General features: G+C 62.4%; 57 protein-coding genes (1 of these 57 cut by a window edge). 29 read left to right on the top strand and 28 right to left on the bottom strand.

Annotated elements, in window-relative coordinates:
• Positions 1–272, bottom strand: partial view of a Y-family DNA polymerase gene (locus tag AC3A4M_RS14765; protein WP_498736729.1) — the start only. It extends 1,021 nt beyond the left edge of the window; only the first 272 of its 1,293 coding nucleotides appear in the window; it begins with the start codon at positions 270–272; its stop codon lies beyond the left edge, outside the window.
• A 30-nt stretch (positions 273–302) separates the two neighbouring features.
• Complete coding sequence (locus AC3A4M_RS14760) at positions 303–716, bottom strand: LexA family protein (RefSeq protein WP_498736728.1); 414 nt, start codon at positions 714–716, stop codon at positions 303–305.
• Between the two features lie 481 nt (positions 717–1,197).
• On the opposite strand from AC3A4M_RS14760, the gene AC3A4M_RS14755 reads away from it, so the two are divergent.
• The 6 genes from AC3A4M_RS14755 to AC3A4M_RS14730 all read left to right on the top strand — a co-directional run bounded on the left by AC3A4M_RS14755 (position 1,198) and on the right by AC3A4M_RS14730 (position 3,661).
• Entirely contained in the window at positions 1,198–1,452 is a 255-nt protein-coding gene (locus tag AC3A4M_RS14755; protein WP_498736463.1) for a glutaredoxin family protein, read from the top strand.
• Between the two features lie 38 nt (positions 1,453–1,490).
• A complete protein-coding gene (locus tag AC3A4M_RS14750) occupies positions 1,491–2,126 on the top strand; it encodes a single-stranded DNA-binding protein (RefSeq protein WP_498736462.1) in 636 nt (211 codons plus the stop codon).
• 28 nt (positions 2,127–2,154) lie between these two features.
• Positions 2,155–2,586 (top strand): P-loop NTPase family protein, encoded by a 432-nt coding sequence (locus tag AC3A4M_RS14745; protein ID WP_498736461.1) that lies wholly within the window; start codon positions 2,155–2,157, stop codon positions 2,584–2,586.
• Positions 2,587–2,794: 208 nt separating this feature from the next.
• Positions 2,795–3,040, top strand: coding sequence for a ParB family protein (locus AC3A4M_RS14740; RefSeq protein ID WP_498736460.1), 246 nt, complete (start codon positions 2,795–2,797; stop codon positions 3,038–3,040).
• On the top strand, positions 3,037–3,282 hold the full coding sequence (locus AC3A4M_RS14735) for a helix-turn-helix domain-containing protein (protein WP_498736459.1): 246 nt from the start codon (positions 3,037–3,039) through the stop codon (positions 3,280–3,282). The genes AC3A4M_RS14740 and AC3A4M_RS14735 overlap by 4 nt, the downstream gene beginning before the upstream one ends.
• Before the next feature lie 235 nt (positions 3,283–3,517).
• Positions 3,518–3,661 (top strand): hypothetical protein, encoded by a 144-nt coding sequence (locus AC3A4M_RS14730; RefSeq protein WP_498736458.1) that lies wholly within the window; start codon positions 3,518–3,520, stop codon positions 3,659–3,661.
• Positions 3,662–3,777: 116 nt separating this feature from the next.
• Here AC3A4M_RS14730 and AC3A4M_RS14725 read toward each other — a convergent pair whose 3' ends face one another.
• Positions 3,778–4,077 (bottom strand): DUF4193 domain-containing protein, encoded by a 300-nt coding sequence (locus AC3A4M_RS14725; protein WP_498736457.1) that lies wholly within the window; start codon positions 4,075–4,077, stop codon positions 3,778–3,780.
• 283 nt (positions 4,078–4,360) lie between these two features.
• Here AC3A4M_RS14725 and AC3A4M_RS14720 point away from each other — a divergent pair, with 283 nt between their 5' ends.
• Both AC3A4M_RS14720 and AC3A4M_RS14715 read left to right on the top strand, forming a co-directional pair.
• Positions 4,361–4,495, top strand: a complete 135-nt coding sequence (locus AC3A4M_RS14720; RefSeq protein WP_498736456.1) for a hypothetical protein — start codon at positions 4,361–4,363, stop codon at positions 4,493–4,495.
• A 262-nt stretch (positions 4,496–4,757) separates the two neighbouring features.
• Positions 4,758–5,795: an LLM class flavin-dependent oxidoreductase gene (locus AC3A4M_RS14715; RefSeq protein WP_498736455.1), complete on the top strand. Its 1,038-nt coding sequence runs from the start codon at positions 4,758–4,760 to the stop codon at positions 5,793–5,795.
• Positions 5,796–6,324: 529 nt separating this feature from the next.
• Here the strand turns inward: AC3A4M_RS14715 and AC3A4M_RS14710 are convergent.
• The 14 genes from AC3A4M_RS14710 to argH (AC3A4M_RS14645) all read right to left on the bottom strand — a co-directional run bounded on the left by AC3A4M_RS14710 (position 6,325) and on the right by argH (AC3A4M_RS14645) (position 21,094).
• Positions 6,325–6,549, bottom strand: coding sequence for a hypothetical protein (locus AC3A4M_RS14710; protein WP_498735147.1), 225 nt, complete (start codon positions 6,547–6,549; stop codon positions 6,325–6,327).
• A gap of 675 nt (positions 6,550–7,224) precedes the next feature.
• Entirely contained in the window at positions 7,225–8,088 is an 864-nt protein-coding gene (locus AC3A4M_RS14705) for an ABC transporter substrate-binding protein (RefSeq protein WP_498736454.1), read from the bottom strand.
• 28 nt (positions 8,089–8,116) lie between these two features.
• Complete coding sequence (locus AC3A4M_RS14700; protein WP_498736453.1) at positions 8,117–8,881, bottom strand: amino acid ABC transporter ATP-binding protein; 765 nt, start codon at positions 8,879–8,881, stop codon at positions 8,117–8,119.
• Positions 8,881–9,798: an amino acid ABC transporter permease gene (locus AC3A4M_RS14695; RefSeq protein WP_498736452.1), complete on the bottom strand. Its 918-nt coding sequence runs from the start codon at positions 9,796–9,798 to the stop codon at positions 8,881–8,883. The genes AC3A4M_RS14700 and AC3A4M_RS14695 overlap by 1 nt, the downstream gene beginning before the upstream one ends.
• Positions 9,791–11,242: an argininosuccinate lyase gene (gene argH / locus AC3A4M_RS14690; protein WP_498736451.1), complete on the bottom strand. Its 1,452-nt coding sequence runs from the start codon at positions 11,240–11,242 to the stop codon at positions 9,791–9,793. The genes AC3A4M_RS14695 and argH (AC3A4M_RS14690) overlap by 8 nt, the downstream gene beginning before the upstream one ends.
• A gap of 287 nt (positions 11,243–11,529) precedes the next feature.
• Positions 11,530–12,609, bottom strand: a complete 1,080-nt coding sequence (locus tag AC3A4M_RS14685) for a LacI family DNA-binding transcriptional regulator (RefSeq protein WP_498736450.1) — start codon at positions 12,607–12,609, stop codon at positions 11,530–11,532.
• 311 nt (positions 12,610–12,920) lie between these two features.
• Positions 12,921–14,342 (bottom strand): MmgE/PrpD family protein, encoded by a 1,422-nt coding sequence (locus tag AC3A4M_RS14680; RefSeq protein WP_498736449.1) that lies wholly within the window; start codon positions 14,340–14,342, stop codon positions 12,921–12,923.
• On the bottom strand, positions 14,243–15,079 hold the full coding sequence (locus AC3A4M_RS14675; protein ID WP_498736448.1) for a polysaccharide deacetylase family protein: 837 nt from the start codon (positions 15,077–15,079) through the stop codon (positions 14,243–14,245). The genes AC3A4M_RS14680 and AC3A4M_RS14675 overlap by 100 nt, the downstream gene beginning before the upstream one ends.
• A 16-nt stretch (positions 15,080–15,095) precedes the next feature.
• On the bottom strand, positions 15,096–15,929 hold the full coding sequence (locus tag AC3A4M_RS14670) for a polysaccharide deacetylase family protein (protein ID WP_498736447.1): 834 nt from the start codon (positions 15,927–15,929) through the stop codon (positions 15,096–15,098).
• Positions 15,930–16,059: 130 nt separating this feature from the next.
• Positions 16,060–17,043 carry an NAD(P)H-quinone oxidoreductase gene (locus tag AC3A4M_RS14665; RefSeq protein WP_498736446.1) on the bottom strand — a complete coding sequence of 328 codons (984 nt, stop codon included), beginning with the start codon at positions 17,041–17,043 and terminating at the stop codon, positions 16,060–16,062.
• Positions 17,044–17,077: 34 nt separating this feature from the next.
• Entirely contained in the window at positions 17,078–17,932 is an 855-nt protein-coding gene (locus AC3A4M_RS14660) for an ABC transporter substrate-binding protein (RefSeq protein ID WP_498736445.1), read from the bottom strand.
• A gap of 27 nt (positions 17,933–17,959) precedes the next feature.
• Positions 17,960–18,721 carry an amino acid ABC transporter ATP-binding protein gene (locus tag AC3A4M_RS14655; protein WP_498736444.1) on the bottom strand — a complete coding sequence of 254 codons (762 nt, stop codon included), beginning with the start codon at positions 18,719–18,721 and terminating at the stop codon, positions 17,960–17,962.
• Positions 18,718–19,617 (bottom strand): amino acid ABC transporter permease, encoded by a 900-nt coding sequence (locus AC3A4M_RS14650; protein WP_498736443.1) that lies wholly within the window; start codon positions 19,615–19,617, stop codon positions 18,718–18,720. The genes AC3A4M_RS14655 and AC3A4M_RS14650 overlap by 4 nt, the downstream gene beginning before the upstream one ends.
• Positions 19,610–21,094: an argininosuccinate lyase gene (gene argH / locus AC3A4M_RS14645; protein WP_498736442.1), complete on the bottom strand. Its 1,485-nt coding sequence runs from the start codon at positions 21,092–21,094 to the stop codon at positions 19,610–19,612. Before argH (AC3A4M_RS14645) ends, AC3A4M_RS14650 begins: the two co-directional genes overlap by 8 nt.
• 109 nt (positions 21,095–21,203) lie before the next feature.
• Here argH (AC3A4M_RS14645) and AC3A4M_RS14640 point away from each other — a divergent pair, with 109 nt between their 5' ends.
• Together AC3A4M_RS14640 and AC3A4M_RS14635 are read left to right on the top strand one after the other, a co-directional pair.
• Positions 21,204–21,926 (top strand): GntR family transcriptional regulator, encoded by a 723-nt coding sequence (locus AC3A4M_RS14640; protein WP_498736441.1) that lies wholly within the window; start codon positions 21,204–21,206, stop codon positions 21,924–21,926.
• A 1,000-nt stretch (positions 21,927–22,926) separates the two neighbouring features.
• The gene (locus tag AC3A4M_RS14635) at positions 22,927–23,346 is read left to right on the top strand and encodes a CBU_0592 family membrane protein (RefSeq protein WP_498736440.1); all 420 of its coding nucleotides are present in this window, start codon (positions 22,927–22,929) and stop codon (positions 23,344–23,346) included.
• Positions 23,347–23,456: 110 nt separating this feature from the next.
• Here AC3A4M_RS14635 and AC3A4M_RS14630 read toward each other — a convergent pair whose 3' ends face one another.
• The 3 genes from AC3A4M_RS14630 to AC3A4M_RS14620 form a co-directional block, all read right to left on the bottom strand.
• Complete coding sequence (locus AC3A4M_RS14630) at positions 23,457–24,389, bottom strand: LysR family transcriptional regulator (protein ID WP_498736439.1); 933 nt, start codon at positions 24,387–24,389, stop codon at positions 23,457–23,459.
• A 250-nt stretch (positions 24,390–24,639) separates the two neighbouring features.
• Positions 24,640–24,864, bottom strand: a complete 225-nt coding sequence (locus AC3A4M_RS14625) for a hypothetical protein (protein ID WP_498736438.1) — start codon at positions 24,862–24,864, stop codon at positions 24,640–24,642.
• A 129-nt stretch (positions 24,865–24,993) separates the two neighbouring features.
• Positions 24,994–25,887: an MFS transporter gene (locus AC3A4M_RS14620; protein WP_498736726.1), complete on the bottom strand. Its 894-nt coding sequence runs from the start codon at positions 25,885–25,887 to the stop codon at positions 24,994–24,996.
• A gap of 59 nt (positions 25,888–25,946) precedes the next feature.
• On the opposite strand from AC3A4M_RS14620, the gene AC3A4M_RS14615 reads away from it, so the two are divergent.
• Entirely contained in the window at positions 25,947–26,306 is a 360-nt protein-coding gene (locus tag AC3A4M_RS14615; RefSeq protein WP_498736437.1) for a hypothetical protein, read from the top strand.
• Between the two features lie 45 nt (positions 26,307–26,351).
• Here the strand turns inward: AC3A4M_RS14615 and AC3A4M_RS14610 are convergent, their stop codons facing one another.
• The gene (locus AC3A4M_RS14610; RefSeq protein ID WP_498736436.1) at positions 26,352–26,951 is read right to left on the bottom strand and encodes a short chain dehydrogenase; all 600 of its coding nucleotides are present in this window, start codon (positions 26,949–26,951) and stop codon (positions 26,352–26,354) included.
• Positions 26,952–27,405: 454 nt separating this feature from the next.
• Here AC3A4M_RS14610 and AC3A4M_RS14605 point away from each other — a divergent pair, with 454 nt between their 5' ends.
• The 8 genes from AC3A4M_RS14605 to AC3A4M_RS14570 all read left to right on the top strand — a co-directional run bounded on the left by AC3A4M_RS14605 (position 27,406) and on the right by AC3A4M_RS14570 (position 35,275).
• Positions 27,406–28,014 carry a VOC family protein gene (locus tag AC3A4M_RS14605; protein ID WP_498736435.1) on the top strand — a complete coding sequence of 203 codons (609 nt, stop codon included), beginning with the start codon at positions 27,406–27,408 and terminating at the stop codon, positions 28,012–28,014.
• Between the two features lie 73 nt (positions 28,015–28,087).
• Positions 28,088–29,008, top strand: a complete 921-nt coding sequence (locus AC3A4M_RS14600) for a fumarylacetoacetate hydrolase family protein (RefSeq protein WP_498736434.1) — start codon at positions 28,088–28,090, stop codon at positions 29,006–29,008.
• Between the two features lie 140 nt (positions 29,009–29,148).
• Entirely contained in the window at positions 29,149–29,898 is a 750-nt protein-coding gene (locus AC3A4M_RS14595; protein ID WP_498736433.1) for an ABC transporter ATP-binding protein, read from the top strand.
• A complete protein-coding gene (locus tag AC3A4M_RS14590) occupies positions 29,895–30,743 on the top strand; it encodes an ABC transporter permease (protein WP_498736432.1) in 849 nt (282 codons plus the stop codon). The genes AC3A4M_RS14595 and AC3A4M_RS14590 overlap by 4 nt, the downstream gene beginning before the upstream one ends.
• Before the next feature lie 77 nt (positions 30,744–30,820).
• Positions 30,821–31,846: an ABC transporter substrate-binding protein gene (locus tag AC3A4M_RS14585; protein ID WP_498736431.1), complete on the top strand. Its 1,026-nt coding sequence runs from the start codon at positions 30,821–30,823 to the stop codon at positions 31,844–31,846.
• On the top strand, positions 31,843–32,415 hold the full coding sequence (locus AC3A4M_RS14580; RefSeq protein WP_498736430.1) for a carboxymuconolactone decarboxylase family protein: 573 nt from the start codon (positions 31,843–31,845) through the stop codon (positions 32,413–32,415). Before AC3A4M_RS14585 ends, AC3A4M_RS14580 begins: the two co-directional genes overlap by 4 nt.
• A 14-nt stretch (positions 32,416–32,429) precedes the next feature.
• Entirely contained in the window at positions 32,430–33,929 is a 1,500-nt protein-coding gene (locus AC3A4M_RS14575) for an FAD-dependent oxidoreductase (protein ID WP_498736429.1), read from the top strand.
• Entirely contained in the window at positions 33,911–35,275 is a 1,365-nt protein-coding gene (locus AC3A4M_RS14570; protein ID WP_498736428.1) for an amidohydrolase family protein, read from the top strand. Before AC3A4M_RS14575 ends, AC3A4M_RS14570 begins: the two co-directional genes overlap by 19 nt.
• Positions 35,276–35,736: 461 nt before the next feature.
• Here the strand turns inward: AC3A4M_RS14570 and AC3A4M_RS14565 are convergent, their stop codons facing one another.
• The 3 genes from AC3A4M_RS14565 to AC3A4M_RS14555 form a co-directional block, all read right to left on the bottom strand.
• Complete coding sequence (locus AC3A4M_RS14565; protein ID WP_498736427.1) at positions 35,737–36,225, bottom strand: nuclear transport factor 2 family protein; 489 nt, start codon at positions 36,223–36,225, stop codon at positions 35,737–35,739.
• 34 nt (positions 36,226–36,259) lie between these two features.
• A complete protein-coding gene (locus tag AC3A4M_RS14560) occupies positions 36,260–37,765 on the bottom strand; it encodes an FAD-dependent monooxygenase (protein WP_498736426.1) in 1,506 nt (501 codons plus the stop codon).
• Between the two features lie 62 nt (positions 37,766–37,827).
• Positions 37,828–38,538 carry a GntR family transcriptional regulator gene (locus AC3A4M_RS14555; protein WP_498736425.1) on the bottom strand — a complete coding sequence of 237 codons (711 nt, stop codon included), beginning with the start codon at positions 38,536–38,538 and terminating at the stop codon, positions 37,828–37,830.
• 209 nt (positions 38,539–38,747) lie between these two features.
• Between AC3A4M_RS14555 and AC3A4M_RS14550 the strand changes: the two genes are divergently transcribed.
• Positions 38,748–39,554 carry an alpha/beta hydrolase fold domain-containing protein gene (locus tag AC3A4M_RS14550; RefSeq protein ID WP_498736424.1) on the top strand — a complete coding sequence of 269 codons (807 nt, stop codon included), beginning with the start codon at positions 38,748–38,750 and terminating at the stop codon, positions 39,552–39,554.
• A 705-nt stretch (positions 39,555–40,259) separates the two neighbouring features.
• Here the strand turns inward: AC3A4M_RS14550 and AC3A4M_RS14545 are convergent.
• Positions 40,260–41,783, bottom strand: coding sequence for a sodium:solute symporter family protein (locus AC3A4M_RS14545; RefSeq protein WP_498736423.1), 1,524 nt, complete (start codon positions 41,781–41,783; stop codon positions 40,260–40,262).
• Positions 41,784–42,028: 245 nt separating this feature from the next.
• Between AC3A4M_RS14545 and AC3A4M_RS14540 the strand changes: the two genes are divergently transcribed.
• The 3 genes from AC3A4M_RS14540 (at position 42,029) to AC3A4M_RS14530 (ending at position 45,592) form a co-directional block, all read left to right on the top strand.
• Positions 42,029–42,805, top strand: coding sequence for a class II aldolase/adducin family protein (locus AC3A4M_RS14540; RefSeq protein ID WP_498736422.1), 777 nt, complete (start codon positions 42,029–42,031; stop codon positions 42,803–42,805).
• A gap of 125 nt (positions 42,806–42,930) precedes the next feature.
• Positions 42,931–43,542, top strand: coding sequence for a TetR/AcrR family transcriptional regulator (locus AC3A4M_RS14535; protein WP_498736421.1), 612 nt, complete (start codon positions 42,931–42,933; stop codon positions 43,540–43,542).
• Positions 43,543–44,365: 823 nt separating this feature from the next.
• Positions 44,366–45,592, top strand: coding sequence for an ATP-binding protein (locus AC3A4M_RS14530; protein ID WP_498736420.1), 1,227 nt, complete (start codon positions 44,366–44,368; stop codon positions 45,590–45,592).
• Positions 45,593–45,883: 291 nt separating this feature from the next.
• Here AC3A4M_RS14530 and AC3A4M_RS14525 read toward each other — a convergent pair whose 3' ends face one another.
• Positions 45,884–46,759, bottom strand: a complete 876-nt coding sequence (locus AC3A4M_RS14525) for a shikimate dehydrogenase (protein WP_498736419.1) — start codon at positions 46,757–46,759, stop codon at positions 45,884–45,886.
• An 88-nt stretch (positions 46,760–46,847) separates the two neighbouring features.
• Complete coding sequence (locus tag AC3A4M_RS14520) at positions 46,848–47,609, bottom strand: IclR family transcriptional regulator (protein WP_498736418.1); 762 nt, start codon at positions 47,607–47,609, stop codon at positions 46,848–46,850.
• 209 nt (positions 47,610–47,818) lie between these two features.
• Between AC3A4M_RS14520 and AC3A4M_RS14515 the strand changes: the two genes are divergently transcribed.
• The 4 genes from AC3A4M_RS14515 to AC3A4M_RS14500 all read left to right on the top strand — a co-directional run bounded on the left by AC3A4M_RS14515 (position 47,819) and on the right by AC3A4M_RS14500 (position 53,126).
• Complete coding sequence (locus AC3A4M_RS14515; protein ID WP_498736417.1) at positions 47,819–49,162, top strand: MFS transporter; 1,344 nt, start codon at positions 47,819–47,821, stop codon at positions 49,160–49,162.
• Positions 49,163–49,295: 133 nt separating this feature from the next.
• Complete coding sequence (locus tag AC3A4M_RS14510; protein WP_498736416.1) at positions 49,296–51,086, top strand: FAD-dependent oxidoreductase; 1,791 nt, start codon at positions 49,296–49,298, stop codon at positions 51,084–51,086.
• Positions 51,083–51,874 carry a sugar phosphate isomerase/epimerase family protein gene (locus AC3A4M_RS14505; protein ID WP_498736415.1) on the top strand — a complete coding sequence of 264 codons (792 nt, stop codon included), beginning with the start codon at positions 51,083–51,085 and terminating at the stop codon, positions 51,872–51,874. Before AC3A4M_RS14510 ends, AC3A4M_RS14505 begins: the two co-directional genes overlap by 4 nt.
• Before the next feature lie 121 nt (positions 51,875–51,995).
• On the top strand, positions 51,996–53,126 hold the full coding sequence (locus tag AC3A4M_RS14500) for a Gfo/Idh/MocA family protein (protein WP_498736414.1): 1,131 nt from the start codon (positions 51,996–51,998) through the stop codon (positions 53,124–53,126).
• On the opposite strand, the gene AC3A4M_RS14495 is transcribed toward AC3A4M_RS14500, so the two are convergent.
• Entirely contained in the window at positions 53,036–53,581 is a 546-nt protein-coding gene (locus AC3A4M_RS14495) for a GNAT family N-acetyltransferase (protein ID WP_498736413.1), read from the bottom strand. The genes AC3A4M_RS14500 and AC3A4M_RS14495 overlap by 91 nt on opposite strands.
• A 426-nt stretch (positions 53,582–54,007) precedes the next feature.
• Here AC3A4M_RS14495 and AC3A4M_RS14490 point away from each other — a divergent pair, with 426 nt between their 5' ends.
• Together AC3A4M_RS14490 and AC3A4M_RS14485 are read left to right on the top strand one after the other, a co-directional pair.
• Positions 54,008–54,835, top strand: coding sequence for an ACT domain-containing protein (locus tag AC3A4M_RS14490; protein WP_498736412.1), 828 nt, complete (start codon positions 54,008–54,010; stop codon positions 54,833–54,835).
• Between the two features lie 365 nt (positions 54,836–55,200).
• Positions 55,201–55,551 carry a VOC family protein gene (locus AC3A4M_RS14485; RefSeq protein ID WP_498736411.1) on the top strand — a complete coding sequence of 117 codons (351 nt, stop codon included), beginning with the start codon at positions 55,201–55,203 and terminating at the stop codon, positions 55,549–55,551.
• The last annotated feature ends 331 nt before the right edge of the window (positions 55,552–55,882 follow it).

Genomic DNA, 55,882 nt, shown 5'->3' with positions numbered 1-55,882 from the left:
CGCGCCGACAGATCCCCGTACAGCTCGTAATTGCTCGAACGCTGGACCAGCCCCCACTCCCGTGCCTGCGCGGCCAGCTTGAACCACGGCTCGCCCATCCCGATACCCAGCGCCTTGGCCTCATTGGATCTGGCCACCACGCACCCATCGTTATTGGACAGCACCACAACCGGGACGCCCAGAAGCTTCGGATCGAACGCCCGCTCACAGCTGACATAGAAACTGTTTACGTCGACCAGGGCAATCCGTGACGGCTGCTTCTCCGGGACCATGGCAGTGGTGTTCACGTTCGAGGGCGCGCGTTAGAGGTAGTGGAGGCAGCGCTTGGCCACACCCCAGATACTCAGTTCCGCCAGCTCCGCGACGCGGATGTCCGGATAAGCGGGGTTCTCCGCCGCCAGGATCACACCATGGGGTGTGATGCGCAGGCGCTTGACTGTCAGCTCGCCGTCCAGGACCGCCACCACGACGGCGCCGTCCATCGGCTTTGCGGCCCGGTCCACAATCAGCTCATCCCCGTCACTGATGCCCGCTCCGGTCATGGAATCCCCGGACACCCGCACGATGAACGTGCTCGTCGTGTCATGGATCAGATGCTTGTTCAGGTCGATCCCGCCGTCAAAATAATCCTGCGCCGGCGACGGAAAACCTGCGCTGACCGCCGTCAGCGCGGCCAGAACCAGCGTCTCCGGAAAAGAACCCGGCAACGGCCTCAACGCAACGACAGCCGCCACAACACACCCTAAATAGAACATATATTCGAACAACTTCAGGTTAGCACCACGCAACCCGCCCGGCGACCGGAAGCGCCATGTACCACGCGCTGTGACCTAGGGGATTGCTTGCAAACCAAGCAATAAAAGCAAAGCAAGCGAACCCAGCAATGAGTGCCGCGCTGCCGCCGAGGTGGCGTGCGGCCGGCAACGAAAAACGCCAAAGCAAGACCGGGCCGGGGACGACAGGGTGGGGGAGCGGGGCAACCTCAGCCACAAACACGTAACCGAAGGCGCGGGACGGGTTCACAAACCAGGCTTAAGCGCAACAAATTTTCTACCCACCACGGGCTCCCGGGCGCACCAAAAACCCCTAGAATAAGCGGCAAAAACCCTAGTCATTCAGATGAATGAGCGCTAGAATAGAGGTAGCAAGTCATCCAGACGAACCTAACCAGAGCTGATACGAAACGCAGGACTGAACATGACTACTCCCACGGTTTACACGAAACCCGGCTGCTTCCCCTGCCGCAAGACCATCGAGAAGTTCCAGGCCGCCGGCATCGAACCGCACGTCGTGGACCTCACCGAAACCCCCGCAGCGCTCGACTACGTCACAGAGGAGCTCGGGTATTCCCAGGCGCCCATCGTGGTCATCGACGACGACTTCCACTGGTCCGGCCTGAACCCCGACGGCATTCAACGGGCCATCACCGCCCTCACCCGTACCACCGACTGATCCGCCGCGAACGAAACCAGAGAACAGGACGCATAACCATGTCAGGCGAAAACAGCATCACCGTCACCGGCAACCTCACCGCCGACCCCGAACTGCGCTTCACAGCCTCCGGTACAGCGGTCGCGAACTTCACCATCGCCTCCACCCCCAGGACCTTCGACCGCCAGGCCGGCGAGTACAAGGACGGGGAGACCCTGTTCCTGCGTGCTTCCGTCTGGCGGGAAGCGGCCGAATACGCCGCCGAAACCCTCACCAAAGGCGCCCGCGTCATCGCCCAGGGCCGGCTCAAGCCCCGCAGCTACGAAACCAAGACCGGAGAGAAGCGCACCGTGATGGAGCTGGAGATCGACGAGATCGGCGTATCCCTGCGCTTTGGGCCCGCGACGGTCCACCGCGCACAACGGGCCACCAACCAAGGCGCCGATGAGCCTGCTGGTGTGCATCCGGTGGACCTGCTGCCGATCAGCCCGCGCGAATACGCCGACGACGACGCCTGGTTCGGCAAAATCGCCAACCCGGAAGGCCGGGGCAACCCAACACCAACCCAACCCGACGATCGGGATGCGCCGGCGGAGGAGCCGGTCTTCAAAGGACTGTCGCTGCCGCCCGGTACGCTGACCTGGAAGGGACGCACCGCCGGGCCCACCACCCCAGTCAATTCCTTAGATCGTTGACTGAACCTCTTCCACGAAGGGTAAGAACATGACACACGAAGATGACCTCCGTGCCTGGGCCAAAGGCATGTACACCTACGAAGCGGCCACCGAGCTGCTGCTGCGCGCCTTCAACGGACGCTACGCCGATCCCCGGCAGCCCTGGATCCATACCGACGAAGACAGCGGAAAACCGTGGATCGACTTCGAATCCATCCCGGAATTCGTTGACGGCAATTCCGGTGGGGAGCGCAGGTTCCTGCTGCTGGCCGCCTCCATCGCCGCGGACGTGCCCATCGCCCTGGGCGACACGGTCAGCGGACTGGACCGGGACAACCTGCAGCTGGTGCTCGCCGCGATCGCCCATACCGGCGGCAGCCACGAACACTCCGATGTCCGCACCAACGATGACGGCACCATGGTCCTCCATGGCAAGCTGGAGAGCCTCTACCCCTGGCCCCGGACACTGCGCTCCGTCTAAACCGGGGGAGTGCCGTTACCGGGGAGACCGCCCTCCCGGCGCCACAGTCATGGCAATGGAGTGACAAAAAAATGAAGGCCCCGGCCGTGCGGAACATCGTTGGGGGGAATGTGCCCGCGCGGCCGGAGCCAACAAAGGGTCCCAGGCCGGATACAACCAGTTTGGGGGAAACCATCAATCAACAGCCCGGAACCATCAAAGAGTTTACATGAGCAAAAGTAAGCCAGCTTCCTTCACCCCCTACTTCACCGAGGACGACGCCGGACAGGTCCGGGCGGCCTTCCTGGCCGCCGGCCGCCAGGAGGGTTATGCCTCCATTTCGGAACTGATCGAAGCGGCCACCCTGCACGAAGTACGCCGGCTGCAACGCAAATACAACCAGTCCCGGCCATGGAAACCGGCACCGCCCGGTGCCCTGCGGCCAGGACAACGAACCCGGGAAGAACAACAATGACCGACGCCCCTGCCCGGCGCAGATTCCTCAAACTCGACGACGTGATGGAAATCCTCAACATTTCCCGCGCCCAGACCTACGCCCTGGTCCGCTCCGGAGACCTCGAAGGGATCCAGATCGGCGGACGGAACATCTGGCGGGTCGAGGAAGCGAAACTCCAGGAATTCATTGACGCGGCCTACCGCAAGACCGCCGAAGCCATCGCCACGGGCGAGGTCGACGACGAACCGGCAGAAGACTGAAAGACGCACCAGACCAGGAGGCACTTAGCGAGGCCGGGACGGGCCCAAAGATTTACCGGCTGCGACGAAGCAGGCCGGAACCAGGTCCCTTTGGGCGAGGGGTAAACAGGACGGCCCGCACTTTTGCGGGCCTTCCGCCTGCAGCCTCCGGCTCTTGGTTATTCACCGGCAGCAGGCCGCCCTGCTACGCGTGTCCAAGGGCTTACGGCCCGCCAGACAGCTTTAAGGTCAAGTTATGGATAGGGACCAGACCTGCGAGATTGAAGGGCAGACCTCCATCAACGAGCTGCTCGGCGAGCCGGTCGGCGTTGCTCCCATTCAGCTGGTGCTGCCGATTTACGTGCAACTCGGTCCGGGGGAATTCCGGCGGCTGTCCTGACGCTGCGCAAGGCCCGGTTGGATTACCGGGTCATGCGCGTGGTTTGCCGGCGTCAGTTGGATGCTGAACACCCCTTCACGGGTCTGTTCCGGAACAAGCGCTTGCGGGTTGGCGGGTCAGCTTTCGCAGTCCCGGCAGTATTTCATGCCGTCTTTCTCCCTGGCGATCTGGGAGCGGTGGCGGATCAGGAAGCAGGACATGCAGGTGAATTCGTCCTGGCGCGGCGGGACGATGGTGACGACCAGCTCCTCGGCGGAGAGGTCGGCGCCGGGAAGGTCGATGCCTTCAGCGGTGTCGGCTTCGTCGAGGTCGATGACAGCGGTTTGCGCGCCGGCCCGGCTTGCCTGCAACGCCTCCAGTGACTGGACGGTCTGGTCGTCGTCTTTTGTCCGCGGCGCGTCGTAGTCGGTTGCCATGGCTGCTGGTTCCTGTCTGCTGTAGTGGCGTGCTGCTGGTTCAGAAGCGAACAACATATCGCGCCGCCGGCCTTGTTCCTGGCGGCGACACACCCGGTTTTGGGGACACGCCGGTTGGTTTCTGTGGACCGGTTATCCACCTCTCCCGGCCAAGGTGCCGGGGGCTCGGTGCAGGGCTTGTGGATGAGGTGTGGGCAGCGGGCGGACCGCCGGGGACGAGCCGTTCCGGAACCAGGCTTGGAGGCCTACGATGTTTCTCCACCATTAGGGAGGAAAGCCAACGATGCCCCGGCTTGACCAGGACGAGGAAAAGAAGTCATACCGGCTGCAGCTGGCCGGCGTGTGGATCGGCGCGGCGGGCCTGCTGGTGGCACTGGTCCGGGCGGTCCTGGACCTGTGGGGCATCGCGGCCCGATAAGCGCTGCCCTGGGCGGACGCTGCACAAACGCAAAGTTCCCTGCCCACAACCGGGGACAATCCTCCTGGGTTATCCACCGCTACGGCTGCCGGGGAGCTACCCCAACGGCTCCCAAATCTTCAGCCGTGGATAACCCGGATTCACCCCAATCATGGACATCCCGGAGTCACCACCGGATCGGGCATAACAACCAGCAACCAACGATTATCCCTTGACAAGCCCATAGAGGCCGAGGCCCGCGGGAATAAGAACCGCCGCAACCATGTTCGTTTCCGCTGTGAAGAGCATCGGATTTCTGTCCTTCGGCCATTGGACCGACCACCCGGAGTCCGGCACGCGCACCGCGTCGGACGCGCTGTTGCAGGGGATCGACCTCGCGGTCGCGGCCGAGGAGCTGGGGGCGGACGGCGCCTACTTCCGCGTCCACCACTTCGCGCAGCAATACGCCTCCCCGTTCCCGCTGCTCGCTGCCATCGGGGCGCGGACAAACCGCATTGAGATCGGTACCGGCGTGATCGACATGCGCTACGAGAACCCTCTCTACATGGCGGAGGACGCCGGCGCGGCCGACCTGATCTCGGGCGGCCGACTGCAGCTGGGCATTAGCAGGGGTTCACCCGAGCAGGTCATCGACGGGTGGCGTCACTTCGGCTTCGTCCCCGCCGAGGGCGAGTCGGACGCGGACATGGGCCGCAGGCACACCGAGCGTCTGCTCGAGGTGCTCACCGGCGAGGGCTTCGCGGCACCGAATCCCCGCCCGATGTTCCCGAACCCTCCGGGCCTGCTGCGCGTGGAGCCGTACTCGGAGGGCTTGCGCGATCGCATCTGGTGGGGTTCCGGCTCGAACGCCACGGCCATCTGGGCCGCGAAGCTCGGCATGAACCTGCAGAGCTCCACGCTCAAGGATGACGAGAGCGGTAAGCCGTTCCACGTCCAGCAGGCCGAACAGATCGAGCTGTACCGGCAGGCCTGGAAGGAGGCCGGGCACGAGCGGGAGCCGCGCGTCTCGGTCAGCCGCAGCATCTTCGCGCTGACGGACGAGCGAGACTGGCAATACTTCGCCCGCGACCGCCACAGCTCCGACCAGATAGGCAATATTGACGAGAAAACGCGGGCGGTCTTTGGCCGCTCCTACGCGGGTGCCCCGGACGAGCTGGCCGCGAAGCTGGCCGAGGATGAGGCAATCGCCATGGCAGACACACTGCTGCTCACGGTCCCGAACCAGCTCGGCGTTGACTACAACGCCCACGTCATCGAGTCGATCCTGAAGTATGTGGCGCCGCAGCTGGGCTGGCGCTGACCCCTCGTACTGCAGTCGCGGTCAATTGCGGCTGTGTCGACGTTCTGACCTAACTTTCCAACCAAGGCCGATATCTGCACTGAATCGAATACTGCCGAATCGGCAGATCGGCAGGGCGAGGCATGCGCGTCTTGAGACAAATTTGAGCTAACCCTGCGGAATCCTTGAGCTTTCTCGCGCACTCTTAGACCAGCAGATGGCGGGAGTTGAAGCCGGAGTCCGGCTACTGGGGAGTGCACGGACTGTCAGCGGCCGGCTCGTCTCGGCTTATAGGGCGCGGGGCACGGACAGGACTTTGGGGAGACCTGTCCGCCCCGACACCCGTCCCTCGCAGCTATTAGCCCCGGAAATCTGCCAAACTTTGCGGTTTGACGGCGAACCTTCGCTACTTTCGATTCGTCCCGAAGAGATTGCTTGTGCACGTCCAACCATCAGGATGCATGTCTCGTTATCGGTGTTCAAGATGCAGGGTGACTTTCAGTGTCCCGAGAAGCTTGCACCTGCGGATGTCCTCTAGCCAGGGAGCTGTTCAGACCTCAGTGTGGTCCGCTATAGCTTCTTCTGTGATGCCGTACGGCACGTTTTCGCTCAGCTCGACGGAGAATTGACCCGGGCCGGTCTTGGTGACCAGAATGCCGTGGGTTCCCTCTTTTACGGCAAGGCGCCGTAGTTCATCCACCACGATGTCGAGTAACCGCTGTGCTTCCTCGGCCGTGGTGGCCGTGATCTTCTTCTGCGCCGTCGTCGTGGTCATGGAATCTATTTTCCCCTCTTTATGGCTAGGCATCCTATGCCGGGTGCACCTTCGGACCGTGCTCCTGCACGCGCCCACCGAAAGGCTCATGATGTGTGGTCAGGGTGAGTAGCGGCGGAAGCCGGCCGCTTGAGGCAGCTACCTCCATGGTCGCTGCTGCTCCCGCTCAAACCCAATTGAGAGAGACTCCGTGCCAATTACCACTGCCGTCATATGCGCCGTTATCGGCGAAGGCCGGACCCCTTCACTTGCGCGATTTACAGCAGACTCACGCCTACTCGACACGAGATGGGGGCGTCCCCGGCGCGAGCGAAGCCGTCGTGCGTGAACGCCTGGAGGAACCAGGACCGGCCTCAGCTCCACGAGGGGGACACGCACCGACGCCGGCTCGGAGGCATGGGGGCGTGGCGGGGTAACGGTTAAATATCGCGAGCGGCGGTACCACTGACGGACATCAGGCACCAAAGGGAGGCACACCATGAGGGGATGCATGCAGAACGGTACTCCGCATCCTCTGCGCTGTCTTAGTTCGTAACTGGGAAACTCTTGTGCCGCGCTCACATAACCCCCTCGGGCACGGTATGGATTGCCCCGGGTAGCTGATGTTTCTCAGCTACCCGGGGCAATACGGACTATCGATTGAGTGATGTTTGGCTCAATGCCACGCGTTGGCGGTCAGGATGTGGCACCGTTGATGACGGGTTCCATGGATCCGTACTCGATGTTCCAGCGCTTGAGTACGTCCTGGTAGGAGCCGTTCTGTTGCATTTCCTGCAGTCCTTCGACAATGGCGTTGGTCAGCTGGTCGTTGCCTTTTTTCACTAGGATGCCGAGGGGCTTGGACGGCAGGGGATCCAGGACGGTTGCGTACTTGCCGGGGTCGCTCTGCTCAAAGTACGCGAGGTTCTCTCCGCTCTGTGCGGCCAGGTCGGCCCGCCCTTGGTCAATCTGCAGGCGTGCCGCCGTGCCGGAGTCGGTGGAGAGGACTTCCACGCCCTCTAGGCCTTTGTCTTCGCATTCGCGCTTGCTGAGTTCGGCGACCTGCGTGAAGTAGTCGGTCTTGCCGCTGACAGCGAGCTTCTTCCCACAGATATCGGTGATATCCGTGAACTCTGCAGCTCTGTCCCCGGTAGTGTAGATACGGCCCTGGGACTTGAAATAGTCGACGAAATCAGCGGTCTTCTGTCGCTCCTTGGTGTCGGACATCCCAGACATGACGATATCGACACGGCCGGTCTGGGCGGAATTGATCAACTGGTCGAACGGTGCCTCGACGATTTCGATCTCCACGCCCAGGACTTTGCCCAGTTCCTTCTGCAGATCGACGTCCGCGCCCACGTATTCTCCATCGTCGTTCTTGAACTCCATTGGCGGCAGGTTGGCCGAGAGGCCGACCCGCAGGGTGCCGGATGCGGCGATTTCCGCCGGCAGCCCTTCGGCATCGGCACTCGTGGCACCGGTGCCGCCACCAACACAGGCGGAAAGCCCCAGGGCTGCTGAGATGACAATGGGCAGTACAAATTTGCGGGGTGCAAACATGATGGGTCTCCTTGGAAAAGTCTGTTGTCTAGAGGACACGGGACAAGAACGCCCGGGTCCTGTCGTTCTGCGGCCTGTCGAGAACTTCTGCCGGAGACCCGATTTCCGCGATCCGCCCGTCATGGACGAACGCCACACGGTCGGCGACTTCACGGGCGAAACCGATCTCGTGCGTCACAACAACCATGGTCAGGCCGGAGCGGGCCAGGTCTTTCATGACGTCCAGGACTTCCCCTACGAGTTCGGGATCCAGTGCGGAGGTCGGCTCGTCGAAGAGCATCAGCTCGGGCCGCATGGCCAGTGCCCGCGCGATCGCCACGCGCTGCTGCTGCCCGCCGGAGAGCTGCTTGGGGTAGGCGTCCTCACGTCCGGACAGACCGACGCGTTCGAGCAGGCGCAACGCGTACTTTTTTGCGTCCTGCGGCTTCTCCCGATTGACCTGCACGGGGCCCTCGATGATGTTTTCCAGCACCGTCATATGGGGAAAGAGGTTGAAACGCTGGAACACCATGCCGATCCGGCTGCGTTGCCGCGCTGCCGCCTTGTCGTCGAGTTCATACAGCCTGTCCTTGGACTGGCGGTAGCCGACGACTTCGTCCCCGAACCAGATCCGGCCCTGGGAAACGGCTTCGAGGTGGTTGATGCATCGCAGGAAGGTGCTCTTGCCGGACCCGGAGGCACCCAGCAGGCAGACGACCTCTCCCTGCGTGACCTCGAGGTCGATGCCCTTGAGGACTTCATTGGTGCCGAAGCTTTTGTGGACCTGTTCGGCTTTGACCAGCACGTTGTTCATCAGACGTCCTTCCGGTTGGTTCCGAAGAATTTACGCAGCGCCTGGATCGGCGTGAGGGGAAGTTGCCGGCTGCTGGAGCCCTTGGCGAAGTGCCGTTCGAGGTAGAACTGCCCGATGTTCAGCAGCGACACCGCCCCCAGATACCAGACGGCGCACACGATCAGCAGTTCCATAATCCGGTTGTTGACGAAGTAGACGTGCTGCGCGGCGAGAAGGACCTCGCTGACGCCGATCGCCGAGGCGAGGGAGGTGGTTTTGAGCATGCCGATGACCTCGTTGCCCACCGGAGGAATGATCACGCGCATCGCCTGCGGCAGTACGATGCGGCGCATCGTCTGCAGCTTGGTCATGCCCACCGCCTGGGCGGCCTCGGTCTGCCCTTCATCCACGGAGAGGATACCGCTGCGTACGACCTCGGATGTATATGCGCCCTGGTTCAGGCCCAGGCCTATCGAGGCGGCCACGAAGGGGCTGAGGACGTCGATCATCCGGCCTTCGTAGATGCCCGGGATGCCGATGACTGGGAAGATGAGCGCCAGGTTGAACCACATCAGCAGCTGCAGGTAGACGGGCGTTCCCCGGAAGACCCAGACGTAGAGCCAGGCCACGCCGTAGACAACCGGGTTTTTGGACAGGCGCATGACGGCGGTCAGCACGCCCAGGGCGAGTCCGATGGCCATGGCGACCACGGTGAGGACCAGGGCCACGCCGATGCCCTTGATGATGGCCTCTGCTGTCAGGTATTCCTGGACGGTGGGCCAGTGGATCTGGGCTTGGGCGAAGGAGACGGCAAGCCACACGAGGAAGACGGCGACGCCGCCCGCCGCGATCCAGCGGCCGGGGTGGCGGCGCGGGACGATGCGCAGTTCGGCCGCCGGCAGACGGTTCCCGTTCTCGACGATGGTTGGGCTAGACATCCGCGGTCACTCCTTCCGGCGTTGCCATCTGCACTGCCGCCCATTCCCGGACCGTTTCGATGCCGGCACGCAGCCGGTCAAGCTGTTCCGCGACCCGCGCCGGTGCCGTACCGCCGAACCCGGAGCGTGCCGCCAGGGCCGCCTCCAGGGTCAGGACCGCGCGGACCTCGGGGATCAGACGGTCATCGACGGCGGCGAGCTGCTGGTCGCTGAGCTCGTCGAATCCGATCCCCGCGTCCTCGCAGAAGCGCACCAGCGCACCGGAGACCTCATGGGCCTCGCTGAACGGGACACCGCGCCGTGCCAGCCAGTCGGCGACCTCGGTGGCCAGTGTGAATCCGGCCTCCGCCTGCCGGGCAAGTTCCTCCTCGTTCACCCTAAAGGTCCTGATCAGTCCGGCGAGGGCCGGCAGCGTTACCTCCAGTGTTTCGACTGCGTCGAGGACGGCGTTCTTGTCTTCGGCGAGGTCCCGGTTGTAGGCCAGCGGAAGCGACTTCACGGCGGCCATGAGCCCCATGAGGTCGCCCAGGATCCGGCCCGCCTTGCCGCGGGCGAGTTCCGCGATGTCCGGGTTCTTCTTCTGCGGCATGATCGAGCTTCCCGTGCAGAAGGAGTCGTCCATGCGGATCCATCCGAACTGCTGCGAAGCCCAGCTGATAATTTCCTCGGACAGTCTCGAGAGGTCGATCAGGGTCAGGGAGCACACGAACACGAATTCGATGGCCGCGTCCCGGCTGCCGACCGCGTCGATGGAGTTCTCGGCGCTCTGCCGGTAGCCCAGTTCGAGCGCCGCCTGTTCCGGATGGAGCGCGAAGGTCGAGCCGGCCAATGCGGCCGCCCCCAGTGGCGAGACGGCTGCACGCTCATCCCAGTCCTGGAAACGGTGAAGGTCACGCAGCAGCGGCTGCGCGTGGGCCAGGAGTTGGTGGGCGAAGACCACGGGCTGTGCGGACTGGAGGTGCGTAAAGCCGGGGGCAGGGGTGCTTAGGTGCTGGTCTGCCTGCGATGCCAGGGCCTCGATCACAGAGATGATGTCGGACATGATCGGGCGGACCTTGTCCCGCATGTACAGCCGCAGGTCGTTGGCGGCCTGGTCATTGCGGGAGCGGCCGGCCCGGATCTTGCCGCCGGCCGGGCCCATCCGTTCGATAACGAGGCGTTCCAGGAACGTATGAACATCCTCATCGCCCGGTTGCGGGACCTGCGTCCCGGTGACGACGTCCGTTTCGACGGCGTCCAGGGTGCGCAGGAACTCGTCCAGTTCCGCGTCGTCGAGCAGCCCGCTGCGGTGAAGTTCGCGGACGTGTGCCCGGGAACCCCGCAGGTCATAGGGGGCCATGGCGAAATACCGCGGGTCGGAGCGGGAGAACCGGGTCAGCTCGGGGCTCGGTGCACCGTCAAAGCGGCCACCCCATAGGCTGTTGTTCTTGGTAATGGTTGTCATGGAAACCTCTGTTCAGGGGTATAACCCGGTCACGGGTATACGGACGTTGTTTATAGGTAAACAAGGAGGGCAGCCAGAAGCAGTGTCAACGCTGCCGCTTGTGCCGCCCGGATCGGACCGGTAATGGCCTCCCTATTGCCGCCAAGGCGTAGCTGACTCAACGGGAGACCGGTGTCTTATGTCACAAACAGGATGCCGGAGACCGGTGTCTGATGTCAATGAAACCGTTCGGGCGAGTGCATTCGGGAACGTTATATTAAGTTGACACTCCCGATGGGGCTAAGCATTTACTGGGGAGGGACCCGGGAATATGAAGCGACGGGTGGAACAACTGACCCGCGGACCATGAAAGTAGAAGCCAACTGGTGATCAGTAGCTGTCGGGCCGCCCTTATCGGCGCGCTGTATGAGTATCTCGGCTGCCAACGCACCCAGATCAAAAGCAGGTTGGGCCACGGCAGTAACTGGAGGTTCACTAACCTGCATCCACTCCGCGTCATCCAGGCTCACGAGGGAGAGGTCCTGGGGCATGCGCACGCCAAATTCCCGAATTGCCATGAACGCGGGCAATGCCACCCGGTTATACGAGGCGATCAAGGCAGAAGGCCGGTTTGGTTGCTGGAGCATCGCCCTGACGACGGACCGCACTTCATCCGGTGACATTGCTCCTGGCAGGAATTCGTATGTAATCCCGGCCTTGCGCGCAGTATCACGTATACCGCGGGCTTTCTCCGCAATGGTTGATATTGGCAGGGGGCGGCCGGCTTCCATCTCAGCCGGGGTCTTCAACGTTCCGGCCAAGTAGGCTACGTGGCTGTGCCCTTGGTCAATGAGGTACTGGGTGGCCACACAGGCATCGGCATAGTTGTCGGTGCCCACCCAGTCCGCAGGAACGTTGTCAGGACGGCGGTCCAGAAGAACCAAGGGCCGCCCCATGCGGACCACTTCCAACAGATGGCTGATATGTGGTCTCGACGAAGGGGCGATGATCAACCCATCTACGCGTTTCCTGAGAAAAACATCAATGGCATCACGTTCTGCTTCGACCTTCTCACCGGAACTGGACAGGATGACTTCGTAGCCGAAGCGCTTAGCCGTGGCGGCAACCCCTTGAACGGCTCTGGCAAAATACGGGTTCTCGATATCGCTGACCACCACCCCAATAGTGTTGGACCGTCCCGAGCTAACACTCCGAGCCAGCTCGTTAGGGCGGTAACCCAATGCTTCCGCCGCTTCCAAAACACTAAGCCGAAGTTTGGCGTTGACAGACCCGTACCCGCCAAGCGATCTGGCCGCGGTGGAACGGGATACGCCGGCCAGGCGGGCAACGTCACTAAGTGTGGCCTTCCCGAGCGGAAATGAACTCATCTTCTCTTTCCTGCGACCATTAATATCAATTTCTGCTAGCTTACCCAGAACAGAATCGACTACCTACTGGTATCATCCCCTCGACGCAGCCCCTTGTAGGCGGGCACATTAGGTTGTCCGCAGGTAGTGGGTTTTTGGCGGTTGTGCCGCGACTCCGCTGGATCGCAGTGCTAGCCCAGGCAGTATTTCTGGCCGGCGAACAAGCATCGTGGTTTACGACTGCGGTAGATGACAGCAAAAGTTGGTCGGCCACCGGGTTCCCAACGGCTCCAGCGGCCGGCAACTTCCCCTGACGCCGATCCAGGTGCAAGCTAGCTGAGCGGGGGAAGAGCTCCCAGTGGTGTGTTGCCGAGCCCGTCCACGAAATGCAGAAGCGATTCAATGCACTCGGGTGTCAGCTGCTCGTTGGTGAGGCGGATGAATTTTGCCTTTACTTCCCCGGCAGGGATCGGGTCACCTTCACTGCCGCGAGCGTTTACGCGTTCGATGATCGCGGAATCCCCTTCTGACTCGATCACCAATCGGGGCACCTGGGCTGATTCGTTTTCAATGATCACAACGCTGTTGGCTATGGAACGCACTACGGGCTCGTCGAATCGTTCGTATGAAACCGGGGCCAGAGATTCACCGAGGAGCAGAAGGGCGATTGCCACCGGCAGACTCATCCGTGCTGCATCTATTGTCTCGACTCGTTCCGGACAGATCATTTTCCGATGGAACGGATCCACGGTGATTTCGGCCCTCCGGAAACTGTGCGCCGAGCTCCCTGTCCGGGTGATGAAGTCTACTACTCCGTCCAGGGTGGCGTGGGCGCTGCGACAGCTCCCATAGAGCTTGATTGCCGAATGGTCTGCATGCCACGTCCGCCCCAATCGTTCTATCAGTGCATCAGGACTCGAATTTCCTCTGCCGTAATTGTCGAAATAGTTACCCCAACTGTCTTCGAAGATGTGCTCAGGGCCACGCATCCCAGCGGCAGCCAGCCGGACGGCGTCAATGCCGGCCGCGGCTGCGTTCGCCGGATGAAAACGCTTCGTCATCGTGCCGTCTACGGCAAAGGCCCACGTGCCGGCGCTCGAGCTCGCAGCAATCGCAAGAGCCGAGGCCGCCTGGGTAGCAGACAAGCCGAGGAAAGAGGCACCTGCAGCAGCGGAAGCGAAAACCCCGCAGGTACCGGTCGAATGCCAGCCGCTTTGATTGTGGGTCTGGTATCCACCAAGTGCATTCTGCATTCGGCGACCCACTTCGTACCCTACGGCCATCGCCGTCAGCAAAGCTTTCCCCGTCCGGTTTGTCCTGGGCTTTGCTGCCAAAGCAAGCAGCGTCGGCACCACCACCGATCCGGTGTGATCGCAACCTTCGGTATCGTCAATCTCCAGCGCGTGAGCGGCCACCGCGTTGACCCGGGCCGCGTGGGCGACGTCTCGCTTCCGTCCGCGGCACAGGACAGCTACATCTCCCGGTGCGCGAAAGACCTCCTCAGCTATCCTTGTCGCAGGATGCGTGCTGCCGGCTATTGCAGCGCCCATAGTGTCCAGAAGGTGGGACCGCATTCGTTCCAGGCGGTCATCACCTACCGTGGAGGGATTCACGGCGGAGATCCACTCACCGAGCGTCTTCACACGGCTCGTTTTCACCGTATGACCTCCGTGAAGAGCCGCTCGAACTGCTGATACGGGTGAATGGCTTCCAGCTGGACGGAGTCCGTAGCCAACTGGGCGGCTTGCTCGCATGTCATGAACGCGCTACGTCCATCGGCAAGTATCCGTTTGAGCAGGCGTTTGAGCATACGCGCCCGTCCAGGGGTTCCCATCAGTTCGGCATTGAGCCGAAGAATAAACATGCTTCCCCAGCGTGCGGCGCCTAGGTATTCGCGCCACCAATTCGCTTCAACTGTTTCAATGGGCGTGATCCGGGATTGCCCTGGCGGAAAGGGCGGGTCCAGATTGTAGGCAAGGTACTGGTAGTCCTCGAGTTCGTACCGGAAAGGGATCTCCATCAGCCCGCGGGCGATCTGGAAGGGCACGTCATCGGAGGGCAGCGAGGAGGACCAAGCAAATCCTTCTGCAGATGCCAGACGCGGGAAATCAAGCGCCCACTCCCCGGCGGGGACCCGGAAACCACGGGGGGCTTTCCCCAATACCGCCGCCAGGGCGTCCCTGCCCGCAGTCATCTCCGCCAGTTGGCCCTGCAGGTCAAGCTCATCGAAATCGAGGTGCAGATCGCCATGAACGCCAACGTCGTGGCTCCGGCCCGAGACTGCCTGGACCAATTCAGGATGTTCACGCGCAATACCGCCGGGAACGAACCAGGTTGCGGCCACGCCGACCTCGTCGAGCGCGCGCAGTATCCGCGCAGCCCCGGCGTCGACACCATACCGGCCGACCGAGCGCGATTTGGCCCGGTGGATATGGTCTCCGCCCCGCGCGAGGAATGGGAGATCCCCATCGATATCGACGGTGATGAGCACACCGCAGGATGCACCGTTAGGCCACTGCATGATTATCCTCTCCGAGATAGTAATCCACAATGTCCGCGCATCGGGCAAAGGTGATGGTTGGGTGAGACTGAAGATCAGCGATGAACTTTTCAAGCAGGAGCAGCCTGCCTGGGGTGCCAATTACCTTCGGATGCCAAATCGAAACGACGGCAAGCCCTTCCTCACCGCCTGCGCAGGCCTCTTCCTGCCAGGATCGGAAGACGGCGTCATAGGAGGCGATCCGATCGAGGCCGATTGGGAAATTCGGGGCACGGTGATAGGCGAATGCGGCATAGTCGTCGAATAAGGACTTCGCCGGCAACTCGGCAAGGCCGGTCGCGGGGTGCCGAAATGGCACGTCCCCGCTGCGCAGCGAACTCGAATACGTATACCCGTACTTTCCCAGCAGCCCGATTGTCGCGGGATCCAAATCGCCCGAGGGGGCACGAAAGCCAACCGCGGGCGATCCCAGCACGTCAACGAACGTCTGCTGTGAACGTTCCAGGATTGCCGCCTGCTCGGCCGCCGGCAATCCGTAGAAGGTCTCGTGGAGATCGCCGTGCCCGGCCATTTCGTGGCCCGCGTCCCGGATTGCCCGGCATTGATCCGGCCATTGGCGGACCACCCACGCAGGGGTGAAGAACGTCGCTGCTACCCCCGCCTGGGACAGGATCTCCAGGATTCTTGGTACCGCACGATGCGGCCCGTACGAACCGAACGTGAAATAACCGGGGCGTGTACGGATCGAGCCGTCGACGAGAGCCGAACCGCTGGGTCCGTCCAGGTCAAAGGCAACTCCGAAGAAGCCCCGTGGCGCCTCTGCTGGCTCATTAAGGTGCATCGCTATTATTTCTTCTCTCAAAATTGGACAAAACATCCCTGATCGTTGCCGGGAAGCAGGCCGTTGTGCCCGGTCGGGGGCCGGGCACCCGTCAGGGTCGCGCCGCGAGTGTCCTGCACGATGGGCCGGGCTAATTGCCCATCTGGAGGAGCACTTTGCCCTTATGTCTGCCGGATTCGGCATGCCGGTGGGCGGAGACGACATCCTCCAGCCGGAACACGCGGTCCACGACCGGACGCAGACGCCCGTCTGCGACCATGGGCCAGATCTCGCGCCGTACGCCTTCGAGGATCCGGGAGCGTTCAGCAAGAGGGCGGTCACGGAGCGAGGTGACGTGCAACGACATGCGCTTGCCCATCATCGCGCCCAGATCTACTTCGGCGACCTTGCCGCCCTGTACGCCGATCATCACGATCCGGCCGTCCATAGCTGTGGCCTCGATGTTTCGGGGCAAGTATGGGGCCCCCATGTTGTCGAGTACGATGTCAACGCCGGCGCCGCCGGTCTCCTGCCTAACGATGTCGACGAAATCTGCATCACGATAGTTGATCACCACGTCCGCTCCCAGCGTCCGGCAGAACTGAGCCTTCTCGTCACTGCCACAAGTGGTGAAGACCCGCGCGCCCAGTGCTTTGGCGATTTGAATTGCACCGGTCCCGATGCCCCCGCCGCCGCCGTGGATCAGAATGTTCTTACCGGATCGGAGCTCCCCGATATCGAACAGGTTGGACCAGACCGTAGCGGCCATCTCCGGGAGCGCCCCGACTTGCACGAGCGTCGGACCCTGGGGCGCCGGGAGGACCAGAGACGCATCGACTGCTACCTGCTCGGCGTATGCTCCTCCGGCTAGAAGCGCGCACACTTCGTCGCCGATCTCGAAGCCGGTGACATCCGTCCCGATGGCGGTGATCCGGCCCGCGCACTCCAGACCCAAGCGCTTGACCGCGCCTGGTTTCAGCCCGTACACACCACGTCGCTGCAACAGGTCCGCAAAGTTTAGTCCGGCGGAGACGACTTCGATGACGACCTCATTCGCAGCCGGCTCCGGCTCCCTGCTCTCGGTCAGCTGGAGTACCTCTGGGCCACCAGGACCGTTGTATTCGATTGCTCTCACAGTTCCCTCTTTCCTTGCCTTGATCTTGTTGGTTCTACTCGCTCGGCTGGTTGGCGAGGTTGATCGTGACCTCATCCACTCCGAATTCGCCGAGCCCGTATTTCTTCAGCAGTTCGTCGTAGGTCCCGTCTTCCTTAAGGCTGACCACTGCCTGTTGGATGTCGCCGACGAGTTCGTCGTTGCCTTTTTGAACGCCGATGCCGTAGCGGTCTTCGGAGATCGGATCGCCCAGCAACGTGTAGGTGTTGGGCTTGAGGGAGAGATGGTGGGCCAGACTGACTGTTCCGAGCATGGCACCGGCGATACGATCCTGTCGCAGCTGCAGGAGCACGTCGGAGGCCTCGGCGATTCGCAGCGTCTTAATCTGCTCGGACGGATCGCAGTTCTCTGCCGACCACTCCTCAAGGCGTTCTACGTACGTCGTGCCACTTACCGTGCCGACCGCATTTCCGCAGAGGTCCTCCGGAGTGCTGAGGTCGCCGGCGCGGTCGGCCGAGGTGAAGAACTGGGGTCCGTCTGTTACGTAGTCAACGAAGTCGATGGATTTTTGCCTCTCGGGCGTATCCGACATCCCCGACATGGTTGCGTCGATCCGGCCGGTACGAAGCGAATTGATCAGCTGGTCGAATTCCATTTCCTGCCATTCGACTTTCTTGCCGAGCTTCTGGCCGAGAGCTTCGCCGAGTTCGACGTCGAATCCGGTGAATTCCCCGGTGTCAGGATCCGTGTATTCCATGGGCGGGTAGCCGTTGGAGACGCCGAAGACGATTTTGTCGGTGTTGATGGTTCCGCTGTCGCCGGAAGCCGCGTGTTGTGAGCCGCTTCCGCAGCCGGCCAGCGAGAGAGCGGCGGCGGAGACGAGGGCGATAGAGGCCATTCGCTTGTTCATGGTGTGCCTTTCACTTTTTGCCAAGGGTTATTTCACTGCTGAGATAAACGTTCTGGTGCTGTCCTCCAACGGGGCGGACAGCACCTGTTCGGGTGGGCCTTTCTCGACGATGACGCCGTTGTGCATGTAGGCGACGGTGTCGGCGGCTTCCCGGGCAAACCCCAGCTCATGGGTGACCACGATCATCGTCATTCCGGTTTCGGCGAGTCCTCTCATGACTTCGAGTACTTCCCCTACGAGTTCGGGGTCGAGGGCCGAGGTCGGTTCGTCGAAAAGCATGACCTTGGGTTGCATGGCCAGCGCGCGCGCGATGGCTGCGCGTTGCTGCTGTCCGCCCGAGAGCTGTAAGGGGTAGCTGTTGTGCTTGTCATCGAGCCCGACCCGAGCCAGCAAATCAGTTCCACGTTCCCTGGCCTCGGCTGGCGGCAGCCCGAGGACGCGGATCGGTGCTTCGGTGACGTTTTCGAGAATCGAGAGGTGGGGGAAGAGATTGAACTGCTGGAAGACCATGCCGATTTCACGGCGTTGCGACGTGATCTGTTTGTCCTTCAGCGTCCGCAGCTTCCCGTTATGCCATTCGGAACCGAGGAGTTTCCCATCTACATAAATCGCGCCTTGGTCGATGGTCTCAAGCTGGTTGATACAGCGAAGCAGCGTGCTCTTCCCCGATCCGGAGCGTCCCAGGAGACAAAGCACCTCACCGGTTTTCACATCGAGTTCGGCACCTTTTAGCACTTCGAGGTGCCCAAAGTTCTTATGAACGTTCCGGAGTTCAATGAATGCATTCATTTTTGTCCAACCTTCGGTGCCTTTGCCTGCGGGGTGGTGTGGAATCCGCGGCCAAACCGCTGCTCCAGGAAGTGCTGGCCGAAGCTCAGTAGAGTGACCAGCACCATGTACCAGAGCGAGACCACGATGAGCAGCTCCATAACCATGTTGTTGACGAGATAGATGGTCTGGGCGCTATAGAGCATTTCAGTGAACTGAATCACGGACGCCAGCGAGGTCATTTTGACCATGGTGATGAACTCATTGCCCATCGGTGGGATGATCACCCGCATGGCCTGCGGCAGGATGATTCGCCGCAGCATCAACGGACGTGGCATTGCGAGAGCCTGTGAGGCTTCGATCTGTCCGCGGTTCACGCTGCCAATGCCCGCCCGGATGATTTCGGAAGCGTATGCCGCCTGGTGCAGGCCGAGGCCCAGCAGCGCCGACAGGAACGGTGACATCACGTCCACTGTGCGGGCATCAATGACTCCCGGGATATAGATAAAGGGGATGATCAGCGCGAGGTTGTACCAGAGCAGCAGTTGGACTATTTGGGGAACTCCGCGGAATGCCCAGACGAATGCCCCGCTTGTTGCCCGTAGCACTGGGTTGGCGGAGACGCGCATTAGTGCCACGACCACGCCGAGGGCTACGCCGAGGGTCATTGCAAGGATGGTCATGAAGATGACGTTGCGGACACCTTCCACAATGGTGGAGTCGAAGAAGTACTCGCCTACGACATCCCAGTCGATGTCGCCCGTTGCGAAGGCATATAGGATCAGCGCCGTGATCACGATCACGACCACGGCCGTCAGCCACCTCATGGGATGACGGCGCCCGATCCGGGCTGCGAAGGCCGCATCCTGGGTCCTGACGTTGGGGTCGGAAAGCCGCAGAGCCGTGTTATCAGTCATGGCGTCCACCTGTTCCGGTGCCAGAATCGGAAGGTACGTCAGACGGCGGGGCATCAAACCCGTCGAGCAAGGCCCGCACTTCCACCCGAATCGCCGTTTGCTGGTGTGCGAGCACCCCCGGTGCCGTGCCATTCGACCCGTTGCGTCGGTTTACTGCCGATTCGAGAGAAAGCCGTTCAAGAACGTCAGGACCCAGCCGGGTATCCAGGGAAGCGAGATCGGATACGGTCAGGTCCTCCAGCCCGATGCCTCGCTGCTCGCAAGCGAGAACAACCCGGCCGGTGACGTCGTGGGCTTCGCTAAAGGGGAGACCACGCTCGGCCAGCCAATCAGCAAGTTCCGTCGCAAGAGAGAATCCGTCGATTGCCTGCCGACGCATCTCCTCGCCGTTAAACTCGAGGGTTCGTATCATGCCGGTCAGGGCAGGGAGCACCAGTTTCAGTGTCTCCACGGAATCAAATGTGTAGTGCTTGTCGTCGGCCAGGTCCCGGTTGTAGGCAAATGCGAGTGACTTAAGTGCCGAGAGCATGCCTATGAGGTTCGCGTGCAGACGCCCGGTACGGCCGCGGGCTAGCTCAGCAATGTCGGGGTTTTTCTTCTGCGGCATGATTGACGATCCCGTCGAATAGGAATCATGCAGCCGTACCCAGCCGAATTGGCGCGATGCCCACAGGCAGAGCTCCTCGCATAGGCGGGAGATGTCGGTACCCAACATAGCGCCGGCATACAGGAAGTCGACGACATGGTCACGGCTCGAAACGGCGTCGATGGAGTTCGGCACCACGCCCTCATATCCGAGTTCCTTGGCCATCGCCACCTGATCGCTGTGCAGTGTGGACCCGGCGAGGGCCGCGGAACCCAGAGGCGAAAGGGAAGAAGCTTTCCATGCATGCTGGAGCCTGGCGAGGTCACGCTTGATGGCCCATGCATGGGCAAGTAATTGTTGCCCGAAGAGAATGGGCTGCGCCGTCTGCAAGTGGGTGAAGCCAGGTGCCACGAGTTCGGAAGTGTCTTCGGAGCGAGCAACAAGCGCTTCGATGAGCTCAGCGACGTCACCGGCCACGATGGGAATGATGCGGCGCAGATAGAGCCGCAGATTGTTGGCAGCCTGGTCGTTACGTGATCTGCCGGCGCGGATGACCCCCGCCGTGGGTCCGAGGCGGGCGACCAGTTCGCGCTCGAGGTAGCCGTGGATGTCCTCGTCGCAGGGCAGCGGCTGCAACGTTCCAGCCTTGTGCTCGGCAGCGATTTCGGACAGGACCTCCGAGATCTTTTTCTGTTGGGCCTCCGTTATGAGACCGACTCGACGCAGTTCGCCAAGATGGGCGATCGAACCGGCGACATCCTCACCCACCAGGTCGAAGTATGGGCGCGGTGAGCGCGAGAGTGCTTCAAGCTCGGGTGCCGGCCCGGTCGAAAATCGACCTCCCCAAAGTTTGCCGCTCTGGCGGGCAGTCGCATTAGCTGTATCGGTCATCCCGGTCCTTCCATTTCAGCGATTGTCATACAATTGTGAGCCCATAGTTGCAGTGTTTTGAATCACTTGTCAATGGATTGAATGACAATGTTGGAGTAAGCTTCGGACCATGAACGGGAACAGCCTCTCAGCAACAGTGCCTCTGCAGCTCGGGAAAGCGGACCGCAGCGCTGGGCGGTCGGCCCAACATGCCCAAAAGGAGTCCACTCCGGCCTCCGCCGAAGTGGCGGGAAAAATCAGGAACGCCATCCTTGAGGGAAACGTTCCCTTAGGGGCTTCGATCACCGAGAGATGGATCTCGGAACAGCATGGGGTATCCCGCACGACAGCGCGGGATGTGCTCCAGATCCTCGTTTCGGAGCGCTATCTGGAAAGACACCCCTATCGCAGCGCAAATGTCCGAACATTCAATGAACAAGACATGCGCGACAACATTAACGCGCGGCTCCTTCTCGAAATGGAAGCCGCGCGCGCTTGCCCCAATGCCGGCCCTCATGAAATTCGTCGGTTGCAGGAGGCCCTCTATGCCTACTGCGCCGCCATGGACGAAGGGAACACGTCCGCTGCAACCCGTGCACACCTTGAGCTTCACACCGCGATCGTTGGGATGACAGGTAACACCGCTCTCGTCCGCTTCGAAAGCGAACTCATGCTCGATGCGTCACTGTTCCTTGACGTCATCAATGTTCGCAAGGCGGACAGGGTGGAAATGCGGACCGAACATGTGCGCCTGGCCGGCGCCCTTCTCGCTGGAGACGCAGAACTTGCTGAAGGCCTGATCCGGGCTCACCTCCGCATGGTGATGTCGGCAACGGAGAGCCTGTCCGAATAGTCATCGGCTTGATGGACGGCAGCCTGGAGATTGAGGCGGCAATGCTTCTTGCCGTCGAAGCTGTGGGCGGTCTGTCATTCGAGCTGTGCTCCTCCTCTCGTCTTGAACGCCGTAGCCGTTCAAGGAGGTGGCGGCAGCGTGGGCGCGAAGAACAGCCTCAGCACCAGCACGCCCGCGCCTATGGCCACCACCAGTCAGATCCGGGAAACGCCGTACTCTAAATTGTCAATCACGATGAGCGGCGCTTGCCTTGGCTGATGCCGCCCTTGCTTGGTAGCCCGCAAAGGAGTCATGTAGGTAACGAACCGCGGTGTTGCGCAGCGGAGTAGGTAGTCCATTGGCACAATAAACCACTACTTCCACTCCCGACACGAACTGCTGCTCGCGGCGCTTCGACATTCAGGAAGAATCCAAGGTTCTGCCGACGACGTAGGCGGCTACGCCCATGAGGGTTCCGCGGCGTCGTGGAGGAGATCCCGTCGTTATGGAAGCGGTCAGCCAGCCGGGATTCGCCGAGAAGTGCATCGATAAAGCTCTATCACGAACCCGCGCGCCGGGAGCCAGGTGACCCGGCCGAAGCCCTGTTGGCTACCACGAAGCCTCATGCCATTCTGTGTCTCGTAAAGGCACCGTTATCGCCGGTTGAGTGCAGGCGACGGCGCCAGCACTACTCGGAGTCAGTTGCTCTATAGACCCACCGTCTGGAAGTTACATAGGCGCCGTTATCGGCCGCGGCTTCCCGCGGGCGCCGTCGCAATTGATCAGGACGGGAGTCCGGCGTTGATCGCGCGCGGGAAAAGCCTTCCCGCGTGGAGCGGGGATGCGATGGTACCGGGTGCTTGGGAGGGGTTTCCTGAGCCTGCCTTTTTCGAAGCCGGCGCGAGTCGGATTTTATGTTCAGCGTTGCTAAATCTTGTCTACAGAACAATGCAATTGATCTAAAGATGAAGGGTGGAGATTATTGGTGTCGTAACGACACTTTTGTTGAGAGGGAATAGCGATGTTGGTGGCAGCTCTGGGCTGGTTGGGGACAGTCGGAACCTTCATGGCGTACGCCATGCTGTGGAAGGGTTCGGTCACCCCAGAGTCACGACGGTATGCGGCCCTCAATGTGGCAGGCGGCCTGATGGGCGGGAGCGCTTGCGTACTCTACGGAGCGTGGCCGAGTGCGGCGTCCAACTTCGCCTGGGCCGTCCTGGCCCTCTATGCCAGCATTGCCGCATACCTCCGGCGCCGCCCCGACCTCACGGCGTCCGAGACTCCCGGTCCCACCCAGGCGCCATACCGGCACACACCGGTCACCGCCGTTCTGGACGTCGTGGCCGTCACCAATCCACTTGATGCCGCCGCGCCCGTCACGGGCTCTGGCCATGCCTCAATGACAGCCCGGGCGCACGGTTCCGCGACTGTGCTGACATAACTTCCCGGCCTGGAGGGCCAGGAGCCGCCCTGGCAGCACCGAGCCGGTAGCCCGGCGCTCTTCGGGACGGGCGATCAGGACGGCAATCGACGGTCGGCGTGCCCGGAAGATCAGGGCCTCTGTGCCACCGCGTGCGCGTCGAACGCAGCAACGGATTCCCGGAGAAGGCGGGCGACTGTGTCCATTGGCCCGTTGACAGACTTTCGCCGGTCGAACCGCCGCAGAACGATGCGTCGTGTACCGAGACCGGGGACGTCCAGGACATCGACACCGTCCTGGACGACGCCGCTCAACGCCAGGGCCGGGACGACGGCAACTCCTTCCCCCGCGGCTACCAGTGCGAGGGCGGTCAGCGTCTCCTGGTACTGATGGACTGTATTCACCTGGCCTCCTGTTGACCTGTGGAGCCGGCCGATGACTGAAGCGTTGGCGGCTGAATGTTCGACGCCGATCCACGGAAGCGGCAGCCGGGCAAGGTCGACATTTTCGGTGTCGATAAGGGCCTCGGAGGGAACGACTAGCTTCCACGGCTCATCCAGCATCGGTTCCTCGGACATTCCGGCGGGCAGCGAGCGTTGCGCCGCCGTCGCTGAGTCCAACTCGACCACCACGGCATCGAGCTCGCGCTGACGAAGCATTCGGATCAACGCCGGGAGGTCGTCCTCAAAAATCCTGATCTGCAGCTGGGGGTATTGGACGCGCCATTGGGGCAGGTGAGGGATCACTATTGTCCGGAGGAAGCTGGTGAATCCGCCCACACGCACGATTCCTGCGAGCTCTGCCCCGCCTTCCATCCGGGCACGTGCGACGTTGAGAGCGCGCTCGATCTCCTCGGCGGCCTCCGCTACCGCCAACCCGGCAGGCGTCAGCACCGAGCCTTTAGGCGTCCGCACGACCAAGGCGTGTTTCGTCTCGTCTTCCAACTTGTTGAGCTGCTGGGAGACGGCCGAAGGCGTAATCCGCAATTCGTCAGCGGCGGCCAGCACACCGCCCGTACGCGCAATCGCCAGAAGCACGCGCAGCCGGCGCGGATCGATATCCATTCAGCATTCATAAACCACGACTCCAAACGACTGCAACTCTTCTAAACGTGTGGTCTTGTCATTACGTCACGAGCCACAGGTTTTATCCGCAGCCATAGCCCTCAAACGTAAGCGCCGTTATCGGCTATGAACCGAAGCTATCGAGGGCTGCGTGGTTGCCTCTGCCACGAACAGGAGCTGATTCGGAACGCCGATGGGCAGGCCGCGGGAGTGCGGCCGGCCCATTGGTGGATACGCTTTCTGGCCGGGATCAGTGCTTCGAGACTGTTACATCGTCGCGGCGGGTCAGGTCGACGTTCTTGGTTTCGGGCATGAGGAACGCGGTCAGGAGGGTTATTCCCGAGACGACCATGAGGTAGACGAGGAACAGGTTGTGTTGTCCGCTCTGGGCCAGGAACGTGTTGATGTATGGTGCGGTGCCGCCCAAAACGGCGGTTGCAAGGGACAGTGGACCGGCGACACCTGCTGCGGACATTGGTGGGGAATACTTCGGCCCAGATGGCGCCGTTGACGCCGAAGAGGCAGGCGAGTACGGTCAGGGCGATGATCATGGCGGCGAGCAGCCGGCTGAAGCTTCCGTCGATGAGGCCGTCCAGCGGGAAGGTCAGGAGGATGAACCCGATGCCGAACAGGACAACGAACAGGCGCCTGCCGAACCGGTCCGAGAGCCATCGATGAAGGGGATGGCGATGAGGAAGATGACTTGGGCGATCAGGCTTGCCGTCAACGCGCTCGTGGGGTCTTGGCCGCGGTTGAGTTGGGCGAAGGTCGGTGTGAAGATCAGCCAGGTGTAGAACATGATTGATCCGCCTGCGGAGAGGCCGAAGACAACGGCGACTCCTCTCCAGTTCCGGATCAGGGCGCGGAGCATCGGTTCCGTCCGCTTCTTGCCGCCGCCCGTCTTTTCGGAATCCGGCGTGCTGACGTCGGTATCTGTGCCGGTTGCGGCGACGAATACGTCTGATTCTGCAATTTTGCGTCGCAGGTACAGGGCGTAGAGGCCCAGGATGCCGTCGATGCCGAAGGCTACGCGCCATCCCCATGGCGCGATCTGGGATTCATCGAGGACAGAGTTGATGATGAGGCCGGTGAAGGTGGCAAGGATCGTGCCCAGGACCATGCTGACCCAGGACGAACTGCCGTACAGGGCGCGCCGGTTCTTCGGGGCGCGTTCGACCAGGTACGTCACCGATGTGCCCATCTCTCCGCCGTGCGCCAGGCCCTGGACCAGGCGTGCTGCCAGCAGGATCAGCGAGGCAGCGATGCCGACAGTGTCGAAGGTGGGCGCGACGGCGATGACGAGGCTGCCCGCGGCGGTGATCATCATGGCCAGTGTCAGGCTTTTCTTCCGCCCGACCCGGTCCGCGTAGGCGCCGAAGAGGAATCCGCCCAGGGGCCGGGTGATGAAGCCGACGGCGAAGACCGCGAGAGTGGCCAGGAGCGCGGAAACGGGATCCTGTGATTGGAAGAACTGGGTGGAGAAGTACGAGGCAAAGATCGTGTAGATCGTCCAGTCGTACCATTCCAGGGTGTTGCCGAAGTTGACGGCGCCTGCTCGTGAACATCCCCCGGGTCGGCGGCACCGAGATTCCGATGCTCGTTCTGGCGTCCCACGTGGGTCCCCTGCTTGCCTCCGGGATCTCGGTGATGATCCTTGCCGGCATCTATACGACGGCGGTCCCGTTGTTGTGGACCGTTTCGTCGCGCTTTTTCGCCGATAAGACGCTCCGCTTCAAGTACCTGACTATCGCTCTCGCCGCCGTAGGGACAGCGATCGGCCTGATTCTGCCGTTCTCCCAGATGGTCAATATCGTGTACGTGATCAACGGCTACGTCGGCATCCTCCTGCTGGTCCTGATGCTGGTCCTGATGCTGGTCAAGACCGGTACGCGGCTGGTCTGGCGCCAAGCGCTCTGACATGACCTCCCGCGGTCGTCCGCCCGGCCCGGCGACCGCGGGAGGTTATGGCAGGGTAATGATTTGACCGGTAGAAGCGCCTTCGATGGCTTTCTGAAACCCGCGGGCCACGTCAGCGAGATCAACCGGTGCGAATCCGGGGAAGTAGTCGCCGTAGTCGTCGAGGCTCTCGGTGAACACCGAAGGGCTGACCACGTTGATCCGCTTCGGGGCGATCTCGACCGCGGCCGTGCGGGCGAAGGCCTCGATGGCTCCGTTGACCATCGCGGCCGCCGCCCCGGAGGCGACCGGGTCACGAGAGGGGATACCGCTGACAAGCGTGAACGACCCCCGCTCGGCGACATAGGGCAGGCCGGTGCGCACGAGGTTGATCTGTGCGAGCCCTTTTTGGGTGAAAGCCGACAGATAATCTTCTGAACCGAGCTCGGTTATGGGCGCGTAGGGGACCTCGCCGGCGACGCTGACCACTGCGTCCACACGACCGATCTGTTTCCACATCCGCTCGAGTTGGCCCGGATCAGAGGTGTCACATCTGATTTCTCCCGAGTTCCGGCCGACTGTGATGATTTCGTGGCCCCGCTCTGACATGAGCTGATGTACAGCCTGGCCGGCCTTGCCCGCTGCTCCCACAATGACGATACGCATGCCCTAACCCTAAAGAGCAATACAGCCGGGAGGGAATACAACCCCGTCAAAGTGGCGTCATATGCGCCGTTATCGGCGTTTGGCATTAATTGATGATGGCAGTGGGGGAGCGGACCACCTTCGGCTCCGGTGGTGGGCAACGGCTTTTACCGGTATAGCTACGTCCGCTGCAGGCGGCTTCAACAGGCCCCTGGAACTGTCGAACGTCACCAGTGTTCCCTTCGGAGGTTGGTCTGCCTTGCCCTACTCCGTCAGCGAGCACTGCTGCTTAGCGGCTTCCCCGCAAAGCCCTAGGGGCAAGCCCGGGTGGCCAAGCGTGGCGGATCCGGTAATAGGAGCTCTTGGAGTATCGGCGGGACGTGTTCAGGAGAAAATAACTTCTCTTTTGATTGTCAATTTCGAAATATTGATCTAATCTCGAATAACCCGATCAACGACGACGGAAGGGCAATTGATGCCAAAGAACAAGGGGATGCATGGGCCGGTTATCGCGCCTAAGTTCCACCACACGACGTTCACCACGAAGAAGCTTGATGAAATGGTGGACTGGTACGCGAAGGTCGCGGGTCTGCGACCTGTTTTCCACGGTGAGAATGGTGCCTGGCTGACGAACGATGAGGCAAACCACCGTATCGCGCTGCTAGCACCGCCAAACCTGAAGGAGCCGCAGGATAAAGGGCACACGACCGGTCTGCACCACACGGCCTTCGAGTACAAGGACTTCGACCAGTGGCTGGATAACTATGTCCGCCTGCGCGACCTTGGCATCCTGCCGTTCCTGCAGCTCGACCACGGTATGACGATCTCGCTGTACTACCAGGATCCTGAGGGTAACGGTGTCGAGATTCAGGTTGACGCCTTTGGTGACTGGGCGAAGTCGAAGTCGTGGATGTACTACTCGATTGAGTTCGCTGACGACCAGATCGGCGAGCACTTTGACGCCGAACGAATGGTCGAGGCCCGTGATGCCGGGCTCTCGTTCGACGAGATCCATGCGGAGGCCCGTGCCGGAAAATACCGCCCGGACCGGATCCCGGAGATATATCTCCCCGAAGTGTATTGATTCCGGCCCTGCCGGGGCCAACACCTGGTGAGGGTCCCTGCCGGGACAAGAAGTGAAATTGAGAGGAAGAACTGTGAGATTTGCAAATGTGGCGGGGCGGGCGACCATCATCGTCGGCGAGAACACCGGGGTTGACGTCCATGAGGCGTCGAACGGGCGTTTCGGCCCGAACCCCCAACTGGTGTTTGACGTGTGGGATGAGTTCACTGCCTGGATGAAAGAAGCGGATACCGCCTCTGCGCGGCCCTTCGATCCCGCCCATCTGGGAGCGCCCGCGCCCGAGCCGCGTCAGATTTTCGCAGTTGGACTGAATTACGATGACCACGCAAGCGAATCCGGGTTCGAGTCACCCGAGCATCTGCCTCCGGTGTTCACGAAGTTCCGCAGCTCACTGAGCGGCCCTCACACGGAAATTGAACTCCCGGAAGGTGGAAATACCGACTGGGAGGTCGAGCTGGTCGCGGTGATCGGACGGACGGCACGCAACGTGGATGCCGCGGACGGCTGGGACTACGTTGCAGGTCTCACCGTCGGCCAAGATATCTCGGAGCGTGTAGTGCAGCTGCGTCCGCCCGCCGCGCAGTTCAGCCTGGGCAAATCGTTCCCGGGATTCTCTCCCACGGGCCCCTGGCTGGTCTCCACGGAGGATCTCGATAGCCGGGATGACCTCGAAGTGGGGTGCGAGATTGACGGCGAGATCGTGCAGCAGGGGCGTACGGGCGACCTTATCTTTCCCGTTCCGGCGCTTATCGCTGAGCTCTCGAAGATCGTCACGCTCTATCCGGGAGACCTCATCTTCACCGGCACGCCTGCCGGCGTCGGCGTCGGCCGGAAGCCGCAGCGTTTCCTGCAGCCGGGCGAGCATCTGCGCAGCTGGGTCGAAGGTATCGGCGAGTTGCGTCAGACCTTTGTAGCTGCAGCATCCAAGGATCGGGAATACACGGCGACCAGCGGGGGCGGGAGCCGAGTCCAGACCGCTGTGCTGCCCCAATAAACCCGGATTCCGGTCCCACACTGGCCAGACAACGAAGTCACAGAAGGAACCATTTGATGTCAAACGGCAGCCTCCATCTCCCGACAAGAAACGTCCGCGGGAGAGACCATGACAGCCCCAATCGGAACGACCCTGACGCCGTGATCAGGGTAGAGAAGCTCACCCACTGGTTCCCAAGCTCGCATTCGACGCATGTGGCGTTGAAGTCGATCGAGCTTGAGGTGCCTCGCGGTGAGTTCCTCTGCCTTGTCGGACCGAGCGGGTGCGGCAAAACCACTCTGCTGAACATGATCTCGGGAGCGATCAAACCCGAGCGCGGTTCGGTGACCGTGAACACGCAGAGCGGTCACGCGGCTGCGGTCGGTTACATGTTCGCCCGTGACTCGCTGATGCCCTGGCGCACCATTCGAAGCAACGTCGCCTACGGCCTCGAGCTCCGCCGGGTGCCCCGGAAGGAAAGGTTGCAGCGCGTCGACGAGATGCTCGAACTTGTGGGGCTGGCCAACAAGGGACACCTGCACCCGCAGCAGCTCTCACACGGAATGCGTCAGCGGGCGAACCTGGCACGCACGCTGGTCATGGATCCCGAGCTGCTGCTCGTGGATGAACCGTTCGGTGCGCTTGACGCGCAGACGAAGGCGCGGCTACAGGGTGAGTTCCTGCGCATATGGGAAGGCAGCGGCAAGACCGTCGTCTTTGTCACTCACGATCTGCAGGAGGCGGCGCTGATGGCTGACCGCATCATTGTGATGGGCGAGGGCGAGATCCGTACCGACATCAGCGTGGATTTCGAACGGCCCCGAGATCTCGACGAACTGCGCTTCTCGCAGGAGTATCAGGATCTGGTCCACTCCCTATGGGAACTGTTCTCGAATGGAGCAGAGCAATGACGAGCACTTCCACCCCTGTACATGCCGAAACCATCCCAGCGGAAGTGGAATCGGCCATCGAAAACTCCCAGGCTGAGGCCAGGGCCCGAAGGCGCAACCGGGCGATACTGGTTCGCGTCCTCCAGGCATTGAGTCTCATCGTCGTCCTCGGCCTGTGGGAATGGGCTGCCCGGGCCGGCGTGATCAACACACTGTTTTTCTCGCAGCCGACTGCGATCGGCGGGTTCACGATCGAGAACGCCGCCGGACTGTGGAAGGACACCCTCGCCACGCTGAATGCGACACTGGTCGGGTTCGCCGTAGGCAGTCTCGCGGGTGTCGCGGCAGCATTCATCATCACCTCCATTCCGCTGCTGGACCGGGTGCTGCAACCGTGGATCTCAGTGCTGATGAGCATTCCGCGCGTCGCCCTCGCGCCCCTCTTCCTGCTGTGGTTCGGCATTACCGAGACATCCAAAATTGCCCTGGCGGTCTCGATCGTTTTCTTCATGGTGCTGGTCTCCACCGCTGCGGGCCTGAAGACCGTTGCGCCGGATCTCCTCTCTCTCGGACAGGCATTCCACGCGACACCGTGGCAGCGCTTTCGCACGATCCTGCTTCCCTCGTGCGTACCTTCTATCTACGCAGGGCTGAGACTCGGTGTAGTTACCTCGATCCTCGGCGTAGTCTCCTCTGAAATGGTCGCCTCCAGCAGCGGTCTGGGGCAGAGAATCGTGCTTTACGGCCAGAACTTCCAGTCTGCCGGCGTGTTCGCCGTGCTCGTGCTTCTGGCAGCGATCACCGCGATCTTGAGCGGGGCCGTGGCCTGGTCCGAACAGTATCTGCTCAAGTGGCAGCACAACTAACCGCCTCCCCTATGGATGCAACGGCATCTACGACACCACCACCGCATCATGCTGGTTTCCAAATAAAGGACGCACCCATGCACAAGAACCTTCGTACGACCCTTGGCGCCCTCACCCTCGTCATAAGCCTGAGCGCATGTAATTCAGCCGAAAGTTCCGAACCGTCAGATGCGGCCAACGGGGACGGTCCCATCACGATCAAGTACAGTGCCCCGGTACCAGGGGCACTGCCGTTTCTTCCCGTGGACATCGCGATCGACCAGGGTTTCTTCGAAGAGGAAGGCATCCAGCTGGACGTCACGCAAACGTCAGCTCAGGCGCTGCCGGCCGCTTTGACGAGCGGACAGATCGACATGACTGCCGATACCGCTTACAACGTTGCCCGCTATCTGGAGAGCGATATAGATGTGAAGTTTGTGTCCGGCCTCAACGATAACGTCGACTTCGCGCTCGTCGCCGCGAAGGGAACCGAGATTCCCGCTCCCGAGGGCCCCGACGGGTGGGCAGAGTCATTCGCCGCGCTGAAGGGCAAGTCGGTCGGTGTCGCCGCGAAGGCCGGCCCGATCGGGCTCACCGTCACCCAGCTGATGAAAGAGGCCGGTGTTCCCGAGGGCGAGTACACCCTGATTGACACCCCAGGGGCAGCAGCGGGTAATGCGCTTGCGGCAGGTCAGGTCGACGCCGTCATTTCCGGCGGTGGCTTCGACGCGCCGCTCATTGACAACGGCCTCGCCGACCCCGTGCTCTCGCTCGGTGCCGACATTCCCAACATCTTCGGCAAGCAGACCAATGCCACACTATCGATGACCGCCCGCGCCATCGAGGCGAACCCCGAAGCGCCCGAAAAGGTGCAGCGCGCGATCGCGAAGGCCATTGATTACATTCAGGATCCGGCGAACCTCGACTCCGTTGTCGATATTGCCATCGCCTCAGGCACTCCTGATTCCTCTGCGCTCGTCGATAAAATCTCAGGCTACGACTACCTGGCAACGCTCTCGGTCTCTGGCCTGGAAGCGGCTTTTGAATGGGCGGAAGCCGCCGGTATCAGCTCAGAAGTGATCGATGCGCAAAGCGCGATCGCTGAAGGCGTCAAGGCAGAATGACCACCGGGGCCGCCCCCGGCAACCTCAGCGACGAGAGCCGCAAAGTCTACGACGCGATCGTCGGCGGGCCACGCGGGAGCGCATCCGCTTTCCCGCTGCTCGACGAGCACGGGGCGCTCGTCGGCCCCTTCGGTCTAATGGTGCGCTTCCCCGCTCTCGGTGGACCTCTGCAAGAGTTGGGAGCCGCACTCAGATACCGTATCTCGATCTCGCCGCGCGGACGCGAGATCGCGATTCTGACTGCAGCCCGCCTCACCCGATCATCATTTGAGGCGTACGCGCATACGCTCGTAGCCCTCAAATCCGGGCTGACCGAGGTGGAGGTTGCCGCCCTGCTGTCGGGCGAATTCAGGGGCGCCGATGCGTATGAACAGGGAATCTACCGGCTCTCGGAGGACCTGCTTACTGACAGCTCTTCAGGGTGCGTGGACTCAGGGCTCGAAGGCGAAACGGTCGCGGAAGTCGTGACACTCGTCGGCTACTACCGACTGCTCGCGCAGCTGATGACACAGTTCGGCGTCAGCGCCCCCGCTTCAGTTCCATCCCCCCAGAGCACCGAACCAAATTGAGGAGATATCTACAAATGGACACCGACGTCATCGTAGTTGGAGCGGGTCCTTCGGGGCTCATCACCGCCGCGGAACTGGCCCTGCAAGGCGCGAACGTTATCGTGCTGGAGCGGCGAACCGGACCTGTGCAATCACGCGCCGGCACGGTTTTGCCCCGCGTGCTCGAACTCTTCGATTCGCGGGGGTATGCGGAGCGGTTCATCGAAAGAGCCCGCGCCATCCGCAGCAACCCCTTCCTGCTCTTCCACATCTGGGCAGGCATGCAACCTGTGCACTGGCGGAATACCGGGAGCTCGTTCCCGTACCGGCTGATCCTGCCACAGCACATCACTGAAGAGGAACTGGGCGAAATCGCTACGGCCTCCGGGGTCAAAATCCTGACAGGGCACACGGTCGTAGGGCTCGAACAAAGCGACTCCGGGGTACACATCACCGCTGAACTTGAGAGCGGGGGGACCACCGGGTTCTCCGGCCGCTACGCTGTCGGCGCCGACGGCGGGCGCAGCGCCGTCAGGAAGCTCGCGGGCATCGATTTCCCCGGGCACGACGGTACCTTTACCGGCATTATCGTCGACCTGCCCGTGAACATGAACTGGCCCGAGGGACGGGCCATGACCGACAACGAATACGGCTGGGGAGCGTCCTTCCCCTTCGGAGAAGACGGCGCATCGACCCGCTTCAACTTCGTTCACGTCGACAGCCGCCGGGCAGATAAGTCGGAACCGGTGACCATCGAAGAGGTGCGCCGCTGCTTGAAGGAAATCTGGGGGCTCGAGCCGGAATTTGAACACATGCTCTGGGCTTCGCGATACAGCGACGCGACACGCTGCGCAGATCGCTTCCGCGAAGGCAGAGCATTCCTCGTGGGCGAGAGCGCACGCATCCACTACCCGGCCAGTGGCGTGGGAATGAACTTCTGCATCCAGGACGCGTTCAACCTCGGATGGAAACTTGGCCGCGTAGTGACGGGCCGGTCACCGGAGACCATCCTCGACACCTACGAGGCGGAACGCCGTCCCGTAGTGGAGGAGCTGCTCGAGAGCGTACGTGCCCAGTGCTCGATCCAGTTTGATTTCTCACCCGCGGGTATCAGCTTCCGTCGAATGTTCAGCCGGGACCTGCTTCCGCTGCCCGATGTGAACCGAGAGCTTGGACTGCAGCTAAACGGTCTCAGCAAACCCTACCCAACCGCGGCTTCAGATCACGCCGTCGCCGGACGGCCCCTCCCGTCAATCCGGCTGCAGACCACTGATCAGTCGGTGCGCGCCGCTGAACTGCTGCGGGACGGTGACTTCCTGCTGCTTGACCTCACCGGCAACAACTTGCTTGCCGATATTTCGGAGCCAGGTGTGACCGTGCTGAGCGGCGTGCTTCCCGAAGTGCCGGAATCACTTCGTGACGCCAGTGCCGTGCTGGTACGGCCAGACGGATATCTGCAGTGGATCTGCACCAGCGGATCCCCTTCCGTCAAAGACGCCCGTGAGCAGCTGGCCGCATGGATAAGCCCCCTATGACCGGTGCCGGCCGCCGCCTGATCCAGGGCGCAATCGTCGTCTCGATGGACCCGCAGATCGGCACGCTAGCGTCCGCCGACATCCTCATCGAAAAAGGGAAGATTCTCGAGGTGTCCGGCGGCATCGCCGCAGATGATGCCGAGGTCATCGACGGCGGCGGTTGGATCATCTCCCCGGGGTTCATCGACACCCACCGCCACACCTGGTTGAGCGCGATCCGACACAGCTACGGTGACGTCGACCCGCTGAGCTACTTCGCCGACGTGCTAGGGCAAGCGGGACCGCAGTACACGCCGGAAGACGTCTACGCGGGAACGTTGCTGGGTGCGGTGGCGGCACTGAGCGCAGGCACGACCACACTCATGGACTGGGCGCACATTCAGAACAGCCCGGACCACGCTGATGCCGGGATCCAGGCATTGAACGAGTCACGTATCCGCGCCGTCTATGGACACGGCTGGCCAATGACCGCTGACGGCAGCTGGACGCAACAAAGCCGGCGCAGCCACCCTCAGGACATCAGGCGCCTGGCTGACAAACTCGACTGCCCCGAATACTCGCGCATCACCCTCGCGCTGGCGGCCAGAGGGCCCGAGATGGCCTCAACCGAAGTGTGGGAATCAGAAGTCCGTCTGGCCCGGGAACTGGGCCTTCGCACCAGCGTGCACGTCGGCGCATACCCCCATAACGCAGGTAGCCGAGCCGTCGAGCAGTATGCCAGGCGGGGCCTGCTTGCAGATGACATGACCTTCGTTCACTGCTCAAACACTTCCGCCGAAGAGATTGCTCTTATCGCGGAAGCCGGGGCGACCGTATCGCTCGGAGTGCACTGCGAGCTCAATTCCCAGGGGATCGGAGACATCCCGCTCGACAAGCTCCTGGCGCACGGCATACGCCCGAGCCTCAGCGGCGATAACGAGACAAAATGTGCGGGCGACATGTTCACGCAGATGCGTTCACTCTTCGGCTACTACCGGTCCTGGATCGGCGGCGGCCACAGCACGGTTGAGCGGCCGCACGAGCTCTCGCTTCACGACGTGCTTGAGTTTGCCACCCTCGCGGGAGCACGAGCCGTAGGCCTCGACCACGTCGTTGGTTCGATCACTCCTGGGAAGGCAGCCGACTTGGTCTGTGTCCGGGCCGGCGATCTCAACCTGGCACCGGTATCCGACCCGATCGCAGCCCTAGTGCTCGGCGCCCACGAGGGCAACGTCGACACAGTCCTGGTGGGCGGCGAAATCGTCAAACAGGGAGGGCGCATGGTCCGTATCAACCCGAACGACGTGGTGGCTCGCGCGCTGGAATCACAGCGGCGTCTGTTCCCGTCGCGCACGCTTCAACGCTGACCGCCCGTTGGACTCCAAAACACGTTCCTACACAAGTTCAAGGTGGCGCGCCTTCATGATTTTTTTGTCAAGGGGAGCGAATAGGGCCGGCTTCGAGGTTCAAGTAGAGATTCGCCGTCGCGGAGTATGACGGTAAAGACGTTTGAGCGGTGGGCGAGGCCGCTGACGCACCTGGTGCGGCATTCGATTTCGGCCGGCTTGCGGTCCTAATTTGGATGCCGAGCGTTGATTTATTCGGCGGCTCCCCCGAGTGACAGGATGGTGGCAAGTTGGCAACTGGTCCGCCCTGCCGCTTCAGGCGCCTAGCGAGCAGGAAGAAGCATGCTGGGCACCGGACTCTGAACTACTTGCATACAGGGGCTCCCCGGAAGTCGGATCTGAATTCTTCAGTCCAACTTCCGGGGAGCTGTTCCATGAATTGCGGGAGAGGCTCACCCAATTCATCTTGACGACTCTAGGTGTCAGCGTTGGGTTCCGGCCGCCGGCACTTCTTCCTGATGCTCCTGCCCTCCAGCCAGATACATCCGGTAGAACCATCCGCTTGGCGCGGCGCCATCGACGATGATACGTCGCTCCTGGAGGCGCCAGGTGCCGTCGGTGCCCTTCACGAGCTGGTCGGCCCATTGGCCCCAGTGATCCGGCACTGCCTCGTTCGTAATTGCGAAGAAGAAGGTGTCTGCCGAGGCTGTCTTCTCGCCGGTGAATCTAACGTCAACCGTGGTGATGTGATGGCGAATGTAGGCCGCTTCTTCACCCCGCAAGACGTCGGCGAGATTGCCCGCGGGTACCTGAGCACCGTTCGGGAGGACCAGATTGGCGTCCTCGGTGAACAGCGGCAGCATGTCTGCGAAGTCCATCTTGTCGCGCGCGGTGTGTGCGTAGCGGTGTACCAGGGCACTGATCATTGCCCGGTCATCGGCCCGTGCCACCGTGAAGCTGGTGTCTGGCATTCCTGTCTCCTTCGTCGTTTGTCTTCGGGTTGCCCTAGTTGGCTAACGAGAGCAGTCGGTTGAGTTCGGTCCGAACGCTCTCGTGGGAAGCGGGTTCACGGCTCGCCCAGGCCAGGTAGGTGTCGGGCCTGACGATGAGTGCACAGGCGTCCTGGATGGCGGCTGGCTTCTTGACCGGGTGCCCTTCCACGACCGTGGCCGGCAGACCATCGAGCTCCAGGCCGCGGAGCGAGCCGGACCCGCTGATGTCGAGCACGACGAGCGGATGTTCGCGAAGCAGTTCGTATAGGCGGCAGCTTGACCCATCGCGCAGCAGCAGTTCGAAATCCGGGGTCGGCAGGCCGACGGAAGGATGGCTGCCCGAGGGGGAAGCGTAGGGAGTTTCCAGGCCGTTGAGTTCATTCCAGAGCTGGGCGGTCACCTCGGGTACCTCGATGAAGTGCTGCTCGAACCTGTGAACGAAAGCCAGCCCTTCCTCGGAGAAATTGAACTGGATGCCGACCTGCGCGTTGACGCTGCGCAGCAGGTCCTCACTGATGGGGCGCCGCTCCGTTTCATAGGTTTCGAGAAGGGCTGCCGAGGCATGCCCGCCCAGCACGGCACCGAGCTTCCACCCGAGATTAAACGCATCCTGCACGCAGTAGTTCATTCCTACGCCGCTCGCGGGATAGTGGATGCGGGCCGCCTCGCCGACGAGGAACACCCGTCCCTTCTGGAACCGGCTGGCGATGCGTGCTGCGTCCCCGTACCTGCGGGCATCGACGATCTCTGGAATCTGCACCTCTTCGCCGAGGATCTCGCTCACGCAGGTGTTGAGTTCTTCCAAAGTGACAGGTTCGCTCTGCACCGCCTGACGCTTCTCTGCGTGCACCATCGTGAACCGTGTAAGGCCCGGGCCGAACGGGAATGAGGTGAGCCATCCCTTCTCGTTGTGGCAAACCTTCAGGCCACCTGTCCAGGGAAAGTCCATTGCCGCGGTTGCAATGACACCGGTAAAAGTCGACTCTCTGCCTGGGAAAGCGATACCTGCCTGCTCCCGGGTGCGGCTCTGTCCGCCGTCCGCTCCGATGACGTAGCGGGCGGTCGTGGTGTGGGTTTCCCCGTCTGCGGAACGCCAAGCTACGGTCACCGCGGCGCCGTTGTCCTCGAGCGAGGTCATCTCTGCCTCAAAGCGCAGGTCCGCGCCGCATTCCTGGGCCCAGTCGCGCAGAATGTTCTCCGACTCGTGCTGGGAGAGGAAGAGGGTGAAACCGAAACGGGAATCGCGCCCGGACCAGTCCACGGGGTGCATGCCGCCCCAGATATGCCAAGTTTGGAACGGGTGCGGGTTCATCTCGCACGTCTTGCTGACGAAGCGGCCGGCGATTCCCCGTGCGTCAAAGAGTTCGAGCGGCCGCGGGAGCACCGTTCCGGCTCTGGGTATAGGTGCTGCCTTGCGCTTTTCAAGCACCAGCACGCTTGCACCGGTGCGGGCCACTTCGGCCGCGGCGGTAAGCCCGCTCGGTCCTCCGCCGATAACAATTGCGTCAACACTGCCCACTCGATGTCTCTCCTTTGTGACCTGAGCGAGCGTGACCAGTTCATATTATGACCACGCTTCGATTATCGTCGATGATTTCGAAATTCGGTGCCATTGTCAATAGGAGCGGGAGGGTTCGTGAGGAGTGTTTCCGTCGTGGCGCTGATGTGGGCCTGGAGAAGTTGCGCCGCTCGGCCTGCCTCGCGGTTGATGGCCGCGTCGCAGAGTGCGCGGTGCTCCGCATCGATGTCGCGGTTCGGCCGGTCGGATGTTGCTGACCAGCGTCGGTATAGTTCGGCCGACTCCCGCCATGAGAGGGCCGTTGCCCGCAGGCGGACATTGGAGCATCCGTCGAGCAGCGTCTCGTGGAACAGGGCATGTGCGTGCGCCCACTCGTCGCTGATACGGGCAGGGTCGGCTTGGTCCATCTGGGGTATCCGCGCGAGCCGGTGGTGAGCGGCGATGACACGGGTCTCCCATTCAAGGTCTCCTTCTTGGATGGAAAGCTTGAATACCTCCGCTTCCAGCACGCACCTGGCAGCGGTGAGGTCTTTCAGATCCTCGGCAGAGACCGGCCGCACACGAAAACCCACCTGAGGCTCCGAGACAACCAGCTGCTCTTCGCTGGCCAGCTTCAGGAGCGCTTCGCGAACGGCGCCCATTTTTGCGTTGTACCGTTCGGTGAGGTCCGCGAGCGGGAGTTTCTGGCTGGGCTGCAGCCGCCCTGACAGTATGTCTGCACGAATACTTTGGTAGACCGCCTCGACGCGGGTCTTAGTGTCTAGGCTGGCCACGATTCACCTCTGACTGATCCCAGGTTGCTTCCTGCATCTGAAGTACTGCCAAAAAAGGTCGCCACAGATACGATAATAACCAATATTTCGAAATTGGATGGAATGTTCACAGTTTCGCAAGGCTCAAGCAGTTGGAAGCGTAGTCTGTTCTGCCGGGGCTCCGCCGCGATTGCCTGTCGAAGCTGTTTAATGGAAGCGAGTTAGTCCACATGTATGAAGTCGAGCTGCGTGAGAATCTGGCCTTCAGCCCCGGAAAAGAGCTCGCCCTGGATCTCTATCTGCCGGTTGGTTGCGGCCGCCCTCCTGTTGTTCTCTACCTGCACGGTGGTGGGTTCCGCGTGGGCGACAAAGCGGATGACGCGCAGAGGGTACGGATTCTGGCGGAATTCGGTATCGCCGTCGCGTCTGTGAACTACAGCCTGGCACCGGCCGTGTTCCCGTCGCCGCTCGTCGACGTCAAGGCTGCCGTGCGCTGGCTTCGCAACGAGGGTGCTGGCCTTGCCGTTTCCAGCGACCGGATCGGCGTGTGGGGTGCATCTGCCGGCGGTTACCTTGCGACCATGGCCGGCCTGACAGGCGATGACGATGAGTTCCGGGGGCGACAGGAGGCACCATCTGACTCCGTCCAGGCGGTCGTCACCTGGTTCGCGCCGAGCGACCTGATTGCGAACTCATCGCGGTCGCCGCTGGAAACGATCGTAGGATTGCCCCCGGTTGAACACACCCTGCTGGGTCGCGCGGACCTTCATGCCCTAGATGTTGATCTAGCGACGGCGAATCCGCTCGGGCGCGTGCATCCTGAGGCACCGCCATTCCTGATTGCGACGGGTGACCGCGACAAGATTGTCGCGGAGTCACAGGCGCGTTACCTTCACGATGCGCTGGTCCGGGTAGGAGCGGATTCCACCTTCAGTGTCATCGGCGGAGCCGGGCACGAGGACCCGAAATTCGATTCGCTTGCACACCTGGCCCTCACAGCCGCTTGGCTGCTGAGCCATCTGGGCAAAGCGCAATAACGGCCACAGTCCGGATCACTGCCTAGCGATCCCCGACCCAAAACGCACGCAACTCTGACCAATCAGCACTGCCAGAACAAGACTGTGACGGCTGGGAATCGGACGTATGCGCCGTTATCGGCGTTCGCCAAAGAATCAGGGGTCCGAGGAGGATCGGTACGAAATTTCACGTTAGGCGGCAGGCGGCCCTTTGCACGTCCTGTTAGAGGCTTTGGGCGGTCTCGTGGCTTCCTCCCGCTGTGCCATCAGTTTTGCTAGCCGGCCCGACTCGGGCATCTCCCCCGGTGTCCTCGCCCAGAGCCGGGCGGGGGACGAATCGGAACATGCCGAGACTCGTGCAACTAACCTCAGAAAACGAGGTCAAATCCGGCAGATGAGTGTTTGACCGTACAGGACACTGGGGCGGATGGCCATCGTGAATGTCGTGAAATTGTGTTGGGTGACTTTCCGGCACTGCAAGCCTTCGAGCATGCGCCGCCGGGCTTGTGCTTCCGCTGTGGAGAGCTCGTTGTCGATTGTCGCCCGATCTTCGGGTTGGAGTTCCCCCAGGTTGCGTCGAGTCTTGTGATCATTGCTTGTCTTGTGTCTTGTGTCTTGTTGTTGACCTGCGCCAGGGCTGGTGCGCGTCTGGGCGGCTCGCAATTGTCTTTGAAACGAAGGGGTGGCAGGCGGATCCTCCCGCCACCCCCGGCGTGCTGGCGCCCGTTAGCGGGTGAAGACGCTTTCTGCGTCTTCCAAGGGCCCTTCCTCGGAGACCGCGCCTGCCACGCGGCGGTTCCATTCGGCCATGGTCTTCGGGTCGGTGCGTTGGCTGGCGAGGGAGACGGCGACGTAAGCGATAAGCGCGGCGATTAGTCCGTAGTAGATCGGTTCGTTGGCGTAAATGCCGTCGTATTGGACCTTGGCATTGATTTCCAGGATGGTCATCGTAGTGAGGGTCACGATTGTGCCGCCGGCCATGGCCGCCGCAGCGCCCAGCCCGGTGCCGCGTTTCCAGATGAGTCCTCCGATGATGGGGATCAGCAGGCCGCCGACGAGGATGTCGTAGGCGATTGTTAGGGCTGCGACGACGTCATGGACGACGATGGCCAGGACGGTGGCCGCGAGTCCCAGGCCGAGGACGTACCACCGGCTGCCTTGGACGTCGTGCTCGGGGTTCTCGGTGTGGTCGTGATGATTCCCGGCCCCGAACCAGCTGCGGATGAAGGGTACGACGTCGGCTTTGGCGACGGTGGCTGCGGCGATCAGGGTCCCGGATGCGGTGGACATCATGGCGGCGACTGCCGCAGCCAGGACGATGCCGCCGATGCCGATGGGCAGGATGGACAGGGCAACGTCTGCGTAGACATCGTCCTTGACCGCGATGTTTGGCAGGATCACCGAGGCAGCCATGCCGATGAGGGACCCGGCGACGCCGTAGAGGAGACAGTAGATACCGGCGGTAACTCCACCCCATCGGGCGACCTTGGGGGTCTTGGCGGTGAAGACGCGCTGCCAGATGTCCTGCCCGATGAGCAAGCCCAGGGTGTAGACGACGAAGTAGGTGATGATCGTCTGGACGCCGATACCTTTGAGGTCGAAGAACGACGCATCGAGGCGGGCCGTCAGCCCGTCCAGTCCGCCGGCCTGATTCCAGGTGAAAGGCAACATGAACACGAACACGCCGATGGTTTTGATAACGAACTGTGCCATGTCTGCCAAGGTGATGGACCACATACCGCCGATGGTGGAGTAGATCAGCACGATGGCCCCGCCGACGGTGATGGCCAGCCAACGTTCCCAGCCGAACAGGACCACCAGGATGGTGGCATACGCGCCGGTGGAGGTGGCGCAGAGCATCAGCGTGTAAGCGAGCATGACGATGCCTGAGGCCTTGGTGGCGCTGACGCCGTAGCGGAGGGTGAGCATTTGGGCGACGGTGTAGATCTTCAGGCGTTGCAGGGTCGGGGCGAAGAGCAGGCTCAGGGCCAGCACTCCGGCGCCGATCGCGACAACCAGCCACATGCCGGAGATCCCGAATTTGTAGCCGAGCCCTACGCCGCCGACGGTGGAGGCCCCGCCCAGGACGACGGCTGCCATGGTGCCGGTGTAGAGCAGGCCGCCGAGCCGGCGGCCTGCGACGAGGTAGTCGCTGTTGTTTTTGGTGCGGGATTTACCCCACCAGCCGAAGGCGAGCATCGAGACCAGGTAGGCGATCACGATGCAGGCGTTGATTAGTTGTCCGTCCATGGGACTCCTGCTTTCAGAATTGGGGACACGAAGTGTTAAAGAGGCAAGGCGTGCTGCTGGGTTTCGCGCAGGCTGAGGGCACAACCTGCGCCTCTTCCAGCGTTGCAGCCGCGAACTTGTGCTTCGCGGAGGCGCCCGGCTTGGTGGAGCACACCCCGGCTTGTGATCGGGATCGCTCTTGCATCTAAATAAATCACTTGATATAAATAACGTCAACCCCTAAAACACCCAGGAGGAAAATCCCAATGAACGCACTTTCCCTCAGTGAAGATGTCGCGGCAGTGAAGACCGAGGCTGAACTCCGGCGTGAGCTTGCGGCCGTGTACCGGCTCCTGGCGCACTTCAGGATGACGGACCTGATCTTCACCCACGTTTCCGTGCGCATCCCTGGCCCGGAGCACCATTTCCTGATCAACCCCTACGGTCTGATGTTCGACGAGATCACCGCCTCTTCCCTGGTCAAGATTGGTTTGGACGGCAATCTGGTGGAACCCTCGGAGTACCAGGTGAACCCGGCCGGGTTCGTCATCCACGGCGCCATCCACGCGGCACGGGAGGATGCCCACTGCGTCCTGCACACCCACACCAGGGCCGGCTGTGCAGTGGCTGCACAGGAACACGGGCTGCTGCCGGTCAACCAGATATCACTGGAATTCCACAACCGTGTCGGCTACCACGACTACGAAGGAATCGCGCTCAACCTGGACGAACGCGAGCGGCTGGTCGCTGACCTTGGAACCCATCCCGCCCTGATCCTGCGCAATCACGGACTCCTGACCGTCGGGACATCCCCGGCCGAGGCGTTTATGCGGATGTTCTACCTGGAGAAGTCCTGCGACATCCAGGTCGCGGCGCTGTCCTCCGGCGCGTTGCGTCTGCCGGACCCCGAAGTCTCCGAACGCACCGCCCAGCAGTTCGCCGGCGACACCGCAGACGACTACACCGACGAAGGGGCCTACGACCTTGCCTGGGCAGCCCTGCTCCGGATGCTTGACCGCATCGCACCGGACTACGCCAACTAGGCTCGACGTGCAGGCCAGGCGGACGTTCCGCCTGGCCCGCACCAGCGGCGAGGGTGAGTCGGCCGGGTCCGGCTATCCTGAAACACGGCACGATACGCCGCATCAGCCAGGGGAGAAGCCAAACCATGCCGAAGATTGTCGACCACAGCAAACGACGGCAGGACCTCGCCGATGCCGCCTTGGCCCTGGTCGCCAGCGAAGGTGTGTCCGCCGTTACAACCCGCGGTGTTGCAAAGAAGAGCGGCTGGACCATCGGCGTCATCAACCACTACTTCAAATCCCGGCATGACCTCTTGCTCGCCACACTCCGGCGGGCCGGAGAAATCCAAGGCAAGGTCTACAACGACCTGGACGAGCAGAACCTGGAAGCCATGGAAAAGCTGCACCGGCTGGTGGAAAGCTTCCTGCCCCTGGACGAACGCCGCCTCGCGCTGACCAGGATCTTCCTGTTTTTCTACGCCGAAGGCGCGACCGAAGAAACAGCGCGGGCCGAGATCGCCGGATTCCTTGCCCGCTGGCGCAACGTGGTCAGTTCAGCCCTGACAGCTGCACAGGAACAGGGCCTGATCGACTCCACCCTGAACCTCGAGACCGCCACTCTTTCACTTGTTGGCGCCTTGGACGGGCTCGCGTTTGAGGCAGTGCTCGACCCGACTGTTATGTCAGCGATAGCCAAGCCCGGGTTCGCACACACCTGCATCGATGTCGCTATCGGAAGAACCCCGGCGTCGCGTTAGATGCACTAATTCAACAGCACCCCTTACCGTGAATTCCGTACCCATCGTCCACAGACCTCGGCCTCAAGCATGACCTGCACTGGCCAAGAAGCAGGTCTCCGCTGACCTGCACGGACCCCCAGAGGCAGTAGAGGTAGAGGTTGCTGAAACGCATAACATGCTCTGTTGCCCATGCCGGCTTACGGGGGCGACGCACGCCCGTGGGGAGGGAAGTTCAATAAGCTCTAGCTAAACGCTGAAGGAGCGCGACGCTTCGGTCCAGCCGATGTCGTAAGCGCCGTTATCGGCGAATGACCTTATCCCGCCGGCTAAGCCGGCGGTTGGATGACGGACGTTCGCCTTGATCTCTTTTCTCGAGTGATTATCCAACCTTATCGAGAGGGAGAGGGGGCGCAAGCGTGCTGCGTTTTCTGGATATGGGCTCGGCTAGACTGGCGGTCTCCACGCAGGACTTCGCCGTGGCCGCACTGAATGAAATCGAATCCGCGCGCCACAGTAACCAACGCTTCACGGCCGCGAACTGACAACAACTGCCGGGCGGAACAGTTGTTCCGCCCGGCCCACCGGTAAAGCTCGCTCAGCGCCTACGATGCTCTTCTGCTGCGCCTCAAAACCAAATGGAAGGAAGGCTTCCACAGCAGGTTTGCGTCATATGCGCTGCTATCGGCGTTTGAGTGATATGCAAGGTGGCCGTGCTACGCGACGGCCATGTCGTTCGGACCGTCCTTCGCGGCGAGACGAAAAGCTGCAACTGAGGCTTTAGTTATTTTAGGGAACTTTATAAGATTCAAATAAAGTTACGTAAAGCGAGTAAAGTGTCTGCATGGATCAGGTGCTTAACCCCTACACTCCGAACGCCGGAGCCACCCCGGAACTGGTTGTCGGCCGTGATGAGCTCCTCAAGGAGTTCGAGACCCTTCTCCGCCGGCTGGCCCGTGGCCGAACCGACCAGTCGATGATTGTCACGGGATTGCGGGGTGTTGGGAAAACCGTTCTGCTCGGTGAGTTCCGGCAGATCGCGGACGATTTCAAATGGAAAGTCCTTGAGCTGGAAGCCAGCAAGCACGATGACAACCATTTCCGGCAGACTTTGTACTCCAAGCTCAGGGCGTCGCTGTTCCAGGTGTCCCCGAGGGCGAGGTGGGGCGAGCGGGCCAAGAATGCTGCGCGGGTCCTGCAGTCATTCAGTCTCACGGTTGACCCGACGACCGGTGCTCCCACCCTTTCCCTGGACGTCGAACCTGCCGAAGGACTGGCTGACCATGGGGACCTGACGCTGGACCTCACAGATGTTCTGGTTGCTATTGGTGAGGCAGCGGCGGACCACGGAACCGGTTTGGTGCTGCTTTTCGATGAGGTCCAGTTCTTGAGCCGTTTCCAGTTGGAAGCCATCATCCAGGCGATCCACAAGACCGTGCAGCGGAAACTTCCGGTGACTTTCGTCGGTGCCGGACTTCCGCAGATCGCCGAACTGGCCGGTGACGCCAAATCCTATGCGGAAAGGCTTTTCAAGTTTCCGCGCATCGGTTCCCTCGATGAGGAAGACGCGGCGAGGGCGCTGGCCGAGCCGGCACTGGCTGAGGGGGCGCGGTTCGAGCGGGATGCGCTCGAACGGGCTTTTAAGCTGACCGAGGGTTATCCCTACTTCATTCAGGAGCTGGGTTACCAGGTCTGGATGGTGGCCGATGATCAGGTGATCACGCTCGGTGATGTGGAGGATGCCAAGGACGCGTACGAGGCGAAGCTGGACGAGTCGTTCTTTCGGGTCCGTTTGGACCGGGCGACGCAGCTGCAGATTGCCTATATGCGGGCGATGGCCGAGTTGGGGCCTGAGTCGCAGAAAGCCGCGGATGTGGCAGCGGTGATGGGCCGTGAGTCGACGCAGCTGGCGCCGACCCGTTCCGAGCTTATTGCCATGGGGCTGCTGTACACACCGTCGCATGGCTACGCCGGATTTACCGTTCCCCACTTCGACCGCTTCATGCTGCGCGCGGTACCTGAACTCGAGGTCCCGAAACTGCAGAAGCGGCGGCCGAAGAAGAAATCCTGAAACGGAGGCTCCATCAGAACGAGCACAGCTACGTGCCGCCAGATTGGGCCACCGGTCGCAGGGCCGGCCAGCCCTTCGCCGCAGGGGTTTTCCGGGCGCCCGGGACCAAGCCCGACGCGTACTTCGACTGCCGGGCGGAATCTGCTCAAATTCCTCCTGCTCGCCGCTTCACTTGATGCCTGATCACCCAGGTTATGCGTGGCTGACCCGGTCCTACGATGAACGGCAATCGGGCCCTGCCGGTGAGACGGAGCCTAATTTCTCGTCCCTGTTGGTCGGGCCACCAGTAATTCAGGCCTGCCTGGTGTGCAGCATTTCGAGGAAGTGTGCGCGCATTCGGCGGGCGTCGGGCTCCACGCCGGTGATGAGGCGCAGCGCGTCTACCGCCTGGCCTACGGCCATGTGGCCGCCGTCGAGGACCCGGCAGCCCTTGGCCCGGGCGGCGACGACGAGTTCGGTGTCGACCGGCAGATAGATGACGTCAGCCACCCACTGGGTACCGTTGAGCAGCTCGGTATCGAGGGGTGTGCCGGGGTGGTGGCGCATGCCCACGGGGGTGGCGTTGACCACCCCGTCGGCGGCGCGGACCAGCGCGGGCAGGCTGTCCCTGGTGGCTGGTCGCACTTGCTGGTCGGGAAACAACCGTCCCAGGGCGGCGGCGCGTTCGGCGGCGCGGGCGGAGTCCACATCGAACAGATGCAGGATCCGGGTGCCGCCGGAGAGCAGCGCAGCGGCGACCGCGGAACCGGCGCCACCGGTACCGACCTGCACCACGCTGTCCTTGGGCACGTCGGGCAGTACCGCGGCCAAGCCTGAGGCGAAACCGGACTGGTCCGTGTTGTGGCCGATGAACTTCCCGTCCCGGATGATCACGGTGTTCACTGCGTTCAGTGCCAGGGCTTGGGGGGAGATCTCGTCCAGATGCTCCAGGACCAGTTGCTTGCACGGGTGGGTGATGTTGAACGCGTTGAAGCCAAGGTCCCGCCCGGCCCGGAGCAGCGCACCCACGTCTTTGGCCGGACGGCCGATGGCCTCAAGATCGATGGGTCGGTAGAGGTAGTGCAGGCCATGGTGGCGGGCCTCGGTCTCGTGCATTACGGGGCTGAGGCTGGCGGTGATGCCATCGCCGATCAGACCCACCAGGTAGGACTCGGACGCGGTGCTCATAGGACTCCTTGGAAACAACTGGGCGGAAACGGTGCTGAGGCTGTCAGCTCTGGGGGCAGGCACCTGATGGAGCAGGACGTTTTCGCGTTCATGGGCGCTGGGGCAGTTCCAGGGCCAGCTCGGCGGCGGCTTTCCGCAGGTCGGGCAGGTGGCTCCGCAGGTCCTCGAGTTTGGTGCGGAAGACGGGACCGGCCAGGGTGATGGTCCCAATTAATCGACCCGATGGCGGCAAAACAGGGAGGGCGACGGCCGCCATCCCGATGTCGTTCTCCTCCGACTGCCCGGCCCAGCCTTGAGCACGGACCTGCTCTACCTGCCGGCGGAGTTCGTCGCGGTCGGTGACCGAGTGCTCGGTGCGCGGCGTCAGGTCAATGGTGTCCAGCAGGTGACTGCGCGTGGCCGGATCGGCGAAGGCAAGCAGGACTTTGCCCGAGGCGCTGGTGTGCAGCGGCACCCGGTCGCCGGGGTCGGTGGTGGTGCGGTACTGGGGTCCGTCGACCTTATGGATGGTAAGGCTCTGGTCTCCGTCAAGTACATGCAGGATCGAACTTTCCCCGGTGCTTTCGGTCAGTCGCTGGAGGACCGACGCCGCAGCGCCCTCGAAACCGCGGTGGTGGGCGACCTTCTGTCCCAGCTGGTAGACACGCAATCCCAGCCGGAAGCGCTTTTCCGCCGGGTCGTACGTGGCGAAGTCGGCATCGACCAGGGTGTTCAGCAACCTGTACGCGGTACTGAAGGGGTAGCCGGTGGCCTGTGCAATCTGCCCTGCCGTTGCCCCAGCCGGATACTCACCAAGCAGGACAAGCACTCCCAGCGCCTTGCCCGCGGTTCCGGATTTTTCCACCACCATGCCACCCCTGTCTTGACGCCAACTGTGATCTGAGCCATGCTTGTAATCCAATATACAGCAATCATTGCCAATAGTTGGAATTGATTGCGAAAGCTTTCCTATCGGGCGGCAGAGCTGCAGAGAACCTGATGATCCGCCAACCAGGAAAAAGACCTCCCGCCACCGGCGGAACGACGATTTACAGGCCCAATCCAACAGGAGAACGCTCCATGACCACCCAGTTGCCGAAAGGTTCCGCCGAGGCCGTGAGCCCGGCCGAAACCGAACGTAAACTCAAGCGCGCCAAGAAGGCTGCCCTCGCAGCCTTCCTTGGAGGCGCCCTTGAGTATTACGACTTCTTCATCTACGCCACCGCCGCGTCGCTGGTCTTTTCCCAGATTTTCTTCCCGGCAGGGGATCCGACCGTAGGCCTCATCGCCTCCTTCGCCACGTTCGGCGTCGCGTACGTCGCCCGCCCCTTCGGTGCAGTGGTGTTCGGCCATCTGGGCGATAAGATCGGCCGGAAAAACACCCTGGTCCTGACCCTGGTCCTGATGGGATCCGCCACCTTCCTCATCGGCGTGCTGCCGGATTTCACCACCGTCGGCTACTGGGCACCCGTTCTGCTGGTGCTGCTGCGACTGATGCAGGGGCTCTCCGCCGGCGCGGAAACGGCCGGCGCCTCGGCCCTGTCGACGGAGGAAGCGCCGGAGGGCCGGCGCGGCTTCTTCGCAAGCTTTGCCATGAGCGGTATCTCCGCAGGCATCGTCCTGGCCTCCCTCGCGTTCCTGCCGGTGGCCGCAATGAGCGAAGCCGACCGGCTTGCCTGGGGCTGGCGCATTCCGTTCTGGCTCTCCCTGGTTGTGCTGATCGTTGCCTACCTGGTCCGCCGTTCGCTCGACGAGCCGGAAGTGTTTGAGGAAAAGCACGACCACGGCGAACTCGTGAAACTGCCGTTCACGAAGATGTTCAAGACGCACCCCGCCCAGTTCTTCCAGGTGGCCCTGATGTCCTTCGAGACGGTGACCAACACTTTCATGCAGGCATTCGGCCTTGCCTACGCCGTCTCGGTGGGAGTTCCCGCCTCAACGATGCTCTGGGTCAGCATCACCGGCAACATCATCGCGGTCTTCTCCCAGCCGCTGATGGCTCGGCTGTCTGATAAATTCGGCCGGCGCCCCGTCTTCATCACCGGCGTCCTGGGCTCCGGCGTGATGATCTTCGTGTACTTCTCGGTCATCTCCACGGGCAACGTCCCCATGATCTTCCTCGCCAGCACGCTGATCACGGCGGGCACCTACTCGATGTCCAACGCGATCTACCCGGCCTGGTTCTCCGAGCTCTTCAACGTCAAGGTCCGCTACACCGGCATGGCCATCGGGCTTCAGGTAGGCATCCTCTGCGCGGGTTTCACGCCGCTCCTCGGGACGGCCCTGGTGGGCGCGGACAAGGCCAACTGGGGTCCGGCCGCCTGGATCGTGGCGGCGTCCTCCGTGCTCGCCGTGGCAGGTGCGCTCTGGGCCCGCGAGACCAGCAAGACCCCGCTGCATGAACTGGGCAACCCGGTCCGCTAACACCAATTCGGATGGGCGGGGTCGCTGAACACCGTGCCCCTCCCATCCCTTCCCCACAGCAGATACGCCCTGCGGGGAATATTCCAGCCCCATACAGCCTGACATCGTGCCGGCATAAGCCTGAAAGAGCTTGATGACACCCAACACCCCCACACCCGAAAAATTTCCCATCTGGGACGTTGACGTCCTCGTGGCCGGCGGCGGCGCCGGCGGGCTGTCCGCGGCAGTCGCGGCGGCCTACCACGGACTGGACGTCTTCGTTGCCGAGCGCGCGCCCACATGCGGCGGGGCTACCGCGCGATCCGGTGGCTGGATGTGGACCCCAGGCAATCCGCTGGCCAAGGCCGCCGGGGTCGACGAGCCGCGCGAGGTCTTCCGCACTTACCTCCGGCACGTCATTGATCCCGAGCACTACGACGACGGGCGGATCGAGGCGTTCCTGGAAGCCGTCCCGCACATGGTCGGCTTCTTCCACGAAAAGACCGCGCTGCGCTTCGCCCCCGGAGCCCACGTCAACGACATCTACGGAAAGCTCCCCGGCGCTGGCACCGGACACCGGTCGGTGGCCCCGGCACCCTTCTACGGCACCGAACTCAAGCCGGAGTTGCGGCGGAAACTGGCCCACCAGTTTTACATGACCTCCTTCATGGGCATGGGCATCATGGCCGGTGAAGACCTCTCCAAGTTCCTCACTGCCCTGCGGAAGCCCTCCAGTTTCCTTCACGCCGCCCGACGCGTACTCACCCACTTGTTCGATCTGGCCGTGCACCGCCGCAACATGCAGATGGTCAACGGTGTGGCCCTCACCGCCCGGCTCCTGCAGTCCGCCGATAACCTCGGCGTGCGGATCGAGGTCAGCACCTCCGTGGAGGAGCTGACCTTCGACGGCACCGGCGCGGTGACCGGCGCCTGGGTAAGTACGCCCGCAGGCCGGGTGCGGGTGAACGCCCGCAAGGGCGTCGTCCTGGCCACCGGAGGCTACCCCGCGAACATCGAACGCCGCCGGCAGACCTTTGAGCGCACACCCACCGGCCGGGAGCACTGGACGCTGGCCCCGGACACCTGCGACGGCGCCGGCGCTGCCCTGGCCGAGACCGCCGGGGGCTGGATAGATACGGACGTCACCTCCGCCGCCGCCTGGTGCCCGGTCTCCCTCGTAAACTTCCCCGGCGGGCACACCGGGGTGTTCCCGCACATCGCGGACCGCGCCAAGCCCGGGGTGATCGGCGTGCTGCGTGACGGCAAGCGCTTCGTCAACGAGGCCAACGGCTATTGGGACTACGTCGACGGCATGATGAAAGCCGTCCCCGAAGACCAGCCCGTCGAATCGTGGCTGATCTCGGGCAAGCGCGCACTGCGCACCTACATGCTCGGCTTCGCCAAGCCCCGCCCGCTGCCCGTCTTCCCCTACACCCAGGTGCTCAAGTACCTGATCAAAGCGGACACGATCGAGGAGCTGGCACTCAAATGCGGGATTGACCCGCAGCAGCTGGCCAGTACGGTCCAGGAGTTCAACGCCAATGCCGAACGCGGCATGGACCCCGACTTCGGGCGCGGAGAGACGCCCTTCAACCGCTACGGGGGAGACCCCGAGGTGAAGCCCAACCCTACCCTCGCCCCGCTCGGAAAGGGCCCCTACTATGCGGTGAAGATCCTGCCCGGCTCCTTCGGCACGTTCGCCGGCATTGCCGTGGACCCCAAGGCCCGTGTACTGCGCCGGGACGGCAGCGTAATCCAGGGCCTCTATGCAACCGGCAACGATCAGCTCAACATCATGGGCGGAAGCTACCCGGCCGGCGGGGTGAACCTTGGACCGGCCATGACCTTCGGGTACGTCGCCGGGCGGGACCTCGCCGGGGCCACCGCCTACGAGGACGACGGCACGCCGGCGCCGGGCATGAACTACCAGGGCAGCGACCAGTGAGCCGCCGGTTACTCGGGCTGGCGCCGCTGTCCCTGCTCGGCACCGAACCGGCCGAGTTTGTGCGGATCGCCGCGGACACCGGCTTCGATTTCGTGGGCCTACGCGTCAAACCCGTGACCGCCTCGGAGCCGGACTTCAACCTGTTGCCAGGCTCCGCACGGCTGAAAGAGGTTAAAGCTGTCCTGGCCGGGACCGGGCTACCCGTGGTCGACATTGAATTCCTCGCCCTGGACGGGGCGGCAGGTCCTGAAACATGGCTGCCCATGCTGGAAGCCGGCGGGGAACTCGGCGCAGGCACCCTGACCGTAACCGCCGTGGATCCCGACCGCGCCCGGCTTGCCGACACGCTGGCAGCACTTACCGACGACGGCAGGCAATACGGCGTGACGCCCACGCTCGAGCCCATTTCCTACCAAGCCGTGCACTCAATCCCTGAGGCCGCCGCCATCGCCGCCCAGGCCGGGTGTCTCTGGCTGCCCGACGCCCTGCACATACGCCGCTTCGGCGGCACGGACGCCGAAGTAGCCGAATACATCGGCACTGCCCCCATGCTGCAGCTATGCGACGGCCCGGCCGAACACCCCGCCGACCGGGAGGGACTCATCGAAGAATCCCGCAGCTCACGCATGATCCCGGGAACCGGCAGGTTCGGCCTGGCCAAGCTGGTAGAGGCACTGCCCGCGGACCTGCCGCTCAGCGCCGAGGTGCCAAGCCTGGGCCGGGCCAAAACGGGCGACAAGGCCCACGCCGAGGCCCTGCTCAAAGGCCTCACAGCATGCGGACGATAACAGCAGCCCACTCAAAGAACCTCCTGCCCCCGCGGAAGCGGCTTCACCGACAGACATGCGGACGCCGGCAAACGCGTCGCTCCGCAGCTTCCCATACCTCCTCTCAGAAAGTGGCGGCCCCGTGACCACCTCAGCACCTGCAACCCCTCCTAGCCTCCGCGTCGGAATAGCAGGATGCGGAGCTATTTCCCGTAACCACCTGGAAGCGTTCCGCGCCATCGACGACGTGGAGATCGTGGGGGTCTGCGATATCGATATAGACCGGGCCCGGGCCACCGCCGGGGCATGGGGGATTCCTGTCGCCGTCGATACCGCGGCAGAGCTCCTGGCCCTGGACCTGGACATCGTGTCCGTCTGCACTCCTCATCCCACGCACGAAGCCGTAGTTCTTCAGGCTGCCGCGGCCGGCGTCCACGTCCTCTGCGAGAAGCCAATCGCCGTCGAACTGGCGTCAGCTGAACGCATGGTCAGTGCGTGTGATGACGCCGGCGTGAAGCTGGGCGTGCTCTTCCAACGCCGCTTCTGGCCGGCAGCGCAACGCATCCGCGCCGCCATCGACAACGGTATTCTTGGCCGGCCCATTATGGGCCAGTGCTCGGTGATGCTTCACCGTGACCCGGAGTACTACTCCCGGGATGCCTGGCGCGGGACCTGGGCCAACGACGGCGGCGGGGTCCTGATGACCCAGGCCATCCACTACATCGACCTGCTCCAGTGGTTCATGGGAGATGTCGCCGAGGTCTACGGAAAAATCAACACCTACAAACACGGCGAGCACATCGAAGTGGAAGACTCAGCGACGGCCGTCATCACGTTCACCTCCGGCGCCATGGCCACCCTGGAAGCATCGACGGCGGTGTCCCCCAGCCTCGGCGTGCAAATCCGCGTCACAGGGGAAACAGGCGCCTCAGCCTCACTGACCGAGTTCCCTGAAGGCAGCGACGGACGCGTGGACCTGTGGGCCGTGTCCGAAACCCTCAGCACCGAGCCCGTCCACCCCAAAGGGGTTGACCCGAACGTCGATCTGGCCACCATCAACGGCCAGCTCATCCCGCACCACACCACCCAGGTCCGCGACTTCGTCCAGGCCCTCAGGGACGGCAATGAACCCGCCATCACCGGCCAGGACGCCACCAAGGCCCTGCGGATCCTGCTGGCAGTCTACGAATCATCCCTGACAGGTAATCCCGTACGCTTCGCCGACGCGCTTTCGGGGGCCCAGCCGCTACTGGGCACTACTGCCTTGCGGTAATGCCGCGAAGGCTGGGTGTAGCCGTGGCGGTCATAGAACCGGTGGGCTCGCTGACGTCGGTTTGATGTCGAAAGCTCCAACACCGAGGCTCCCATATCCCGGGTCACTTGCTCCGCCGCTTTCAGGAGCACCGCACCAACACCACGGGAACGTTCGGCCTCGTCGACCACCAAGGCAGTGAGTCTGGCCTTGTAAGTGCTCTCGGTCAGGAACGGCACCCGGTGGACGTGCGCCAGACCGACCACTTGAGACCCGAACTCCGCCACCAGGCACCGGTCGTCCGGCGAAGCGGTACTCACCCAAGTTCGAACCCAGTCCTCCTGAGGGGTGTAACCCAGTTGTACGAGCAGGCCCACTATGGCGGGGACATCGGCGGCTCGAGCCCGACGGATCTTGATGGCGGAGGCGTCCACGACCACGATGACCTCATCTCTCCATAGATCCCGGTCGAACATGCGGAGGTGTCTCCCAGTGTCCCGTCTTAAGTCTCCATCAACTCTACGACGCTGTTTCGAGACCAGGTCCAAGCAGCGTGAAAGGGCGGAACTGGTAACAGAAGGAAGCGCTGAAGCCGGACTTCTTGACTCCAGCGCCACTTCCATTTCATCCGTTGTCGTTGCTGAGTGAAGAAGCGAAAAATCCGTCGAATTCCACCCGATGCGATTCGCCGGACTTCCGTCGTCATATGACCGTTATCGGCGTTTCAGACAGAACGGTCCAATTAGTTGTCCGTGGGATTGACCGGTCCCGGGTTATCTGTCGCCGGCAGGAAGCGCCGTGGAGTCCGGGCCTGTATTCCAGGTCATGGCGGTGACGGATATGTTTCCGGTTCTTGATGTGGGCGCAACGCGGGTGAAACAGGTCAGGGCCAGCATCGAGGCATGAGACACGGTGCCTTGAACCCTTTCCACGGCGAATTGTCCTGCGACTCCTGCGGCCAACTTCCCGAACCGCCCCCGACCCGGTTGACGCTGGCTAACGTGGCGGCCATGCTGCCGATCGAGCTACTGGTCCATGCCGTGGTCATCCACACTGACTGGTCTTATCTGGTGAAGGTCCTGATCCTCACCATGACCGCCACCGTCCTGGTGATTTGGGTTGCCGAGCCCTCGGCATCGCGGCTGCTACGCCGATGGCTTCACGCCCCTGCGCTGCACCGGAGGAAGAAACTGCACAGCGCGCAGGCGTTATGGCATACACGGACAACCCTGGCCGACCGCCCCGGAGCGCTTGAGCGGATCACCCACGCTTTGTCCTGCCTGGATATCAACATCCTCAGCATCCACGTCCACCCGGTGCGCGACGGGGTGCTCGACGAGTTCGTCCTGGCCAGCCCGGCCGCGCTCACCGAGCAGGACCTGCTCGACGCCCTTGCTGCAGGCGGCGGAAGCAGCTCCCGCGCCACGCGTACTACTCCCATCGCACTCGCTGACGGCCAGACGAGTGCGCTGAGCCTCGCCGCGCGGATCGCCGGCAACCCCTCGGAGCTGCCGCTGGCGGTGGCCGAACTGCTGTCCGCTGAAATCGTCTCCGAAACCGAAACCCCTGGCCGGGGACGCTCGACGGACGGCACGCGGCTCAAAATCCCCACGGCCTGGGATCAACCGATCATCTTCGCCCGTCCCGGGAACCCTTTCACTCCGGCCGAATCCGCACGGGCACACCGGCTGGCAGAACTGGCCGAGATCGTAGAACTCAGCCGGCGCTAATCTACGCGCTGCTATCGGCGCCTTTAATAATTATCTTGATGCTTGCCCAACGCCTGCTGAGAAGCTGCTGAAACTTTTCAGTAGCGACGTCTAGTATGACGCCGGGGTTCATGCGGTTCCCTGGTCTGGCAGTGCGGATGCACGACATCACGAAACGTACGCTCAAACGCAGCGGCAGCGCCCCGTAGAGCTTCACCCGTGCCTTGCCTGTGCCTGAGTCCGAACTGGTCCAAGGACCTATACAACCTCGAATTCCTCCGACCGCCGAAGGAAGCGGCCGAACGTGACCTGGAACAGGCCCTCAGCGGCAGCATTGTCGAAACCCTGCGCGAACCTGGTCCAGGCTTCGCCTTTGTCGGCCGCTGGTGCACGTGGATGTTGATGGACTGGGGTCCATTTGGGCATCCGTTACCGGCGCCATTCCATCATCCGGGAGTGACAGTGTCTACCTGCCATCTGCTGGCCCCGGAGGGTTCGCAATGTTCTTCCAGCCCATGACCGGCCCTCGCCCCGAACATCAGGCGTTCCACCTGGACCTGACCGTCCCATGGGGGACACGCCAGGCCGAGGTCGATCGTCTTCTCAGCCTCGGTGCCACCCACCGGTGGGACGTTTTGGACGAAGTTCCGCACGTGCAGTGGACGACCCTTGCTGATCGGGAGGGGAACCTCTTCTGCGTGGCCGAACACCCCCCTGCAGACCAGCAGGGTTTGTGATCCGAGCCGAGTAGGCATCGGCGTGAGAATTTTCTCCGTGGCGACTATTGCGACAGCGCGCCTGCCCAGAGGATTCCCCTCCAAGCCAAATCGTTCCCATAGGGGGTCTTGGAGTACAGCATGATCGAATAGCGGCGAAGTTCAGCTATGGATTACCACGGTCCCGCTACACCTGTCCGGTGATCCGGTGACGGGTGCCTGGGCGGCACACCCTCTTGAGCCTGAACTTCCTTGTAAGTCCCGGTTGGCTCCTTAGTCGTTCGTCTGCGCAGTGAGACATCGCCATCTACAGGCAGCGGCCTTACCCTCGGATGAGGCACAAAGGGATAGT

The organism is Arthrobacter sp. Soil_C_60, assembly GCF_057656375.1.
The sequence above is the reverse complement of the archived record's forward strand: the minus strand, read 5'-3'. Positions and strand labels throughout refer to the sequence as shown.

Bases quoted from the DNA above. Each gene is read 5' to 3' on its own strand.
- AC3A4M_RS14755 (WP_498736463.1), top strand. From the start codon at position 1,198: ATGACTACTCCCACGGTTTACACGAAACCCGGCTGCTTCCCCTGCCGC.
- AC3A4M_RS14750 (WP_498736462.1), top strand. From the start codon at position 1,491: ATGTCAGGCGAAAACAGCATCACCGTCACCGGCAACCTCACCGCCGAC.
- AC3A4M_RS14745 (WP_498736461.1), top strand. From the start codon at position 2,155: ATGACACACGAAGATGACCTCCGTGCCTGGGCCAAAGGCATGTACACC.
- AC3A4M_RS14740 (WP_498736460.1), top strand. From the start codon at position 2,795: ATGAGCAAAAGTAAGCCAGCTTCCTTCACCCCCTACTTCACCGAGGAC.
- AC3A4M_RS14735 (WP_498736459.1), top strand. From the start codon at position 3,037: ATGACCGACGCCCCTGCCCGGCGCAGATTCCTCAAACTCGACGACGTG.
- AC3A4M_RS14730 (WP_498736458.1), top strand. From the start codon at position 3,518: ATGGATAGGGACCAGACCTGCGAGATTGAAGGGCAGACCTCCATCAAC.
- AC3A4M_RS14725 (WP_498736457.1), bottom strand. From the start codon at position 4,077: ATGGCAACCGACTACGACGCGCCGCGGACAAAAGACGACGACCAGACC.
- AC3A4M_RS14720 (WP_498736456.1), top strand. From the start codon at position 4,361: ATGCCCCGGCTTGACCAGGACGAGGAAAAGAAGTCATACCGGCTGCAG.
- AC3A4M_RS14715 (WP_498736455.1), top strand. From the start codon at position 4,758: ATGTTCGTTTCCGCTGTGAAGAGCATCGGATTTCTGTCCTTCGGCCAT.
- AC3A4M_RS14710 (WP_498735147.1), bottom strand. From the start codon at position 6,549: ATGACCACGACGACGGCGCAGAAGAAGATCACGGCCACCACGGCCGAG.
- AC3A4M_RS14705 (WP_498736454.1), bottom strand. From the start codon at position 8,088: ATGTTTGCACCCCGCAAATTTGTACTGCCCATTGTCATCTCAGCAGCC.
- AC3A4M_RS14700 (WP_498736453.1), bottom strand. From the start codon at position 8,881: ATGAACAACGTGCTGGTCAAAGCCGAACAGGTCCACAAAAGCTTCGGC.
- AC3A4M_RS14695 (WP_498736452.1), bottom strand. From the start codon at position 9,798: ATGTCTAGCCCAACCATCGTCGAGAACGGGAACCGTCTGCCGGCGGCC.
- argH (WP_498736451.1), bottom strand. From the start codon at position 11,242: ATGACAACCATTACCAAGAACAACAGCCTATGGGGTGGCCGCTTTGAC.
- AC3A4M_RS14685 (WP_498736450.1), bottom strand. From the start codon at position 12,609: ATGAGTTCATTTCCGCTCGGGAAGGCCACACTTAGTGACGTTGCCCGC.
- AC3A4M_RS14680 (WP_498736449.1), bottom strand. From the start codon at position 14,342: ATGCGAGCAAGCCGCCCAGTTGGCTACGGACTCCGTCCAGCTGGAAGC.
- AC3A4M_RS14670 (WP_498736447.1), bottom strand. From the start codon at position 15,929: ATGCACCTTAATGAGCCAGCAGAGGCGCCACGGGGCTTCTTCGGAGTT.
- AC3A4M_RS14660 (WP_498736445.1), bottom strand. From the start codon at position 17,932: ATGAACAAGCGAATGGCCTCTATCGCCCTCGTCTCCGCCGCCGCTCTC.
- AC3A4M_RS14655 (WP_498736444.1), bottom strand. From the start codon at position 18,721: ATGAATGCATTCATTGAACTCCGGAACGTTCATAAGAACTTTGGGCAC.
- AC3A4M_RS14650 (WP_498736443.1), bottom strand. From the start codon at position 19,617: ATGACTGATAACACGGCTCTGCGGCTTTCCGACCCCAACGTCAGGACC.
- argH (WP_498736442.1), bottom strand. From the start codon at position 21,094: ATGACCGATACAGCTAATGCGACTGCCCGCCAGAGCGGCAAACTTTGG.
- AC3A4M_RS14640 (WP_498736441.1), top strand. From the start codon at position 21,204: ATGAACGGGAACAGCCTCTCAGCAACAGTGCCTCTGCAGCTCGGGAAA.
- AC3A4M_RS14635 (WP_498736440.1), top strand. From the start codon at position 22,927: ATGTTGGTGGCAGCTCTGGGCTGGTTGGGGACAGTCGGAACCTTCATG.
- AC3A4M_RS14630 (WP_498736439.1), bottom strand. From the start codon at position 24,389: ATGGATATCGATCCGCGCCGGCTGCGCGTGCTTCTGGCGATTGCGCGT.
- AC3A4M_RS14625 (WP_498736438.1), bottom strand. From the start codon at position 24,864: ATGTCCGCAGCAGGTGTCGCCGGTCCACTGTCCCTTGCAACCGCCGTT.
- AC3A4M_RS14610 (WP_498736436.1), bottom strand. From the start codon at position 26,951: ATGCGTATCGTCATTGTGGGAGCAGCGGGCAAGGCCGGCCAGGCTGTA.
- AC3A4M_RS14605 (WP_498736435.1), top strand. From the start codon at position 27,406: ATGCCAAAGAACAAGGGGATGCATGGGCCGGTTATCGCGCCTAAGTTC.
- AC3A4M_RS14590 (WP_498736432.1), top strand. From the start codon at position 29,895: ATGACGAGCACTTCCACCCCTGTACATGCCGAAACCATCCCAGCGGAA.
- AC3A4M_RS14585 (WP_498736431.1), top strand. From the start codon at position 30,821: ATGCACAAGAACCTTCGTACGACCCTTGGCGCCCTCACCCTCGTCATA.
- AC3A4M_RS14580 (WP_498736430.1), top strand. From the start codon at position 31,843: ATGACCACCGGGGCCGCCCCCGGCAACCTCAGCGACGAGAGCCGCAAA.
- AC3A4M_RS14575 (WP_498736429.1), top strand. From the start codon at position 32,430: ATGGACACCGACGTCATCGTAGTTGGAGCGGGTCCTTCGGGGCTCATC.
- AC3A4M_RS14570 (WP_498736428.1), top strand. From the start codon at position 33,911: ATGGATAAGCCCCCTATGACCGGTGCCGGCCGCCGCCTGATCCAGGGC.
- AC3A4M_RS14565 (WP_498736427.1), bottom strand. From the start codon at position 36,225: ATGCCAGACACCAGCTTCACGGTGGCACGGGCCGATGACCGGGCAATG.
- AC3A4M_RS14550 (WP_498736424.1), top strand. From the start codon at position 38,748: ATGTATGAAGTCGAGCTGCGTGAGAATCTGGCCTTCAGCCCCGGAAAA.
- AC3A4M_RS14545 (WP_498736423.1), bottom strand. From the start codon at position 41,783: ATGGACGGACAACTAATCAACGCCTGCATCGTGATCGCCTACCTGGTC.
- AC3A4M_RS14540 (WP_498736422.1), top strand. From the start codon at position 42,029: ATGAACGCACTTTCCCTCAGTGAAGATGTCGCGGCAGTGAAGACCGAG.
- AC3A4M_RS14535 (WP_498736421.1), top strand. From the start codon at position 42,931: ATGCCGAAGATTGTCGACCACAGCAAACGACGGCAGGACCTCGCCGAT.
- AC3A4M_RS14530 (WP_498736420.1), top strand. From the start codon at position 44,366: ATGGATCAGGTGCTTAACCCCTACACTCCGAACGCCGGAGCCACCCCG.
- AC3A4M_RS14525 (WP_498736419.1), bottom strand. From the start codon at position 46,759: ATGAGCACCGCGTCCGAGTCCTACCTGGTGGGTCTGATCGGCGATGGC.
- AC3A4M_RS14520 (WP_498736418.1), bottom strand. From the start codon at position 47,609: ATGGTGGTGGAAAAATCCGGAACCGCGGGCAAGGCGCTGGGAGTGCTT.
- AC3A4M_RS14515 (WP_498736417.1), top strand. From the start codon at position 47,819: ATGACCACCCAGTTGCCGAAAGGTTCCGCCGAGGCCGTGAGCCCGGCC.
- AC3A4M_RS14510 (WP_498736416.1), top strand. From the start codon at position 49,296: ATGACACCCAACACCCCCACACCCGAAAAATTTCCCATCTGGGACGTT.
- AC3A4M_RS14495 (WP_498736413.1), bottom strand. From the start codon at position 53,581: ATGTTCGACCGGGATCTATGGAGAGATGAGGTCATCGTGGTCGTGGAC.
- AC3A4M_RS14490 (WP_498736412.1), top strand. From the start codon at position 54,008: ATGAGACACGGTGCCTTGAACCCTTTCCACGGCGAATTGTCCTGCGAC.